We start from the raw sequence: 56230 nt of genomic DNA, 5'->3' as shown, positions 1-56230 counted from the left end.
CGATCACGGCACGCACGAGGCCCGCCGTGTTCTCGGGGCGCAGGGTCAGGTGGTCGTTGTCGCCGTACTTGTCGGAGCGGTCCTGGAAGGAGTACATCTCCTTCTCGACGATGTCCGTCACCTCGCCGATGCCGCGCACGAACAGTGCCGTGTGCTCCAGGATCGGCGTGCGGACATTGCGGTACGCATAGCGCCCCATCAGGTCGCGCACGGTGGCCTCGAGCCACTCCCAGCGCGCCGATTCGGGCGGCAATATGTCGTTCATGCCTTTGACGGCATTCAGTTTTTCAGCCATGAGTCTGCGGAGATGTCAGGCCGCGACAGCGTGGTGTTCGCCGCCGAAGCGCTTTTCGATGTAGGTTTCCACGAGCTGGTGAAACTCGTTGGCGATATTGTCGCCGCGCAGCGTGAGGGCCTTTTCGCCGTCGATGAAGACGGGCGCCGCGGGCGCCTCGCCGGTGCCGGGCAGGCTGATGCCGATGTCGGCATGCTTGCTCTCGCCGGGGCCGTTGACGATGCAGCCCATGACGGCCACCTTCAGCGTCTCGACGCCCGGATATTTCTTGCGCCAGACCGGCATCTGCATGCGCAGGTAGTCGTCGATCTGCTTGGCCAGTTCCTGGAAGGTGGTGCTGGTGGTGCGGCCGCAGCCCGGACAGGCCGTGACACTCGGCACGAACACGCGCAGGCCCAGCGCCTGCAGGATCTCGGAGGCGATCACCACCTCCTGCGTGCGCGATTCGCCCGGCTGCGGCGTGAGCGACACGCGAATGGTGTCGCCGATGCCCTCCTGCAGCAGGATCGACAGCGCCGTGGCCGACGCCACCGTGCCCTTGGTGCCCATGCCGGCCTCGGTGAGGCCCAGGTGCAGCGGATAGTCGCAGCGGCGGGCCAGCTCGCGGTAGACCGAAATCAGGTCCTGCACGCCGCTCACCTTGCACGACAGGATGATCTGGTTGCCGGCCATGCCCATCGACTCGGCCAGCTTCGCGGACTCGATGGCCGAGGTGATCAGCGCCTCGTACATCACCTGCTTGGCGTCCCAGGGCTCGGCGCGCTGGCTGTTGGTGTCCATCAGGCTGGCGAGCAGCTCCTGGTCGAGGCTGCCCCAGTTGACGCCGATGCGCACGGGCTTGTTCCAGCGCATGGCCGCGTCGATCATCTGGCCGAACTGCTTGTCCCTCTTGTCGCCCTTGCCCACGTTGCCGGGGTTGATGCGGTACTTGCTCAGCGCTTCGGCGCAGGCCGGATACTCGGTCAGCAGGCGATGGCCGTTGTAGTGGAAGTCGCCCACCAGCGGCACGTCGATGCCCATGCGGTCGAGCTGCTCGCGGATGTAGGGCACCTGTGCCGCAGCCTCTGGCGTGTTGACCGTGATGCGGACCATCTCGGAGCCGGCCTGTGCCAGCTCCTTCACCTGGATCGCCGTGCCGATGGCGTCTACGGTGTCGGTGTTGGTCATGGACTGCACGCGCACCGGGGCGTCACCGCCCACCGTGACCACGCGCGGACCCCAGACCACGCTGGTCTGGCGCGAACGGCGCGGCTTGGGAGCAGCGGCCTCGATGGGAACGGGAGTGCAGTTGCCGGAGGTCATGACTTCACCTCGAAACGCGCCACGCCACCGCCCTTGGTGAAGGGCTTCAGGTCGAAGGGCTGGCCCCGCACCTGCACGTCGACGCTCGAGGCGCGGCCGACCACGACGGACAACGGCAGCGTGCCCGAGAGCCCCACGGTTTCGCCAGCTTGCAGGCTGCGGCGCAGCAGTTGCTTGCCGCCGGCTTCGGTCACTGTGATCCAGCACTCCTCGCGTGCCACGAAGACGAGCTGCTGGCTGCTCGATGCTGCTGCCGCCACGGGCGTGGCGGCGGGCGCCGCGACAGCCGGTGCAGCAGCGGCAGCAGCAACGGGCGCATTGGGAGCAGGAGCAGCAGCCGGAGCTTCGCCGGCCACCGGGCCGGTGGGAGCCACGGCATGCGTGGGCACGGTCTCGGCCACGGAACCGGCGGCCACGCCCGGCCCGTTGGAGGGGGCAGATTCGCTACCGGCATCGCCACGCGCCGTCAGCCGCGCCACGGAAGCACTGAGCTGGTCGAACACCGATTGCGGCAGCCAGAACAGCGCGCCCGCACCGATCAGCAGCAGAAGCACGACGATCAGCAGCGGCCGCGAAGGCAACCCGCTGGAGCGGCTGTTACCGTTCCAGCGCGGCGTGCCCGAACTGATGTTCGTGCGGAGGGTGCGATCGGTTTCGGCCAGCGAAACCTTCTGGGTGCTCGGCAGCTTTGCAAGCACGGGGGCCGGATCGATGCGCAGCGCGCGACAGACGCTGCTCGCCAGTGCACGGGCGAAGACCGGGTCGGGCAGCGAACCGATGTCGTCCGCCTCGAGCGCCATGAGCTTCTGCGGCGGCACCTTCAGCGCGGCGGCCACCATTTCGATGTGCAGGCCGTGGGCCTCGCGCGCCTCGCGCAGCAGATCGCCGGCAGTCTTGTTCGCGATATCGCCAGCTTCCAGTGGCAATGATGCGGAAGTGCCGAACTCCGAAACCCGATCAGTCATTGAAATTCCCGCGCTCGTACGCTGTTGCCTCCCGCGACTGGGGGAAGCGTCGTTGCAGTTGGCCTCCCAACTGCGCGACTGCCTCGCGGTTGTTCAGCTTACGTTCGATCTTGATGCCGAGCCAGAGCGTCTCGGCGCTGGCCGCGGCGCTGTTGTTGACGCGGCGAATGTAGAACTGCGCGCGCGACCATTCCTCGCGCTGCGCCAGCACCGAAGCCAGGTTGAAGCCGACGACCGGATTGCCGGCGTCGATCTCGTAGGCCTGCATGAGGCTGCGCTCGGCCTTGTCGCGCTGGCCGGCCTTGAGTTCACACACGCCCTGCGTCATGAGCGTCTTGGCGCGGTCGGCGTAGGTCGGCACGGCCAGGGCCTCGTTGAACTGCGCGGCCGCGTCGCCATAGCGGTTCTGCTGGCACAGCAGCCAGCCGTAGTTGTGGCGCGTGTTCGGGTCGCGCGGATTGATCGCGATGGCGCGGCGGAAGCTGTCCTCGGCCAGGCCGGCGTCGTCGAGCCGCATGTAGACCAGGCCGCGCAGGTTGTAGGCGTCGGCGTTGTTGGGGTCGGCGGCCAGCGCCTGCTTGATCTCGTCGAGCGCGACGGTGGTCTGGCCGTGCTCGAAATAGCCCGCGGCCAGCTCCATGCGCAGGCGTGCGCGGCGCTGGCGGCTGGACTCGTCGGACTCGGTGACGATCTCGGTGCCCTTGGACGAGTTGCTGTTGTCGGCCAGGCTGGTGGTGGTGGTGCGCGTGCTCACGCAGCCCCCAAGCAGCAGCGACACGGCGACGCCCGCGAAACCCACAGTCAGCATCCGCTGCACGTTCGCGGTCGTCATCGAAATGGCCATGCTCATCGGTTCAATGCTCCTGGGAGACGGTCTTGCGGACCGGATGCAAAACAACGGGGCGCTCCTGCGCCGCACGGCGCTGCGCCATGCGCTCGGCCGCGCGGGTGCGATCCTTGACGTCGCCGGCGAGCTGGCCGCAGGCGGCATCGATGTCGTCGCCGCGCGTCTTGCGCACGGTGGTGACGAGCCCTGCCTCGCTCAGCGCCCTGGCGAACGCCAGCACGCGCGGCTGCGGCGAGCGCAGCAGGCCCGAGGCCGGGAACGGGTTGAACGGGATCAGGTTGAACTTGCACGAGATGTCGTGCTTGCGCACCAGCTCGACGAGCTGGCGTGCATGCTCGGGCTGATCGTTCACGCCGTCGAGCATGCAGTACTCGAAGGTGATGAAGTCGCGCGGCGCATGCGCCAGGTAGCGCTTGCAGGCCTCGATCAGCTCGGCGATCGGGTACTTGCGATTGAGCGGTACGAGGTCGTCGCGCAGCGCATCGTTGGGCGCATGCAGCGAAACGGCCATGGCCACAGCGCAATCGGCACCCAGGCGATCGATCATCGGCACCACGCCGGAGGTCGACACCGTCACGCGGCGGCGCGACAGCCCGTAGGCGTTGTCGTCGAGCATGGTGCGCAGCGCGGGCACCAGCGCCGAGTAGTTCTGCAGCGGCTCGCCCATGCCCATCATCACCACGTTGGAGATGATGCGTTCGTCGCGTTTGAGATGCTTGCGCAGGAAGTGTTCGGCAAACCAGAGCTGGGCGACGATCTCGCCCGTGCTCAGGTTGCGGCTGAAGCCCTGGTGCCCCGTGGAGCAGAAGCGGCAACCGACCGCACAGCCGGCCTGGGACGACACGCACAAGGTGCCGCGGTCGTCCTCGGGAATGAATACGGCTTCGACGGCATTGCCGTCACCGACGTCGAACAGCCACTTGATCGTGCCGTCCCTGGATTCGTGCTGCGTGATGACCGGCAGGGCCTCGACGCGAGCGGTAGTCGCGAGTTTCTCGCGCAGCGACTTCGCCAGATCTGTCATCTGGGTGAAGTCGCTGGCGCCACGCTGGTGGATCCAGCGGAACAGCTGCGTGGCGCGGAATTTCTTCTCGCCGAGTTTTTCGCAGAACGCAGCCAACCCCTCGAGATCGAAATCGAGCAGATTGGCCGTGGTCATGGAATCGGGCGAGAGGCGGGCTTCAGCGCGCGTAGACGTTGAGGCCGGCGAAGAAGAAGGCGACTTCGTTCGCTGCGGTTTCGGGAGCGTCCGAGCCGTGGACGGCGTTGGCGTCGATGCTGTCGGCGAAGTCGGCGCGGATGGTGCCGGCGGCTGCCTTCTTCGGGTCGGTGGCGCCCATCAGGTCACGGTTCTTGGCGATGGCGTTTTCGCCTTCGAGCACTTGCACGAACACGGGGCCCGAGATCATGAATTCGACGAGGTCCTTGAAGAAGGGACGCTCCTTGTGCACGGCGTAGAACTGTTCGGCTTCGTTGCGCGACAGGTGCACCAGCTTGGCGGCGACGATCTTGAGGCCGGCAGCTTCAAAACGGGAAACGATCTTGCCGATGACGTTCTTGGCAACTGCGTCGGGCTTGATGATGGAAAGGGTACGTTCGATAGCCATTGAAATGCTTCCTGGAGCTTTGATTTTGAAGTGTTTTGTCACAACTGCAACGAATTTGTTTCGTCACATGTCGACAAAGCCTCTGATTTTAACCGGCGCGGCCTTGCGGATCGGTGAAAACCCCGCGAAAGGCCGCGCTGCGACGGCAGACTTTCAGCGCCCGCGGCGACGACCGCCGCCCTGACCACCGAAGCCACCGCCGCCACCACCACCGCCGCCTCGGCGCTGGCCTCCGCGTTGCTCCTTGCGCTGGCGCGAGAAGCTGTCGGCGCCGATGTAGCCCAGCGAGGTCTTCATCGGATCGGGCTGGTTGGCGCCTCCCGGCTGGCGGTCATCGCCCTGGCGATTGCCGCCGCCTTGACGGTTGCCGTTGCCACGACGCCCCTGGCCCTGAGGCTGGCCGCCATTGCCGCCACCTCGGTTGGAACGCCCTCCCCGATCGCCGCGCGGCGGACGTCCGTCGCCCAGCGGATTCGGGATCGGTGCCTCGCGGCCGCCGTCTTCACGCGCCTCGCGCATGTCGCGCGGTTGCTGCTGGCCGCCACCGCCATTGCGATTGCCACGGCGCTTCTTGTTACGGCCGCCACGACCGTTGCCGCCGCCGCCCTCCTGCCCCGGGCCACGCTGCTGCTGGCCCGGCCGGGCGACCGCACCACCCGAAGCCTGGAACAGGGCCCGGATATCGCGATCGTCGAGTTCCATCCATGCACCGCGCTTCAGGCCGCGCGGAAGCACCATGGCGCCATAACGGATGCGGATCAGCCGGCTGACCGCATGGCCCACCGACTCGAACAGGCGGCGCACTTCGCGATTGCGGCCTTCGGAAATGGTCACCCGGTACCAGCAATTCGAGCCCTCGCCACCACCGTCCTCGATGGCACCGAACTGGGCCATGCCGTCGTCGAGGCGCACGCCATCGAGCAGCTTCTGCTTTTCCTCGCTGGTGAGCGCGCCCAGCACGCGCACTGCGTACTCGCGCTCCAGGCCGAAGCGCGGGTGCATGAGCTGGTTGGCCAAGTCGCCGGAGCTGCTGAACAGCAGCAGGCCTTCGGTGTTCAGGTCGAGACGGCCGACCGACTGCCACTTGCCCTGCTGCAGGCGCGGCAGCTTGCGGAACACGGTCGGACGGTTCTGCGGGTCGTCGTGCGTGACCACCTCGCCCACCGGCTTGTGATACGCGATCACGCGCGGCGGCGGAGGGGCGATGCGGTAGCGGATCGGCTTGCCGTTGATCTTGACCTGGTCGCCGTACTGGATGCGCTGGCCGATGTGGGCCGGCTCGTTGTTGACGGAAATGCGCCCCTGGAGAATCAGCTGCTCCATTTCGAGCCGCGAACCGAGACCGGCCTGCGCCAGCACCTTGTGCAGCTTGGGCGAATCGGCCTCGGGCAGAAGCACGCGCTTGAGCGGCGGGACTTCGGGGCTTTCCTCGTCGGCATCGAACTGGCCCGAGATGACGTCCGCGAAGCGGATCGGCTCGGGCGGCGGCGCGTTGCGCTGCTCGCGCTCGGCGGCGCGGCGAGCGCGGTCGAGGTCGTCTTCTTCCTCGTCGGGCTCTTCTTCGTCGTCGTCCTGGTCTTCGTCGTCGCGGTCTTCGAGGCGTTCCGCCTGCGCAGGCCGGGGCGTATCGGCGGCAGCCTCGACAGGCGCCGGGTCAATAGCCGCCTCTGCAGCAGCAACAGGAGCTTCCTGCTCGACGGCGGCCGCAACGGCCTGCGGCTCAGTCACTTCCGGAGTTGCCTCCGCAGTTGGCGCGGCCAACGCTTCGCCTTCCACGGCAGCCTGCTCCACCACCTTCTTCTTGCGGGGTGCACGCGGCTTCTTGGGCGCCTCGGGTTCGGGCGGCGCTACCGTTTCAATAGCATCAACCGCAGCCTTCTTGGCCGTGGTCGCCCTTTTCTTCTTCTTGACTTCGGGCTCGACCGGCAGCATCGCTGCGTCTTCGGTGTCGGTTGTGCTCATGAGGTTTTTCCGGGAGAGGGAGCGTGAGGGTCGGCCTCGTCCTCGGACGGGGCATCGGGTTCTGACGCGGGTTCTTGTTCTGGCTCGATGGGGGTGGATTCGGCGCCTGCTTCGTTCTCGATGAACTGCGCCTGGGCGGCTTCGATCGCTTCCGCCGGTTCGGCGACTTCGGGGGCGATCTCGGCGCTATCGACGATGTCGGGCTCCTGCGCCGGCGCTTCCGACACTGCGAGAGCTTCTGCCTCGACGCCCTCGCCTTGCTGCGCGGCAGCAATCTCGGCATCCGGCCCTGGAGGCACATCAGCGGCCGAAGAAAGCTCCAGCTCCGCCATTCCGGATACGTCGGCATCGCCTTCGGCGAGTGCCCCGGTCTCCGGAGCAGCGTCGATCGGCAGCCCCTGCTGCTCGCCCGAGGCCTGCTCGAGCGCGTCGACGAGCGCAGCCTGCTGTGCAGGCGTCTCGATCAGCGGCAACTGGTCGAGCGAAGCCAGGCCCAGATCGTCGAGGAATTGGCGCGTGGTCGCATAGAGCGCCGGCCGGCCGACCGTTTCGCGGTGGCCGATGACCTCGACCCAGCCGCGGTCCTCCAGCTGCTTGAGGATCAGCGAGTTGATCGTCACGCCGCGGATGTCTTCCATGTCGCCGCGCGTGGCGGGCTGGCGGTAGGCAATGATGGCCAGCGTCTCGAGCGCGGCGCGCGTGTAGCGCGGCGGCTTTTCGGGGTGCAGGCGATCGAGGTGGTCGCGCATCTCCGGGCGGCTCTGGAAGCGCCAGCCGCTGCCGACGCTCACCAGCTCCAGGCCACGTTGCGCCCAGTCTTCCTGCAGTTCGAGCAGCAGCGCCTTGATGGTGTCCGCACCCAGCTCGTCGTCGAACAGCACGCGCATATCGCGCACCGGCAACGGCTGGCTCGAACAGATCAAGGCGGTTTCGAGAATGCGCTTGGCATCCGCCGTATTCATGGTTCGCGTTATCCGGGAAAAGGCGCCTGGGGGCGCTTTGTTCAGATGGATGGAAGGAGTAGGCGCTGCAGGCACGCGGCAAATGCAACGCAAGGCCGGTCTCGGGCGACCGGCGCGGCCCTCGGGCCGTCAGGCGCGATTGTAATCCAGCCCCCAGGACTGCAAAGCCTGGATGAGGTCCGCCGGCAACGGCGAACGGAACTCCAGCACCTCCTGCGTGACGGGATGCACGAAGGCCAGCCTGAATGCATGCAATGCCTGCCGCGACAGCCCCGCAGCCGGCGCGCCGCCGTAGAGCGAATCTCCCACCAGGGGATGGCCGATGGACGCCATGTGCACGCGGATCTGGTGGGTGCGCCCGGTTTCGAGGGTGCAGCGCACCGCGCAGCCCTCGGCGTTGCTGTCGAGCCGCTCGATCAGCGTACGCGCCGTCTTGCCCGCATTCCTCTCGAGATCGACCACGGCCATGCGCAGCCGGTTGCGCGGATCGCGGCCGATGGGGGCATCGACATGGCGCGCGGCGGCGCCCTCCCACTGCCGGTGGCCGATGGCGAGGTATTGCCGCTTCACCTCGCGCGCGGCGATCAGCGCCACCATCGCGTCCATGGCCGCGCGCGTGCGCGCCACCACCATCAATCCGCTGGTATCGCGGTCGAGCCGATGCACGATGCCGGCGCGCGGCAGCAGCACGGCCTTCGGATCGAGCGCCAGCAGGCCGTTCAGCAGCGTGCCGCTCCAGTGCCCCGGCGCCGGGTGCACCACGAGGCCGGCCGGCTTGTCGACGATGCGCAGGTGCTCGTCCTCATACACGGTGACGATGTCCATCGCCTCGGGCCGGAAGGCCTGGCTCTGGGGCGTGGGGCGCAGCTCGATGTGGCCGGACTGCCCCGCCTTCACCGCAGCCGACGCCTTGGTGAGCGTGCGCCCCTGCAACTCGACCGCGCCGGCCTCGATCAGCTGCTGCAGGTAGCTCCGGGAAAACTCGGGGACCAGCGCGGCAAGCGCGCGATCGAGCCGCTGGCCGTGGTGGGCCTGATCGATGACGAAAGGCCGCCGCTCGCTGGGCTCGATGGGATCCGCGCCTTCTTCGTGCTCGGCCACCTCCACGCTCTCGGGGATATTGCCCAAAGGGTCGGTCGATATAATTGAGGGCAACTGTTTCACGAAAGCCGTATGTGATGTTTCGCGCCAAATTATCGGTCCCCGCCTGGATCGCGCTCAGCGCGGCGGCTCTGCTGGCAGCAGGCTGCTCGTCGACCTCCACCGTCGACAAGACCGCTACCTGGAGCCCCAACCGCATCTATTCGGAAGCCAAGGACGAGGCCGGATCCGGCGCCTACGACAAGGCCATTCCGCTCTACGAGAAGCTCGAAGGCCGCGCCGCCGGCACGCCGCTGGCACAGCAGGCGCAGCTGGAAAAGGCCTACGCCCAGCACAAGTCCGGCGAAAAGGCTGCAGCCATCGCCACCATCGACCGCTTCATGAAGCTGCATCCGGCGAGCCCGGCCCTCGATTACGCGCTCTACCTGCGGGGCGTGATCAACTTCAACGACGACCTCGGCATGTTCGCGTTCATGACGCGCCAGGACCTGTCGGAACGCGACCAGAAGGCGGCCAAGGAATCGTTCGAGTCGTTCAAGGACCTCGTCACGCGCTTCCCCGATTCGCGCTATGCCCCCGACGCCCGCCAGCGCATGAACTACATCGTGAACTCGCTCGCGCAGTATGAAGTTCACGTGGCCCGCTACTACTACTCGCGCGGCGCCTACCTGGCGGCCATCAACCGGGCCCAGGTCGCATTGGCCGACTACCGCGAAGTGCCGGCGCTCGAGGAAGCCCTGTACATCATGGTCAAGTCGTACGACGCGCTCGGCATGAAGGACCTGCGGGACGACGCCCAGCGCGTGCTGACCACCAACTACCCGCAGAGCACTTACCTCGCGAACGGCTTCAAGGGCAAGGACGACCCTTGGTGGAAGCTCTGGTAAGAGCAGCCCCGGCGGAACAGCAACTGCTCCGCCGGTTTAAATCGGCAGCTAGGTCCTGAGCGCATCCAGCGCCGCGTCGAAATCCGACTCGCTCTCCAGCCGCCGCATCGGCGGCAGGGCCGCCAGCAACCGGCGGCCATAGCCCATTGCCACCAGCCGCGTATCGCAGATCGCCAGCACGCCGCTGTCGGTCTCCCGGCGAATCAACCGCCCTGCCCCCTGCTTGAGAGCCACCGCCGCTTCCGGCAGCGAATAGTCGGCGAAAGAACTCCGGCCCTGCGCCTCCAGGCGCTGCGAGCGCGCCTCCACCAGCGGATCGTTGGGCGGCGGAAACGGCAGCTTGTCGATCACCACCAGCTGCAGCACGTCGCCCGGCGCGTCGAAGCCCTCCCAGAACGAGGCCGACGCCACCAGCACGCAGCCGGCCCGGCCGGCGCTCGCCCCTTCGCGGAAGCGATCCATCAGCACCCGCTTGGGCAGTTCGCCCTGCACGAGCACGTCGGGCCGCACCTGGGCATCGAGCAGCTCGAACTGCTGCCTCATCTCGTCGCCGATGGTTCGCAGCGCGCGCAGCGTGGTGGTCAGCACCAGCGTGCGGCCGCCGAGCTCGGTCGCACCGCGTGCGGCCAGCTGGGCAACGCGCTGGCTGTGCGACGGGTCGTTGGGCTTGGGAAACGCGCGCGGCACGTAGAGGGCGGCCTGCGAGGCGTAGTCGAACGGGCTCTGCACCCGCAGTACCTCCGCGTCCTGCAAGCCGCAGGGCTCGGTGAACCAGCGCAGCGTTGGCTCGTCGCCCAGGGTGGCTGAGGTGAAGACCCAGGCACGGCCGCTGTCCAGTCGCTCGCCGCTCTCGCGTGCCGGGCGCTCCCCGTAGGCATCCAGCTCTTCATCGTCGGTATCGGCCGAATCTGCGTCATCGGCCTCGTCCGCGATCTTGAGCACCCGCTTGCGCATTGCGTCGGCGATGTCCAGCGGGGACTCGATGAGCCGCAATTGCGATCCCACATCCACCCAGCGTACGGAGTCGACCTCGCACGGCAAGGCGAAGCGCGCAGTGCGCCTGGCGAGCTGGCGCGCCCGCTCGTGCAGTCGCACGAAATCGGGCGATATCTCGCTGACGGTGGCGAGCCCCTCCGCGGCCATCTCGAAGGCCTGCAGCAGATCGTCCAGCGCGCGCTGCCATGCGGCGGGGTCGACACCCTCGGGCGCAGCACCCAGCCAGCGCAGCTTGGCGCCCGGCCACTGCTTGCCGACCACCAGCCGCAGCTCACGCGCGGCCCGCTCGGCCGTGGAGACCAGCTGCTGCCAGTCGACCAGGCCACGCGCATGCTGCAGGCCCGCGGCCAGCATGTCCCGCGCGAAATCGAGCGCCTGCCCGCTGCCGAGCTGCGCACCCAGGAACTGTACGCCGGTCTCGTTGAGCTGGTGGGCCTCGTCGAACACCACCACGCTCACCGTCGGCAGCAGCTCGGCCATGCCGGTCTCGCGCACCGCGAGATCGGCGAAGAAAAGATGGTGGTTGATGACGACGATGTCCGCCGCCAGCGCCTCGCGCCGCGCCAGGTTGACGTGGCAGGGCTTGAACTGCGGGCATTGGGCGCCCAGGCAGTTCTCGCGCGTGGATGTGATCAGCGGGATCAGCGGCGAGCGCTCGTCGAGCCCGGGCAGCTCGGCCAGGTCGCCCGTGCGCGTCGCCTTCGACCACTGCTCGATCTTGGCGAGGGTGCGCAGGCTGCCGCGCTCCGGCAAGGAGGCGTCGTGGCGCGCCATGTCGAGCCGGTGCAGGCAGAGATAGCTCGCGCGCCCCTTGAGCAGCGCGGTGCGCACCGGCAGGCCGAACGCCTCCACGAGGCGCGGCAGGTCGCGGCCGAACAGCTGGTCCTGCAGCGTCTTGGTGGCGGTCGACAACAGCACGCGCTCGCCGCTGAGCAGCGCCGGCACGAGATACGAGAAGGTCTTGCCCACGCCCGTGCCCGCCTCGACCACCAGCACCCCGCCCTGGTCGATGGTGCGGGCCACGGCCATCGCCATCTCGGTCTGGCCGGTGCGTTCGCGGAACTGCTCCGCGGCGCGCGACAGTGCGCCGTCCTGCGCGAAGGCGTCGCGCACCTTGTCTTCGAGCGCCCCCGTCACGCCGGCTCTTTCGGATCGAGGATGTTCTCGAGGCGGGCGATCTGGTCGCGCAGCGCGAGACGGCGCTTTTTCAGGCGGCGCAGCAGGAGCTCGTCCTGGGGCGAGCCTTCGGCCAGCCGGTCGATGGTGGCGTCGAGATCGGCATGCTCGATGCGCAGTTCGATCAGCTGGCGGGAAAGGGAGTGAAGATTGGAGTCCAACGGTGGGGGGGCGCACGCGTGGTTTCCGCGGCGCATGTTCATTCGATAATACGTCCTGACACGAATCTCCGAGAAGACAGGAACACGCGCCTCAGGCGCACATTGCTTCATGACCCAAGGCTTTCGACTCGCTGCGGCCACCGGCCTCCACAAGGGGGACCGCCCGTACCAGCAGGACCAGGTGCTGCTGATGAGCCATCCCCGCGTGCCCGGCTGCGTGCTGGGCGTCGTGGCCGACGGCATGGGTGGGCGCAGCGGCGGGCGCAAGGCCTCCGATCAGGTGCTCATGACGGCCCGTCAGCTCTTCGGCCGCTACCAGCCCGGCAAGGACGACCCCGAAGTCGTGCTGCGGCAGATCCTCGAAGACTCGCACACTGTCATCAAGCTCACCGCCGTCTCCAGCGAACAGGAGCCGCACAGCACGATCGCCGCCTTCCTGATGAATCCCAAGGGCGACTGCGCCTGGATCCATGCCGGCGACTCGCGCATCTATCACTTCCACGATGGGGAGCTCGTCAAGCGCACGCGCGACCACTCGTACGTGCAGGTGCTCATCGACCGCGGCCAGATCACCGAGGCCGAGGCCAACATCCACCCGCAGGGCAACATCCTGCTCGGCTGCCTGGGCATGAAGACCACGCCGCCGCCCATCGACCCTTACTACATCCCGAAACTGGCCCACGGCGACCTGCTGATGGCCTGCAGCGACGGACTCTGGCACTACTTCAGCCCCGAAGAGCTGGCGAGCGTGCTTTATGCGCAACCGCCGCGCGATGCGGTCGAGATCCTGGTGGGCGAAGCGCGCCGCCGTGCGCGGGGCACCGGCGACAACATCTCGATCGCCGTGCTGAAGCTCGATCCGCTGCCGGCGACACCCGGCTGAACGCAAGGCGCAGGTTCAGGGCTTCGCAGGCTCGGCCGGCGGCGGTGGCAGCGGGGCTCCGCGCGGCTTGTCTCGGTTGGCGTTCTGCCGCTCCCGGGCGGCGCGGTGTTCCGCCGCGCGCTTCTGCTTTTCCTCGAAACGCTTGACCGCCTCGGGCGCCTCCGCCCGGCGCTGGGCGGCCTTGGCCTGCTCGTCGGCATGCGCCTGCTGCTTGGACTGGAACTGGCGCTCGCGTTCGGCAGCCTCGGCCGCCGTGGCGGCGCGGCTGGCAGCGTGGTCTGCTGCACGCTGCTCGCGATCCTTCTGGTTCTGTGTCGACTGCTGCTGCTTCTCGGGCGTATCCACCGAGCGCTGCGTGCCCGCCTTCTGGTCGAGCTTCTGCAGTTCGGCCGCGCCGCTGCGCTGGCGCTGGATATCGTTGATGGCCGTTTCCTGCCGCTTGATGTTGTCGGTGTCCTTGCGATGCCGGCCGCGGCTCTCGCGCAGGCAATCTTCCACCGCGAACTTCTTGTAGCAGGCTGCCCGCTCCTCGGCGTAGCGCTTCTCGATGACTTCGCGTTCGCCGGAAAGCCGGCGCTTCTCGGCCTCGAGATCGGCGTTGCCCGCCGCGGCGTTGGACTGAGCCCACAGCGGCAGGCTGGCCAACGCCATGAGCAGGGCAAGAGCGGTTTTCTTCATGTGAGTCGGGTGTCGACGATGCGGCGTTCCAGGGCAAGGAACTCGCTCGATTGCATTTCGGTGAGCCGGGAAACCGTGCGCGGGAACTCGTGCGACAGCGGTCCTTCGGTGTACAACGCCTCGGGCGGAACCTCAGCCGACATGATGAGCTTGCATCGCCGGTCGTACAAGACGTCGACCAGCCATGTGAAACGGCGTGCTTCCGAGGCCATGCGCACCGGCATGTGCGGCACGTCGGACAGCAGCACGGTGTGGAACTGGCTCGCGATCTCGAGGTAGTCGTTCTGCGAGCGCGGACCGCCGCACAGCGTCTTGAAGTCGAACCAGACCACGCCGCCGGCCTTGCGCAGCGCGCGAATCTCACGCTGCTCGATGTGCAGGATCGGGCTTTCGTCGGCCGTCTCGGCCAGCTTGTCGAAGGCCTTGCGCATCTCCTTCTCGGCCGCCGCGTCGTTGGGCGTGAGGTACATGCGCAGCTGCTCCAGCGTGCGGCGCCGGTAGTCGGTGCCGTTGTCCACGCTCAGCACCTCGAGCTTCTCGTTCAGCAGCTCGATGGCGGGCAGGATGCGGTCACGGTGCAGTCCGCCGGGATACAGGTCGTCGGGCTTGAAGTTCGAGGTGGTCACGAAGCCCACGCCGTTGTCGAACAGCGACACCAGCAGCCGATGAAGAATCATCGCGTCGGTGATGTCCGCGACGTGGAACTCGTCGAAGCAGATCAGCTTGTAGCGCTTCGAGATACGCAACCCGAGCTCGTCGAGCGGGTTGACCGTGCCCTGCAGCTCGCGCAGCTCACGGTGCACCTCGCGCATGAACTCGTGGAAGTGCAGGCGCGTCTTGCGCCGCAGCGGCACGGCGTTGAAGAACAGGTCCATCAGGAAGCTCTTGCCCCGCCCGACGCCGCCATACATGTAGACGCCGCGCGGAAGCTCCGGCCTGTTGATGAACTTCTTCAGCGCATTCGAGCGCTGGGCCTTGTACGCGGCCCATTCGGTGGCGCAGCGATCCAGCGCCTCCACGGCGCGCAGCTGCGCGGGATCGCTCTTGAACCCGCGCGCAGCGAGTTCCGCCTCGTAGGCCTGTTTGACGCTGGTCAAAAGATCGGTGAGATCAGAAGTTCAGCGTGCGCTTGTCCACGGCGAGTGCCGCTTCCTTCGTGGCTTCCGACAGCGACGGGTGCGCGTGGCAGATGCGCGCGATGTCCTCGGCGCTGGCCTTGAACTCCATCGCCACGACGGCTTCGGAGATCAGCTCGCTGGCCTGCGGGCCCACGATGTGCACGCCCAGGATCTCGTCGGTCGCGGCGTCGGCCAGGAACTTGACCATGCCGGTCGTGTCGCCCAGCGCGCGTGCGCGGCCGTTCGCGAGGAACGGGAAGGTGCCGGCCTTGTAGGCACGGCCCGAGGCCTTGAGCTGCTGCTCGGTCTGGCCCACCCACGCGATCTCGGGGCTGGTGTAGATCACCCACGGGATCGTGTTGAAGTTGACGTGGCCATGCTGGCCGGCAATGCGCTCGGCAACGGCAACGCCCTCTTCCTCGGCCTTGTGCGCCAGCATCGGGCCACGCACCACGTCGCCGATGGCCCACACGTTGGGCAGGTTGGTCTTGCACTCGTCGTCCACGGCGATGGCGCCGCGCTCGTCGAGCTTCAGGCCCACGGCTTCGGCGTTCAGGCCGATGGTGTTGGGCACGCGGCCGATCGACACGATCAGCTTGTCGACTTCCAGCGTCTGGGCTTCGCCCTTGGCGTTGGTCCAGGCAACGCTCACGCCCTTCTTCGACGACTTGATCTCGCCGACCTTCACGCCGAGCTCGATCTTGAGCTTCTGCTTGTCGAAGGCCTTCTTGGCTTCCTTGGCGATCTGCTCGTCCACCGCGCCGAGGAAGGTCGGCAGCGCTTCGAGCACCGTGACTTCCGCGCCGAGGCGACGCCACACCGAGCCCATTTCGAGGCCGATGACGCCCGAGCCGATCAGGCCCAGCTTCTTCGGCACCGCGCCGATGCGCAGCGCGCCGTCGTTCGAGAGGATGTTCTCCTCGTCGAAGGGCGCGCCCGGCAGCGCGCGAGCGTTGGAGCCCGTGGCCAGGATGATGTGCTTGCCGACGATCGACTCTTCGGCGGCGCCGGCCACCTTGATCTCGTAGCCGCCTGCGTCCGTCTTCACGAACGAGCCGCGGCCATGGAAGAAGGCGATCTTGTTCTTCTTGAACAGGTACAGGATGCCGTCGTTGTTCTGCTTCACGACCTGGTCCTTGCGGGCCAGCATCTTCTCGACGTCGAGGCCCAGGCCTTCGACCTTGATGCCGTGGTCGGCGAAGTGATGGCCGGCCTGCTCGAAGTGCTCCGACGATTGCAGCAGCGCCTTGGAAGGAATGCAGCCGACGTTGGTGCAGGTGCCGCCCGGTGCGGGGCCGCCCTTGCCGTTCTTCCACTCGTCGATACAGGCGACGTTGAAGCCGAGTTGCGCAGCGCGGATGGCCGCGATGTAGCCGCCGGGGCCACCGCCGATGACGATCACGTCAAATTGTTTGGACATAGGGTTCTTTCGTAATCCTGTGTACCGCCTCCGATCAGGGCCGCGCGAAGCGCAGGCCTGTTCGGGGCACCCGCGGAACCGGCTTTGCCGGGCCGCCGGGTGCGCCCCCTCGAGGGGGGAGGCGGCTACACGAAGTGAGCAAGCAACGGGGGTGGGTCAGATATCAAACAGCAGGCGCGACGGATCTTCCAGCGCTTCCTTCATGGCGACCAGACCCAGCACGGCTTCGCGGCCATCGATGATGCGGTGGTCGTAGCTCATCGCCAGGTAGTTCATCGGGCGGATCACGATCTGGCCGTTCTCGACCACTGCGCGGTCCTTCGTGGCGTGCACGCCGAGGATGGCCGACTGGGGCGGGTTGATGATCGGGGTCGAGAGCATCGAGCCGAAGGTGCCGCCGTTGGAGATGGAGAAGGTGCCGCCGGTCATCTCTTCGATGCCGAGCTTGCCTTCCTGGGCCTTCTTGCCGTACTCGGCGATCTTCTTCTCGATGTCGGCGAAGCTCATCTGGTCGGCATTGCGCAGAATCGGCACCACCAGGCCGCGCGGCGAACCGACGGCGATGCCGATGTCGAAGTAGCCGTGGTACAGGATGTCGTTGCCGTCGACCGAGGCGTTGAGCACCGGGTACTTCTTGAGTGCGTGCACTGCCGCCTTCACGAAGAAGGACATGAAGCCGAGCTTCACGCCGTGTTCCTTGGTGAAGTTGTCCTGGAAGCGCTTGCGCAGCTCCATGACGGGCGCCATGTTCACTTCGTTGAAGGTCGTCAGGATGGCGTTGGTCGACTGCGACTGCAGCAGGCGCTCGGCGATGCGGGCGCGCAGGCGGCTCATCGGCACGCGCTGCTCGGGGCGCTCGCCCAGGTCGGGCGCGCTCGTCGGAGCGGCGACCTGCGGCAGCGCGGGCTTGGCAGCCGGCGCGGCGATGGTGGCTGCGGGTGCGGCGGGCTTGGCGCCCGAGGCAACGGCGGCGAGCACGTCACCCTTGGTGACGCGGCCGTCCTTGCCGGTGCCGGCCACGTCGCCGGTCTTCAGGTTGTTGTCGGCCAGCAGCTTGGCGGCGGCGGGCATGGCCACGTCGGCCTTCGAGCCGCCGGTGGCGGCGGCAGCGGCTGCGGCCGGAGCTGCAGCAGGCGCCGGCGCCGCGGCGGCGGGCGCCGCTGCCGGAGCGGCCGCGCCGGCCTTGCCTTCGGTGTCGATCTTGGCGATCAGCTGGTCGGCAACCACGGTGGCGCCGTCGGGCTGGACGATTTCGGCCAGCACGCCGGCCGAGGGAGCGGGCACTTCGAGCACGACCTTGTCGGTCTCGATCTCGATCAGGATTTCATCGACGGCGACGGCTTCGCCGGCCTTCTTCTTCCACGTGAGCATGGTGGCCTCGGCCACGGATTCGGAAAGCTGGGGGACTTTGACTTCAACGATAGACATTTGGAGTGGGCTCCGATTTGTTCTTCAGGGTGTTCGTGTGAAAGAGGACTGGATTACTTGGTCAGCACGAAGCCCTTGAGCTTGCCGAACGCGCCATCGACGAGCGCCTTCTGCTGTTCCTGGTGCAGGTGCGAGTAGCCCACCGCCGGCGATGCCGAGGCGGCACGGCCGGAGTAGCCGAGCTTCTGGCCTTCCTGCATGTTTTCGTGGATGTAGTGCTGCACGAAGAACCAGGCGCCCTGGTTCTGCGGCTCGTCCTGGCACCAGACCACGTCGACGAGATTCGGGTACTTCTTGATCTCGGCGGCGAATGCCTTGTGCGGGAACGGATAGAGCTGCTCGACGCGGATGATCGCGACGTCGTCGGCTTCCTTCTCCTCGCGCTTCTTGGCCAGGTCGTAATAGACCTTGCCCGAGCAGGCGATCAGGCGCTTGACCTTCTCGGCCTTCAGGTCGCGGCTGTCGGGGATCACGGTCTGGAAGCCGCCCTTGATGAACTCGGACAGCGGCGAGGTCGCGTCCTTGTTACGCAGCAGCGACTTCGGCGTCATGATGATCAGCGGCTTGCGCAGGTTGCGCACCATCTGGCGACGCAGCACGTGGAAGATCTGGCTGGCCGTGGTCGGCTGCACGATCTGCATGTTGGCGTCGGCGGCCAGCTGCATGAAGCGCTCCAGGCGTGCCGAGCTGTGCTCGGGGCCCTGGCCTTCGTAGCCGTGCGGCAGCATCATGGTGATGCCGTTGACGCGGCCCCACTTCACTTCGCCCGAGGCGATGAACTGGTCGATCACGACCTGGGCGCCGTTGACGAAGTCGCCGAACTGCGCTTCCCAGATCACCAGGGTGTTGGGGTCGTTCGAGGCGTAGCCGTATTCGAAGGCCAGCACCGCTTCTTCCGAGAGGATGGAGTCGATGACGACGAACGGAGCCTGGTTGTCGGCCACGTTCTGCAGCGGCACGTAGGTGCCTTCGTCGAACTTCTCGCGGTTCTGGTCGTGCAGCACCGCGTGACGGTGCGTGAAGGTGCCGCGGCCCGAGTCCTCGCCCGACAGGCGCACCGGGTAGCCGCTGGCCACCAGCGAGGCGAAGGCCATGTGCTCGCCCATGCCCCAGTCGACGTTGACGTCGCCACGGCCCATGGCCGCGCGGTCGTCCAGCACCTTCTTCACCAGCGGGTGCACGGTGAAGCCTTGCGGCACGGTGGTGATCTTCTCGGCCAGGCGCTTCCACTCGGTCGTGGGGATGGCGGTGTCGCCGGCGTCGGTCCACTTCTTGTTGAGGAAGGGGCTCCAGTCGACAGCGTACTTGCTCTTGAAGTTGGTCAGCACCGGGTCGATGGTGTGCTTGCCCGCGTCCATGGCGGCGCGGTAGGCCTTGACCATGTCGTCGCCGAGCGTGTCGCCCATGCCTTGCGCAGCCAGCTTGTCGGCGTACAGACGGCGGGTGCCGGGGTGCTGGGCGATCTTCTTGTACATCAGCGGCTGGGTGAGCGAGGGGGTGTCCTGCTCGTTGTGGCCCAGCTTGCGGTAGCAGACGATGTCGATGACCACGTCCTTGTTGAATTCCTGGCGGAACTCCAGCGCGAGCTGCATGCACAGCACCACGGCTTCGGGATCGTCGCCGTTCACGTGCAGCACCGGCGCGTCGATCATCTTCACGATGTCCGTGCAGTACAGCGTCGAGCGGCTGTCGCGCGGGTCGCTGGTGGTGAAGCCGATCTGGTTGTTGATGACGATGTGGACCGTGCCGCCGGTGTAGTAGCCGCGGGTTTCGGCCAGCGCCAGCGTTTCCATGACCACGCCCTGGCCGGCGAAGGCCGCGTCGCCGTGCACGAGCACCGGCAGCACCGAGTCGCCTTCCTTGTCGCCGCGACGGTCCATGCGCGCGCGCACCGAACCTTCGACGACCGGGTTCACGATTTCGAGGTGGGAGGGGTTGAAGGCCAGCGACAGGTGCACCGGGCCGCCAGGGGTGCTGACGTCGGAGCTGAAGCCCTGGTGGTACTTCACGTCGCCGCTGGGCAGCTCTTCGGGAGCCGTGTGGTCGAACTCGGCGAACAGGTCGGCGGGCATCTTGCCCAGCGAGTTCACCAGCACGTTCAGGCGGCCGCGGTGGGCCATGCCGATCACGATTTCCTGCACGCCCTTCTCGCCGGCGCGGTTGATGAGCTCGTCCATCGCGACGATGAAGCTCTCGCCGCCTTCGAGCGAGAAGCGCTTCTGGCCGACGTACTTGGTGTGGAGGAAGCGCTCCAGGCCTTCGGCCGCGGTCAGGCGGTCGAGAACGCGCTTCTTCTGGTCGGCGTTCAGCTTGGGATTGGTGCGGGCGCTCTCGAGCTTCTGCTGCCACCAGCGCTTGTGGTTCTGGTCGGTGGTGTACATGTACTCGGCGCCGATGGTGCCGCAGTACGTTTCGCGCAGCGCGTTCAGCAGATCGCGCAAGGACATGGTGTCCTTGCCGAAGAACGTGTTGCTGGTGTTGAACACCGTCTCGAGGTCCGCGTCGGCGAAGCCGTAGAACGAGGGCTCGAGTTCAGGAATGGAGGGGCGCTCCGCGCGCTTGAGCGGGTCGAGGTCGGCCCAGCGGGCGCCGACGTTGCGGTAGGCGGCGATCAGCTGCTGGACTGCCGTGCGCTTGCGGCCGAGTTCGGAGTCGGCGCCGCTGGCCTGCACGACCTTGGTCGTGCCCTGCTTCGCCAGTTCGGCGAAGGCGTTGATGACCGGCAGGTGGGGGACGTCGCGGGTGTTGGTGCCGTCGGCGGCGGGGACGTTCTGCAGCGCGTCGAAGTACGAACGCCAGTTGTCGGGCACGCTGCCGGGGTTGGAGAGGTAGTTCTCGTACATCTCCTCGACATAGGGGGCGTTGCCGCCGAAGAGGTACGTGTTGCCTTGATAGGCGGTATACGCCGAGGGCGTAGAGGAATCGCTCATGATCCGCTGACCTTCGCTTCCCTGAGGGAAGCACTAGCTGGTTTAAGAAACCTTCCGCGACACGGCTGAACCGATTGGCGGATGCGACTGTGGCTGGGGAAGGGCCTGAGTACCTTGGCATTGTGCCACGTCAACCATATGACGGTCCAACCGGGCTTCGCAACCCCTCCTGTTGCTCATTCGCCGCTCATTCAGGCGGAAGCGAGTAACTGTTTGATCTGCTGCAGGGTGGTGGGGTCGTCGATGGTGGTCAGGTCGCCCGGGTCGCGCTGCTCGCAGACGGCCTGGATGGCCCGGCGCAACAGCTTGCCGCTGCGGGTCTTCGGCAGGCCGGAGACGAAGCGCACGCGGGCCGGCCGCGCCAGGGCGCCGAGCTGGTCGGCCACCACTTTCATGATCTCGCCCTCGAGCCTGAGGGCCGCGTCGGCATCGGTCACGGCCTTGCCGTCCTTCGGCACCACGAAGGCCATCGCGACCTGCCCTTTCAGCGCGTCGGCCACGCCGACCACCGCCACCTCGGCCACGTTGGGATGGCCCGAGATGCTTTCCTCGATCTCGCGGGTGCCGAGGCGGTGGCCCGCCACGTTGATCACGTCGTCGGTGCGCCCGAGGATGTAGAAATAGCCGTCCTCGTCGCGGATGCCCCAGTCGAAGGTCGAATAGACCATCTTGCCGGGCACGCTCTTCCAGTAGGTGTTGACGAAGCGCGCGTCATCCTTCCACACCGTCTGCATGAAGCCCGGCGGGGTCGGCCCCTCGACCACGACCACTCCCTTCTCGTTCGCGCCGGTGAGCTCCTCGCCGGTCGACTCGTGCAATATCTTGATGCGATAGCCGTACATCGGCACGCCGGGGCTGCCGAACTTGCTGGCCCTGGCCTCAACGCCGTTGGCGATGGTGATCATCGGCCAGCCCGACTCGGTCTGCCAGTAGTTGTCGATGATCGGCACGCCCAGGCCCTCGCTGATCCAGCGGGCGGTGGGTTCGTCCAGCGGCTCGCCGGCCAGGAACAGTGCGCGCAGGGTCGACAGGTCGTACTTCTTCAGCAGCGCCGGGTCCTGCTTCTTCAGCACGCGCACCGCCGTGGGCGCGCTGAACATCACCGTCACCTTGTATTTCTCGACGAGGCGCCACCAGATGCCGCCGTCGGGCTCCCGGTCGATGCCCTGCGTGGGCAGGCCCTCGTACATGATGGTCGCCATGCCGGCGATCAGCGGGCCGTAGACGATGTAGCTGTGGCCCACCACCCAGCCGATGTCGCTGGTGGAGAAATAGGTTTCCCCAGGGCGGCCGTCGAAGATGTGCTTCATGCTCGCAGCCAGCGCGACCGCGTAGCCGCCCACGTCGCGCTGCACGCCCTTGGGCTTGCCGGTGGTGCCGCTCGTGTAGATGGTGTAGCTGATGTCGGTTGAGGCGAGCCAGGCGCAGGGCACCTTGGCGTCGAGGTGCTTGCGGCGCAGCTCGGCGGCCAGATGGTCGCGGCCGGGCGTCAGGTCCATCGGCGCGAGGCCGCGGTCGGTAAGCAGCACGGCCGAGGGCTTGTGCTTCGACAGCCGGATCGCCTCGTCGAGCAGCGGCTTGTATGCGATGACCTTGTTGCCGCGCGAGCCGGCATCGGCGCTCACGATCACCTTGGGCTCGGCATCCTCGATGCGCGTGGCCAGCGAGCCGCTGGCGAAGCCGCCGAACACCACGCAGTGGATGGCGCCGATGCGCGCACAGGCCAGCATCGCGAAGGCGGCTTCCGGAATCATCGGCATGTAGATGAGCACGCGGTCGCCCTTGCCCACCCCAAGCTCGACGAGGCTGGCGGCCGTGCGCTGCACTTCGGCGTGCAGCTCGGCGAAGCTGTAGCTCTTCTCGACGCCCGTTTCGGTGGAAACGAAGACCAGCGCCGGCTGGTCGCCCCGCGCCGCCAGGTGCCGGTCGACGGCGTTGTGGCACAGATTTGTCGTGCCGCCCACGAACCAGCGCGCGAACGGCGGCTGACTGGCGTCGAGGATCTGCTGGGCGGGCGTCTGCCAGTCGATCAGCTTCGCCTGCTCGGCCCAGAAGGCCTCGGGCGCGTCGACGGATTGACGGTAGAACTCTTCATAGCGGCTCATCTCGGTTTGTCTCCTGTTATTCGTTCCGTTCCGGCTGCGGCGCCAAAACTGAATTCATAATTATGGAGACCGATCTTGCAGCAAGCTGACAGCCGGGGCAACCCGGCTTTCCTCCGCTGCCCCGGTTACCGGATGAGCGAGAGCACTTCAGGAAACGCGGGATGCTCCGCCGTGCGCAGCCACTCGAAGCCGACCATCTCGGTCGTCACGAGTTCGGCGCCGGCACCGGCCAGCCGGTCGAAGGCAGCATCGCGGTTGCGCTCGGTGCGCGAGCTGCAGGCGTCGGTGACGACCCAGACCTCGAACTCGTCTTCCAGCAGGTCGAGCGCCGTCTGCAGCAGGCAGACATGGGCTTCGCAGCCGGCGATGACGATGCTGTTGCGCTCCTCTGCGGCCGCCTGTGGCTTCTGCAGATGCTTGGGCAGGCTCCGCGCATTGCCCTGCGGCGCCTTGGCCGGCACGCGCAACCACTCGCCCAGGCCCTCCTCCACGCCGCTGAAATGCATCTTCGACAGGGTGCGCTGGCACTGCGCGCGGATGTCGGGCAGGTTCTGACCCAGCTTCGAGGGGTTGTGCTCGGTGCCCCACGCCGGCACCTGCAGCAGCTTCGCCATCTTGCCGAGCCGCACGGCGTTCTGCGCGACCGCTTCTCCCTCGAAGATCGCCGGCATCAGGCGCTCCTGGTAGTCGACCAGGACGAGTTGGGATTGCGAGACGTCGAGCAGCATGAACAGTTTCTTTCAGGAATCGGTTGAATCGGGCTGAACCGTACCACCGAAAAGACCGGGTTGACGCGTGCCGCCATCGACGCGCTGCACCAGTTGCGCCACATAGGCCTTGAACAACGCATCGGCCGACTGCCTGAACATGCGGATGCGCCCCGTGTGCTGCATCAGCAGCAGCCCGACGCCATGGGCGAACAGCGCGGTGTTCTCGCGCAGGGCAGCGTCCGCGTCGAGCCCCAGCTCCTGCAGTGCGTCCTCGCAGGGACGCAGGGCCTGGTAGAGATGATCGTTCAGCTCGTGGTCGAGCTCGCTGGTCAGGCCGCGCGGTCGCATGCCCTGCACCAGATAGAAGCCCAGGTCCAGTTCGCGCGGATTCGCGGCGTAGAAGTCGAACCACGCCTGGGCTCTCGCGGCGAGCGCCTGGCCGGGGCCGTCCTGCGACACCGGGGCCTCGGCCACCGCAGCCTGCAGCCGCTGGATCGACTCGTCGAGCAGGGCCGCGTAGATCGCCTCCTTGCTCTCGAAGTACGAATAGATCGCGCCCGGGGTGTAGCCCGCCCTCCTGGCGATTTCGCGGACGCTCGCCCCCTCGATGCCGGCCTCCAGGAAGACCGCGCGGGCGGCATCGAGCACGAGCGAACGGCGGGCATCGGTGAGCGCCTGTCGGCGTTGGAGCTTGGCATGCATGGGCGGGACTATAGCCCTCGGATTGATCGTCGATCCAGTTTTTTGATCGTTGATCGAAAAATTGAACGATGTTTAAAATGTGGCAAAACAGCCAGGAGACAAACACGATGAACGCCCCGCTCCCCGGCTCCCCCCTCATGTCCGGCGCCGACTACCGCGAATCGCTGCGCCGCTACGAGCCCACCGTTTTCGTCGATGGCCGCCGCGTCGACAGCGTGGCCGACGAACCCGCCTTCCAGCCCGGCATCAATGCCATCGCCCTCACCTACGACTACGCCCTGAAGAAGGAATACGAGCCGCTGATGACCGCCGTGCAGCACACCAGCGGCAAGCGGGTCAACCGGCTCTCCCACATCAACACCAGCGCGGGCGACCTGCTCAACAAGCTCGAGGCCGTACGTCTGGTCTGCCAGGAAACCGGCTGCGCCCAGCGCTACCTGACGCACGACGCGCTCAACGCCATCGCCCAGGCGTCGGCCCGCATCGACGACGCCCGCGGCGGCACCGAGCACACGGCGCGCTTCCACGAATACCTGCACCGCGTGCAAGACCAGGACCTGACGCTCGGCGTCGCCATGACCGACGCCAAGGGCGACCGCAGCCGCCGCCCGCACGAGCAGGCCAACGTCGACAGCTACCTGCACGTGGTCGAGCGCAATGCGCGCGGCATCTTCATCTCAGGCACCAAGGCCATCGTGACCGGGGCGCCCTACGTGCACGAGCTGCTGGTCATGCCCTGCCGCAACATGGGCCGGGAAGACGCCGACTTCGCCGTCTGCTGCGCCGTGCCGCTCGATGCGCCAGGCCTCACCATCGTCGCGCGACCGGCGGGCCGGCCCGGCGAGAAGCTGGAGCACGGCGAAGCCCTGTTCAGCCGCAAGTACGGCCAGAGCACCGGCGTGTGCATGTTCGACAGGGTGTTCGTGCCCTGGGAGCGCGTGTTCTACGCCGGCGAGTGGGAACACTCCGGCCACCTGACCTACAGCTATGCCACGCACCACCGCCACAGTTGCATCGGTGCGCGCGCCGGCTTCGGCGACCTGCTGATCGGCGCGGGCGCGCTGATGTGCGAGGCCAACGGCTTCGACCCTGGCAAGGAAACCCACCTGCGCGAGCAGATGGTCGAGCTCATCACCATCACCGAGAGCTTCTTCGCCTGCGGCGTGGCGGCCAGCGTGTACGGCAAGGCCGAAGAGCACTGCGAGGTCTTCATGCCCGATCCGGTGTTCAGCAACATCGGCAAGCTGCTGCTCGCCACGAAGATCTACGACATGCACCGCATCGCGCACTACGTGAGCGGAGGCCTGATCGTCACCCTGCCCGGCCCCGACGAAGACCACAACCCCGAGACCGCCGCCCGCCTCTCGGACGTGCTGCGCGCCAACCCCGCCATTCCCTACGAGCAGCGCATCGAGACGGCCCGCTTCATCGAGGACCTGACGGCCGGCTACCAGGGCGGCTGGTACAGCGTGATCAGCCTGCACGGCGGCGGCTCGCCCGCGGCGATGAAGCAGGAAATCTGGCGCAACTACCCGGTGGGCTCCAAGGTCGAGCTGGTCGAGCGCATCCTCGAACGAGGCATCGCGGCCGACGGCTCGCCCTCGGCCGCGCCTCACGACCCGGAGCGCGCCATCACCCGCAACCGCCAGCCCGGCAAGTGCTGCGACACCGGCTGCACCGCGCCCGGGCAGTCCGTGATGGTCAACCTGCCGGCCTCGCGGCGCGCCTAGACTTCGGCGGATGAAGCTCTTCTCGAAACGGTTGCGGCTCGCAGCAGTGGGCCTGGGCGCCGCGCTGCTCGTCATGGCATGCGGCGGCGTGCGCAAGGCCACGGTGCCGATGGCGACCTCGCTCGAGAAAAGCAGCTGCCCGCGCGGCAACGTCGACACGCTGCTGGTGATGCTCCCCGGCGCGTACTCGACGCCCGACGAATTCGAGCGCGAAGGCTTCGTCCGCGCGGTCCACGAGAACCGCATCGCGGCCGACGTGATGCTGGTCGACTCGCACCTCGGCTACTTCAACGACAAGTCCGTCCTCGACCGCCTGAGCGCCGACGTGATGGTGCCGGCACGCAGCCAGGGTTATCGCCACATCTGGTTCGTCGGTATCTCGCTCGGCGGCTTCGGCGGAATGCTCTATGCGCAGACCCACCCCGGCGAACTCGCGGGACTGGTGACGCTGGCGCCCTACCTCGGCGAGCGCGCGCTCAGCGCCGACATCGCCAATGCCGGCGGCCTCGCCAGGTGGCGTGGCCCGCTGGTCGACCCGGCCGCGAGCCCTCCCCGCACGCCCGATGAGACCCAGCTCTGGCAATGGCTGCGCGGCTATTCGGGCTTCACGAACACGGCGGGCGCCCGGCCGCCGCTCTACCTGGGTTACGGTCTGGACGACCGTTTCGCCTTCAGCAACCGGCTGCTGGCGAACGTGCTGCCGCCCGAACGCGTCTTCACGACCGAAGGCGGGCACGACTGGCCAGAGTGGAACCGCCTCTGGCGCCGCATGCTGCCGACCCTGCCGCTGCCGGGTTGCCCCGGTTGAACGGGCAACCGGGGCTCAATTCGGCCGCAGGCGCAGCAGCTTGCCGTCGGCTTCGTCGGTCAGCACGTAAAGCAATCCGTCAGGCCCCAGCTTCACGTCGCGGATTCGGGCGCGGCCCTCGGCCAGCAGCTTGTGCTCGGCGGCCACCTTGCCGCCCTTCAGCTCGATACGGTCGAGATAGCCGAATTTGAGCGAGCCGACGAACAGGTTGCCCTTCCAGGCGGCGCCGTAGCGGTCGCTGGTGAGAAATGCCATGCCGGAGGGTGCGATCGATGGCACCCAGTAGTGCAGCGGCTGCTCCATGCCCTCCTTGGCCGTGATGCCGTCGCCGATCTTGCCGCCGCCATAGTTCTCGCCGTAGGTAATGACGGGCCAGCCGTAGTTGCGGCCCGCCAATGGAATGTTGATCTCGTCGCCGCCCTGCGGGCCGTGCTCGGTCATCCAGAGGCGGCCGTCGGGCGCGAGCGTGGCGCCCTGCCCGTTGCGGTGGCCGTAGCTCCAGATTTCGGGCAGCGCGCCCGCCTTGCCGACGAAGGGGTTGTCCTTGGGCACCGAGCCGTCCTTGGCGATGCGCACGATCTTGCCCAGATGGTTGTCGAGCTTCTGCGCGTCTTCCTTGCGGCTGAAGCGGTCGCCGAGCGTGAGGAACAGCGTGCCGTCACGCGCCTCGACGATGCGGCAGCCGAAGTGGTTGCGACTCGCCACCTTGGGCTGCTGGCTGAAGATGATCTTCAACTCCTCCAGCCTCGTGCCGTCGGCAGACAGGTTGGCGCGGGCCAGCGCCGTGCTGTTGGCGGAGCCGGCGGCATCGGGCTCGGAGAAGCAGAAATACAGCGTGCGGTTCTTCTCGAAGCCGGAGTCGGCCAGCACGTCGAGCAGGCCGCCCTGGCCGCCTGCCGCAATGGGAGGCATGCCGGCGATGGGAGCACCGATCTTGCCGTCGGCGCCGACCAGCCGGAGGCGGCCGGGCCGCTCCGTCACCACGAAACGGCCGCCAGGCAGGAAGGCGACGCCCCACGGATTTTCGAGACCCGTGGCCACCGTCTCGGGCCTGGTCTGGGCCGCGGCGGCCGCGCAGAAACCGATTACCGTGACAAATGTCCAGCGGCGAAAAGAAGTCAAAGACGGGAAGCACTGCAAGTTCATGACTTTTCCGTGAAGTTGCAGTGATCTTGTCGATAAATAACGACCGAATCCAGCACAACCTTTGGTTCTCCCGACTCCCGAAGGCCTTTTCGCGGTCAACCGTTTATGGAGCATAAACGTTCGCCGTTACATTTTTTCTTTGACCGGATCGAAATTCTTCATGTAAATCAATGACTTACAGAAGGATTCGCTAATTCTATTTAAATTGACATAACCGCACGTCATCAATATCCTACGCGCCATGCGTTTTTTCGTCCTACCCGCGTCCCTCCTCTTTGCCGTTGCAGTCCATGCAGCCCCCCAACAGGAAAAGACCGATGACGAGCTGGCACGAATGCTTGCCGACAAAGGTCTGATCGGACAACTCAAGCAGGTTCGTCAAACCGTCACCGAACGCACCTCCGACCTGGTGGTGACCGCCATCGGATTCCTCGGCGTTCCCTACCGTCGCGGCGGCAACACCGCCGAATCCGGTTTCGACTGCAGCGGCTTCGTCCGCGCCATGTACAACCAGACGGTCGGCCACATGCTCCCCCGCCGCGCCGAAGAGCAGGCAGCCGCCACCGAGAAGATCGACCGCGACCAGCTCAAGCCCGGCGACCTCGTGTTCTTCAACACCATGCGCCGCGCCTTCAGCCATGTCGGCATCTACGTCGGCGAAGGCAAGTTCATCCACTCGCCCCGCTCCGGCGCCCAGGTTCGCGTGGAAGACATGAACGGCAGCTACTGGCAGCGCCGCTTCGACGGTGCCCGCCGCGTGGTCGGCGGACCGGCGGACGAGGTGAAGGCCGCGGCTGTCGCCAATACCGGCAACTGAGCCCCGCCCTCTTCCCGATCTCCTGATCCCCCGATCAAGGACGAAAAAAATCCCGCCTCGGCGGGATTTTTTTATGGGCGTCCGATCGGTCGACCGGCGCCTTCAGCTCTTTTCCGTCAGCTCTTCTTCTGCGGCGGCAGGTCCGTGCAGGTGCCGTGAGCCACTTCCGCCGCCATGCCGATGCTCTCGCCCAGCGTCGGGTGCGGATGGATGGTCTTGCCGATGTCGATCTCGTCCGCGCCCATCTCGATCGCCAGCGCGATCTCGCCCAGCATGTCGCCGGCATGCGTGCCGACGATGCCGCCGCCCAGGATGCGGTGCGTCTCCGCGTCGAACAGCAGCTTGGTGAAGCCTTCGTCGCGGCCGTTGGCGATGGCGCGGCCCGAAGCGGTCCACGGGAAGTGCCCCTTCTTGACCTTGATGCCCTCGGCCTTCGCCTGGTCCTCGGTCAGGCCGACCCACGCCACTTCGGGGTCGGTGTAGGCCACGCTCGGGATCACGCGGGCGTTGAAGGCCGCGCTCGACAGCTCCTTGTCGCCCTTCAGCTCACCGGCAATGACTTCGGCCGCCACGTGCGCCTCGTGCACCGCCTTGTGCGCCAGCATGGGCTGGCCCACGATGTCGCCGATGGCGAAGATGTGCGGCACGTTGGTGCGCATCTGGATGTCGACCGGAATGAAGCCGCGGTCGCTCACCGTCACGCCGGCCTTCTCGGCGCCGATCTTCTTGCCGTTGGGGCTGCGGCCCACGGCCTGCAGCACCAGGTCGTACACCTGCGGCTCCTTCGGCGCGTTCTCGCCCTCGAAAGTGACCTTGATGCCTTCCTTCGTGGCTTCGGCGCCGACCGTCTTGGTCTTGAGCATGATGTTGTCGAAGCGCGGCGCGTTCATCTTCTGCCAGACCTTCACGAGGTCGCGGTCCGCGCCCTGCATCAGGCCGTCGAGCATTTCGACCACGTCCAGGCGCGCGCCCAGCGTGGAGTACACAGTGCCCATCTCGAGGCCGATGATGCCGCCGCCCAGGATCAGCATGCGCTTGGGGTCGGTGCCCATCTCGAGCGCGCCGGTCGAGTCGACCACGCGCGGATCCTTCGGCATGAACGGCAGGCTCACGGCCTGCGAGCCGGCCGCGATGATGGCGCTGCGGAACTTCACGGTCTGCTTGCTGCCAGTGGTGTCCCAGCTGGTGCCGGAGGTTTCCTCGACCTCGATGTGATACGGGTCGATGAAGTTGCCGACGCCGCGCAGCACCGTCACCTTGCGCATCTTGGCCATGGCCGTGAGGCCGCTGGTGAGCTTGCCCACCACCTTGTTCTTGTGGCCGAGCAGCTTGGCGCGATCGACCGTCGGGGCGGCGAAGCTCACGCCGAGATCGGCGAAGTGCTTGACCTCGTCCATGACGGAGGCCACGTGCAGCAGCGCCTTCGAAGGGATGCAGCCCACGTTCAGGCACACGCCGCCGAGGGTGGCGTAGCGCTCGATCAGCACGACCTTCAGGCCGAGGTCTGCGGCGCGGAAGGCCGCCGAGTAGCCGCCGGGGCCGGCGCCGAGCACGATCACGTCGCACTCGACATCGACCTTGCCGCCGTAGCTGGACACGGCCACGGCCGGTGCAGCGGGGGCCGGCGCGGGAGCAGCTGCCTTCGGTGCAGGAGCCGCTGCCGCCGGGGCGGGCGCCGCCGCTGCGGGCGCGGGGGCCGCGGCACCGTCGACTTCCAGCGTCAGCACCACCGAGCCTTCCTTGACCTTGTCGCCCACCTTCACCGCGAGCGCCTTCACCACGCCGGCGGCGGACGACGGGATCTCCATCGAGGCCTTGTCCGATTCGACCGTGATCAGCGACTGCTCGGCCTTGACCGTGTCTCCGACATTGACCAGCACCTCGATGACCGCGACTTCGTCGAAGTCGCCGATGTCGGGCACCTTGATTTGTTGTTCGCTCATTTGGACACTTTCAGTTTGAGTGTGAGAACGTCGACCGGTGGGGCCGAATTGCGATCGAATTCGCAGGCGGCGGCGATGCCCGCCTCCGCCACGTCGCGCGAGGTGCGCGACTTGATGTCATAGGCCGCGTGCATGGCGCCGAGGGCAAAGCTGCGTCCCGAGCCGATGGCCCAGAACTCCTTGAACTCGAACACCTCGCGGTAGCTGTAGATGCCGTAGATGCCGCTCTGGTTGGCCATCAGCATCGTGAACTGGCTCGACTCGTAGGGCTCGTGCTCGTCTTCCTTGGTCTGCATGAAGAACGAGTCCTTCAGCACCGGATGCAGCATCGTGAAGGTGCGGAAGATCTCGTGCTTGCTGCCGAACATCAGCTGCTCGCGCGGTTGCGCGGCCAGCGCGTGCTGCAGCACCAGGAAGTGCGCGGCGGCGCCGGCCACGGCGAACAGGCTCTGTCCCGCCGCGTCCTCGACGGTGAAGATCTTCTGGTTCGCCTCGGCGCGGTGCGAGAGCCGCGTGTCGCCGAAGGTCACCAGAGAATCGGCTGCCATCGTGACCTGGCCGCCCTTGCGGACGGCCACTACGGTGGTCATAGCAGGATTCGACGGTAGTCCGCGAGCACCTGGCCCAGGTAGGCGTTGAAACGCGCAGCCAGGGCGCCGTCGATCACGCGGTGGTCGTACGACAGCGACAGCGGCAGCGTGAGACGCGGCACGAACTGCTTGCCGTCCCACACCGGCTTCATCTGACCCTTGGAGAGGCCGAGGATGGCCACTTCGGGCGCATTGATGATCGGCGTGAAATGCGTGCCGCCGATGCCGCCGAGCGAGCTGATCGAGAAGCAGCCGCCCTGCATGTCTGCCGAACCGAGCTTGCCGTCGCGCGCCTTCTTGGCGAGCTCGCCCATCTCCGCGCTGATCTGCAGGATGCCCTTCTTGTCGGCATCCTTCAGCACCGGCACCACGAGGCCGTTGGGCGTGTCGGCCGCGAAGCCGATGTGGTAGTACTGCTTGTAGACGAGCTGGTCTCCGTCCAGGCTGGTGTTGAACTCGGGGAATTTCTTCAGCGCCGCGACCACCGCCTTGATGACGAAGGCCAGCATCGTCACCTTGACGCCCGACTTCTCGTTCTCCTTGTTGGTGGAGACGCGGAAGGCCTCGAGCTCGGTGATGTCCGCCTCGTCGTTGTTGGTGACGTGCGGGATCATCACCCAGTTGCGGTGCAGGTTCGCGCCGCTGAGCTTCTTGATGCGCGACAGGTCCTTGCGCTCGACCGTGCCGAACTTGGTGAAGTCGACCTTGGGCCACGGGATGAGGCCCAGCGCCGCACCGTCGGCACCGCCGCCAGCCGGCGCCTTGGCCGCCGAGGCCTTGGTGCTGGCCTGGCCACTCATCACGGCCTTGGTGAAGCTCTGGATGTCTTCCTGCGTGATGCGACCCTTGGGACCGGAGCCCTTGACCTCCTCGAGCGGCACGCCGAGTTCGCGCGCGAACTTGCGCACCGAAGGCGAGGCGTGCGGCAGGCTGCCGGTGGGAGCGACCGTCGGGTTGTGGGCGGGAGCCGCTGCGGCGGGTGCAGGCGCCGCGGCAGCCGGAGCAGGAGCGCTTGCCGTGGCGGCTGCCGGAGCGGCAGCGGCTGCTGCAGCCTGGGCAGGTGCCGGAGCAGCCGCACCGGCGGCGCCTTCGAGCACGGCGATCAGGTCACCGATGTTGACCGTGTCGCCCACCTTGACCTTGAGTTCCTTGAGCACGCCGGCAGCCGACGACGGGATTTCCATCGAGGCCTTGTCCGACTCGACCGTGATGAGCGACTGCTCGGTCTTGATCGAGTCGCCCACCTTCACGAGCACTTCGATGACCGCGACGTCCTTGAAGTCGCCGATGTCGGGCACCTTGACCTCGACCGGGCCGGAAGCCGCGGGTGCGGCGGCAGGAGCCGGCGCGGGCGCTGCCGCGGCCGGTGCAGGCGCTGCGACAGCCGGGGCCGCGGCAGGCGCAGGAGCCGGTGCTGCGGCACCCGCTCCTTCGGCCTCGAGCACGAGCACCACCGAGCCCTCTTTCACCTTGCTGCCGACCTCGACCTTCAGTTCCTTGACCACGCCGGCGGTCGACGACGGAATTTCCATCGAGGCCTTGTCCGACTCCACCGTGATGAGCGACTGCTCGGCCTTGACCGTGTCGCCCACCTTCACGAGCACCTCGATCACCGCGACTTCATCGAAATCGCCGATGTCCGGCACCTTCACTTCCACTGCTGCCATATCGTTGTCTCCCGCCGTCAGGCGCCGTTCGTTCGTTGATTGGTTGTTGATTGGGGATCAGGCGTAGAGCGGGTTGACCTTGTCGACATTGATGCCGTACTTCTTGATCGCTTCCACCACCTTGGCAACCGGCACGATGCCGTCTTCGCTCAGGGCCTTGAGCGCAGCCACCACGATGTAGTGGCGGTTGACCTCGAAGTGCTCGCGCAGCTTGCTGCGGAAGTCGCTGCGGCCGAAGCCGTCGGTGCCCAGCACCTTGTAGTTGCGGCCCTTCGGCACGAAGGGGCGGATCTGCTCGGCGTAGGCCTTCATGTAGTCGGTCGAGGCGACCACCGGGCCGGTCGAGGCGGCGAGCTGCTCGGCCACGAAGGGCACGCGCGGCGTCTGGTCGGGGTGCAGCAGGTTCCAGCGGTCGGCGTCCTGGCCGTCGCGGGTGAGCTCGTTGAAGCTCGGGCAGCTCCACACGGAAGCCGACACGCCCCAGTCCTGTTCGAGCAGTTCCTGTGCGGCAAAGCTTTCGCGCAGGATGGTGCCGCTGCCCAGCAGTTGCACGGTCGGCGCTTCCTTGCCCTTGGCGGCCTTGATCGCAGGGCCCTGCTTCGACAGGTACATGCCCTTGATGATCTGCTCTTCGGTGCCGGGCTGGAGGCCGGGCATCGCGTAGTTCTCGTTGAGCAGCGTCAGGTAGTAGTAGACGTTGTCCTGCTTCTCGACCATGCGCTTCAGGCCGTGGTGCAGGATCACGCCGACTTCATGCGCGAAGGTCGGGTCGTAGCTCACGCAGTTCGGGATGGTGTTGGCCAGGATGTGGCTGTGGCCATCTTCGTGCTGCAGGCCTTCGCCGTTCAGCGTGGTGCGGCCCGAGGTGCCGCCCAGCAGGAAGCCGCGCGCCTGCATGTCGCCGGCAGCCCATGCCAGGTCGCCGATGCGCTGGAAGCCGAACATCGAGTAGTACACGTAGAACGGCACCATGATGCGGTTGTTCGTGCTGTACGACGTGGCGGCGGCGATCCAGCTCGACATGCCGCCGGCCTCGTTGATGCCTTCCTGCAGGATCTGGCCGGACTTGTCTTCCTTGTAGTACATGACCTGGTCCTTGTCGACCGGGGTGTACTGCTGACCGTGCGGGTTGTAGATACCGATCTGGCGGAACAGGCCTTCCATGCCGAAGGTGCGCGCCTCGTCCACGAGGATCGGCACCACGCGCGGGCCCAGCGCCTTGTCGCGCAGCAGCTGCGTGAGGAAGCGCACATAAGCCTGCGTGGTCGAGATCTCGCGGCCTTCGGCCGTGGGCTCCATCACCGCCTTGAAGGTGTCGAGCGACGGCACCGTGAAGCTCTCGTCGGCCTTGACGCGGCGGTGCGGCAGGTAGCCGCCCAGCGCCTTGCGGCGCTCGTGCAGGTAGCGCATTTCCGGCGTGTCGTCGGCCGGCTTGTAGAACGGCAGCTCGGCGATCTGGCTGTCGGGAATCGGAATGTTGAAGCGGTCGCGGAAGGCCTTGATGTCCTCGTCGCCGAGCTTCTTGGTCTGGTGGACCGTGTTCTTGCCCTCGCCGATCTTGCCCATGCCGAAGCCCTTGACGGTCTTCACGAGCAGGACGGTCGGCTGGCCCTTGTGGTTCTGGGCCGAGTGGAAGGCGGCGTACACCTTCTGCGAGTCATGGCCGCCGCGCTGGAGATTCCAGACCTCGTCGTCGGTCATGTGCTCGACCATCTTCAGCGTGCGCGGATCGCGGCCGAAGAAGTTCTTGCGGACGTAGGCGCCGTCGTTGGCCTTGAAGGACTGGTAGTCGCCGTCGTTGCACTCCATCATGATCTTGCGCAGCGCGCCGTCATGGTCCTTCTCGAGCAGGGCGTCCCAGCCCTTGCCCCAGATCAGCTTGACGACGTTCCAGTTGGCGCCGCGGAACTCGCCTTCGAGCTCCTGGATGATCTTGCCGTTGCCGCGCACCGGGCCGTCGAGGCGCTGCAGGTTGCAGTTGATGACGAAGATCAGGTTGTCGAGGTTCTCGCGCGCCGCCAGGCCGATGGCACCCAGCGATTCGACTTCGTCCATTTCGCCGTCGCCGCAGAACACCCAGACCTTGCGGTTCTCGGTGTTGGCGATGCCGCGTGCGTGCAGGTACTTGAGGAAGCGCGCCTGGTAGATCGCCATCAGCGGGCCAAGGCCCATCGACACCGTGGGGAACTGCCAGAACTCGGGCATCAGCTTGGGGTGCGGATAGCTGGAGAGGCCCTTGCCGTCGACTTCCTGGCGGAAATTGAGCAGTTGCTCTTCGGAGAGACGACCTTCGAGGTAGGCGCGGGCGTAGATGCCGGGAGAGACGTGGCCCTGGATGTAGAGCAGGTCACCGCCGTGGTTCTCGCTCTCGGCGTGCCAGAAGTGGTTGAAGCCGGCGCCGAACATGCTGGCCAGCGAGGCGAAGGAGCCGATGTGGCCGCCCAGGTCGCCGCCCTCGGGCGGATGGTGGCGGTTGGCCTTGACCACCATGGCCATCGCATTCCAGCGCATGTAGGCGCGCAGGCGCTGTTCGATCTCGAGGTTGCCGGGGCTGCGAGCCTCCTGCGAGGGTTCGATGGTGTTGACGTAGCCGGTGTTGGCCGAGAACGGCATGTCGACCGTGTTCTGCCGCGCATGTTCGAGCAACTGCTCGAGAAGGAAGTGGGCCCGCTCCGGCCCCTCGCTCTGGATGACGGAGGACAGTGCATCCATCCATTCACGGGTCTCCTGGGCGTCCGCATCGTTTGCGGCCGAGCCGAACAGGTTCTCGGGATTTGCCGACATGCTTGTCTCTCCTTTTAGGGCAGTGGCTGTAATTTAAGTGCGCCGTATGGCGAACGCGGCGGAGTTTCGCATAGAAACATCGCAATTTCAAATAGTGCTCATTGATTTCTTGATATGAAATTTTGAGAACAACATGAGCCTGCAAAGCCCGCCGCAAAACCTGTCTTGCCAAGCCGCATCCGTCATGCCGGATACCCGCGCCAGGCGTGGCAAGCCGAGGGGGCGAGCCTAGAATCCGCGCATGCCTCTCTCCTCTCCGCTGGCGGTTGCCCGCAGTGCCGTTAACGCCTCGCCGCTGTCCTGGTGGCGCAGGTGGTGGCGACGCCAGACTCCGGTGCTGCAGGACGCGGTCGCCATGCTCGCGCCGATGGCGGCCGTGCTGCTGTTCCTCGCCGCCATCGTTTCCGCCTTCTGGTATCTGCGCACCGAGGAGGTCGAGCGTGAGCAGGAGTCGGTTCGCCGCGACGTCGAGTACGCGCAGCAGCGCATGCGCCTGCGGCTGCTCGAGCGGCAGGAACAGCTGATGCGCATCGCGCGCGATGCCTCCAACCGGGAAATCGACCCCGTCGAGTTCACCAGCCGCGCCGAGTCGCTGGTAAGCCAGTTCCCCGAGTTGCAGACCATCACCTGGATCGACGACCGCCGCCGCTTCAAGGCCGGCTACGCGGCGCCAAGCGTGCACCCGGCGCAGCAGCACCTGATCGGCGACGTGCTGCGCCCCGGCGACATCGAGAGCAATTACGCGCTGGCCCGCGAGCTGCGCCAGCCGGTCTATTCGCAGCCCGTGGCCGGCGGCGACCCGGCGTCGATGCTGCAGCTGCACATTCCCCTCTTCGACCAGGGCCTGTTCGCAGGCGTGGTGCTGGGCGAATTCTCGGTCGACGGGCTGCTGCGCTACGGCATGCCTTCCGAGGTGCAGGCGCGCTACGCGGTGTCGCTGCTCGACGCCAAGGGCCATGTGATCGCCGGCAACACCACGAACCTGAAGGAAAGCGGCACGCGCCTGCTGCCCTGGAGCGAGCGCACGAACGAATACGAAGTGCCGGTGTCCCCGGTCGGCAATGCGCTGGTGCTGCGGGCGCAGGCCTACCGCACCTCGCAGGGCGTGGTCGGCAACGGGCTCTTCTGGCTGGTGTGCGCGCTCAGCGTGCTCACCAGCTGGATGCTGATCGGCACCTGGCGACACACGCGTCGCCGGCTGCAGGCGCAGCAGCGGCTGGTGGCCGAGACCAACTTCCGCCGGGCGATGGAGAACTCCATGCTCACCGGCATGCGCGTGCTCGACCTGCAGGGCCGCATCACCTACGTCAACGCCGCCTTCTGCGCGATGACGGGCTGGAGCGAGGAAGAACTGGTCGGCCAGTCGCCGCCCTTCCCCTACTGGCTCGAATCCGACCGCGAGGTGATGAACGAGCGGCTCGAGGAAGAACTGCACGGCCGCGCCCTGCCCGGCGGCTTCCAGGTGCGGGTGAAGCGCAAGAACGGCAGCGTGTTCAACGCCCGCCTCTACGTGTCGCCGCTGATCGACGCGCGCGGCCACCAGACCGGCTGGATGACGTCGATGACCGACATCACCGAGCCCACGCGCATCCGCGAGCAGCTCTCGGCCTCCTACGAGCGCTTCACCACGGTGCTGGAAGCGCTCGACGCGGCGGTGTCGGTGGCCCCCATCGGCAGCGAGGAACTGCTGTTCGCCAACAAGCTTTATCGCCTGTGGTTCGGCTCCGACACCGTGGGCCACCTGGGCATGGTCGCGCAGGCGGGCGTGCCGGCCTCGAATGCGCACGACGAGGGCCTTGACGACGTGGACCCGTACGCCGGCCTGCCGATCGACACCCTCACCGCCGCGCAGACCGCCAACAACGAGATCTTCGTGCCCCACCTCGGCAAGTGGCTCGAGGTGCGCTCGCGCTACCTGACCTGGGTGGACGGCCGGCTTGCGCAGCTTGTGATCGCCACCGACATCACGCAGCGCCGCGACGCCGAGGAACAGGCCGCCGCGCAGGCCGACAAGGCCCAGGCCGCCAGCCGCCTCATCACCATGGGCGAGATGGCCTCCAGCGTGGCGCACGAGCTCAACCAGCCGCTGACCGCCATCACCAACTACTGCAACGGGATGATGTCGCGCATCAAGGGCCAGTCGATCGACAACGACGCCCTGCTCGCCGCGCTCGAGAAGACCTCGAAGCAGGCGCAGCGCGCGGGCCAGATCATCCAGCGCATCCGCTCCTTCGTGAAGCGCAGCGAACCCAACCGCACGCCGGCCGACGTGGCCACCATGGTGAGCGAGGCGGTGGAGCTCGCCGGCATCGAGCTGCGCCGGCGCAACGTGCGCCTGAACCACTACGTGGCCGCGCGGCTGCCGGTGGTGCGGGTCGACCCTATCCTCATCGAGCAGGTGATGGTCAACCTGCTGAAGAACGCGGCCGAGTCCATCGACCTCGCCGACCGCCCGCTGGCGCGCCGCAGCGTCGAACTGCGCGTGCTGCCCAAGGTGATCGAGGGCCACAACGCCATCGAGTTCTCGGTGCAGGACACCGGCAAGGGCCTGGCGCCCGAGGTGATGGACCGGCTCTACGAGGCCTTCTTCTCCACCAAGCCCGAAGGCATGGGCATCGGGCTCAATTTGTGCCGCACCATCGTCGAGTCGCATCGCGGCCGGATGCAGGCGGAGAACATCTACAATGGCCCGGATGTGATCGGATGCCGTTTTTCCTTCTGGATTCCGGTGTTGGACGCTATCAGTTCCGTAGCTAGCGACGAGGCAAAGGTACCTGCATGAGTTTGATTCCGAAGAAGGGCACGGTCTATGTCGTCGACGACGACGAAGCCGTACGCGATTCGCTGCAATGGCTGCTCGAAGGCAAGGACTACAGAGTCCGCTGTTTCGATTCCGCCGAATCCTTTCTCTCCCGATACGACCCGCGTGAAGTCGCCTGTTTGATAGTCGACATCCGCATGGCCGGCATGACCGGCCTGGAGCTGCAGGATCGCCTGATCGAACGGCGCTCCCCGCTGCCCATCGTGGTCATCACCGGCCACGGCGACGTGCCGATGGCGGTCGACAGCATGAAGAAGGGCGCGATGGATTTCATCCAGAAGCCCTTCAACGACGAAGAACTCGTCACGCTGGTCGAGCGCATGCTCGAACATGCGCGCGGCGCCTTCACGCAGCACCAGCAGTCGGCCAGCCGCGACGCGCTGCTGTCCAAGCTCACGGGCCGCGAGGCGCAGGTGCTCGAGCGCATCGTCGCCGGCCGCCTGAACAAGCAGATCGCCGACGACCTGGGCATCAGCATCAAGACGGTCGAGGCGCACCGGGCCAACATCATGGAAAAGCTCAACGCCAACACCGTGGCCGATCTGCTCAAGATCGCGCTGGGGCAGGCGGCGCCTGCGGCCAAGGCCTAGAAGCAGCTATCCGCCCGATAGCGACGAATGACCCCCACGCCTGCGCAAGCGGGCGTTTTTACTTGGAAAATCGAAACCGATGACCGCCCAACTGATCGACGGCAACGCCCTCGCCAAAACCATCCGCGCCGAGGTGTCCGGCCGCACCGCCGCACTCAAGGCCCGTGGCGTGAACCCGGCCCTTTCCATCATCCTCGTGGGCGAAGACCCGGCCAGCCAGGTCTATACCAAGCACAAGGTCAACGACAGCGCCCAGACCGGCCTCGACGCCACGCTCGAGACCTACCCCGCCGACATGAGCGAGGCCGACCTGCTGGCCCGCATCCGCACGCTCAACGACAACCCGAAGGTGCACGGCATCCTGGTGCAGCTGCCGCTGCCCAAGCACATGGACAGCCAGAAGGTCATCGAGACGATCTCGCCGGCCAAGGACGTCGACGGCTTCCACGTCGCCAGCGCGGGCGCGCTGATGACCGGTGCGCCCGGCTTCTGGCCCTGCACGCCGCACGGCTGCATGAAGATGCTCGAATCCATCGGCTACGACCTGCGCGGCAAGCACGCCGTGGTCATCGGCCGCAGCAACATCGTCGGCAAGCCGATGGCCATGATGCTGCTCGCCAAGAGCGCGACCGTGACCATCTGCCACAGCGCCACGAAAGACCTCGGCGCCATCACGCGCCAGGCCGACGTGATCGTCGCGGCGGTGGGCAAGCTCGACCTCCTGACGGCCGACATGGTGAAGCCCGGCGCGGTCGTCATCGACGTGGGTATGAACCGCAAGGCCGACGGCAAGCTCGCCGGCGACGTCGACTTCGACGGCGTCAAGGAAGTGGCTGGCTGGATCACGCCCGTGCCCGGCGGCGTGGGCCCCATGACGCGCGCCATGCTGCTGGTCAACACCCTTGAAGCCGCGGAGCGCGCCGCAAGATAAGAATCAGCCTGTCGCTTGCCCGCTGCCTGCAGCCGCCTTTACGGGCGGTTCCGCAGCGGCTCCCGAAATGGTCCCGTCAGTTCGAACAGGATTTCTCCAATGACCAACCCGCTCCTCGATTTCACCGATCTCCCTCTGTTCGACAAGATCAAGCCGGAGCACGTGTCGCCCGCCGTCGATGCGCTGCTGGCCGATGCCGAGGCCGCGCTGCAGACCGTGACCGCGTCCGGATTTCCCGCCGACTGGAACGCCATCTCCAAGGTGCTCGACGTGGCCTCCGAACGCTTCAGCCGCGCCTGGGGTGCAGTCGGCCATCTCAACGCCGTGGCCGACACGCCCGAACTGCGCGCCGCCTACAACGAGGCGATGCCGCGCGTCACCGCCTTCTGGACCCGGCTGGGCTCCGACGAGCGCCTGTATGCCAAGTACAAGGCCATCGACGTCGGCACACTCAACGCCGAGCAGCGCCAGGCGCACAGCAACGCGGTACGCAACTTCGTGCTGGGCGGCGCCGAGCTGCAGGGCGAGGCCAAGAAGCGCTTCGCCGACATCCAGGAACGCCAGGCCGAGCTGAGCCAGAAATTCAGCGAGAACGCGCTCGACGCCACCGACGCCTTCGCGTACTACGCCAATCTCGGCGAGCTCGAAGGCGTGCCTGAAGATGTGGTGAGTGCCGCGCGCGCGGCCGCCGAGGCCGACGGCAAGGAAGGCTACAAGCTCACGCTGAAGATGCCGTGCTACCTGCCGGTGATGCAGTTCGCCAAGAGCAGCGCACTGCGCGAGAAGCTCTACCGCGCCTACGTCACGCGCGCCAGCGAGTTCGGCGACGCGGCCTTCGACAACACCGCGCTCATCACCGAAATCCTCGCGCTGCGCGAGGAAGAAGCCAAGCTGCTTGGCTACAGGAACTACGGCGAGCTGTCGGTCGTGCCGAAGATGGCCGAGTCGCCCGAGCAGGTCGTGAAGTTCCTGCGCGATCTCGCGACCAAGGCCAGGCCCTACGGCGAGCGCGACCTTGCCGATCTGCGGGTCTTCGCGGCCCAGCAGCTGGGCATCACCGACCCGCAGCCCTGGGACTGGAGCTATATCGGCGAGAAGCTCAAGGAAGCGCGCTACGCCTTCAGCGAGCAGGAGGTGAAGCAGTACTTCCCGGCGCCGAAGGTCATGGCGGGGCTGTTCAAGATCGTCGAGACGCTGTTCGAGGTGTCGATCCGCCGCGACTCGGCGCCTACCTGGCATCCGAGCGTCGAGTTCTATCGCATCGAACGTGCAGGCCAGAAGGTCGGCCAGTTCTACCTCGACCCCTCCGCCCGCGCCGCCAAACGCGGTGGCGCCTGGATGGACGACGTGCGCGCCCGCTGGCTGCGCCCCGACAACGGCGTGCTGCAGACGCCTGTCGCGCAGTTGGTGTGCAACTTCGCCAGCGGTGTCGACGGCAAGCCGCCGCTGCTCACGCATGACGACGTGACCACCCTCTTCCACGAGTTCGGCCACGGCCTGCACCACATGCTCACGCAGGTGAATGAGCGCGACGTCTCGGGCATCAGCGGCGTCGAGTGGGACGCGGTCGAGCTGCCGAGCCAGTTCATGGAGAACTTCTGCTGGGAGTGGGACGTGCTCAAGCACATGACGGCCCACGTCGACACCGGCGAACCGCTGCCGCGCGCCCTCTTCGACAAGATGACGGCGGCCAAGAACTTCCAGAGCGGCCTGCAGACGCTGCGCCAGATCGAGTTCTCGCTGTTCGACATGCTGCTGCACACCGAGTACCACGCCGCCACCGCCAAGCCCGGCGACGTGATGGCGCTGCTGGGCCGCGTGCGCGACGAGGTGGCGGTGATGCCCTCGCCTGCGTTCAGCCGCACGCCGAATACTTTCAGCCACATCTTCTCGGGCGGCTACGCTGCCGGCTACTACAGCTACAAGTGGGCCGAGGTGCTGAGCGCCGACGCCTACGCGGCCTTCGAGGAAACCGTGGGCGCCGACGGCGAGCCGAACATCGAGACCGGCCGCAAGTACCGCCAGGCCATCCTGGAGGCCGGCGGCAGCCGCAGCGCCATGGATTCGTTCAAGGCCTTCCGCGGCCGCGAGCCCCAGCTTGATGCGCTGCTGCGACATCAGGGCATGGCCGAGCCCCAGCCCGCTTGATGCGACGCTGAAGCTTGCGATACTCGGGCGATGCATCCGATTTACAAAATCTCACCATTGCATCGCCTGACCGGCCTTGCCCTTGTGCTCGTTGCCGCGGGCGCCATGGCGCAACCCATCTACCGCCAGGTGGACAAGAACGGCAAGGTCACGTTCTCCGACCGGGCGCCCACCGCCAGCAGCGAAGCGGCATCGGGCTCGCAAGGCTCCGCCACCTCATCCAGCGTCGGCGCGGGCCTGCCGTACGAACTGCGCCAGGTGGCCCAGCGCTACCCCGTCACTCTCTACAGCGGCGACGAGTGCTCCCCCTGCGGCGCGGCCCGCACCCTGCTGGTGACGCGCGGCATTCCCTTCGAGGAACGCACGGTCAAGAGCAACGAGGAAATCGAGGCGCTGCAGCGCCTGAGCAGCCAGAGTTCGCTGCCGCTGCTCACCATCGGATCGCAGCAGCTCAAGGGCTACTCCGATGCCGAGTGGTCGCAGTACCTCGACGCGGCCGGCTACCCCAAGAGCAACAGCCTGCCAGCGGGCTACCGCAACGGGCAGGTCCGCCCCCTGGTCGCGCAGCAGGCGGCACCTGCGGCCCGAGCCGCCGCGCCGGCGCCGGCCGCACAGCCCGCGCCACCGCCGCCCGCATCGAGCGATCCGAGCCCGAGCAATCCGGCGGGCATCAAGTTCTGACCGGGGCCGCCGGCCTCAGGCGGCGAATTCCATCGTCTTCACGCCTTCCGAGGTGCCCAGCAGGCACACGTCGGCCTTCTGATGGGCGAAGACGCCGACCGTCACCACGCCCGGCCACTGGCTCACGGTGGATTCGAAAGCCAGCGGGTCGGTGATCTTCAGGCCGGTGACATCGACGATGTGCTGGCCGTTGTCCGTGACCAGCGGCAGGCCGTCCTTCTCTCGCACCTGGGCGATGCCGCCCATGGCCGCGAACTGGCGCATCACGCGGCGGGCCGCCATCGGAATGACTTCCACCGGCAGCGGAAAGGCGCCCAGCACCTCCACCAGCTTGGATGCGTCGGCGATGCAGACGAATTTGCGCGACTGGGCCGCGACGATCTTCTCGCGCGTGAGCGCCGCGCCGCCGCCCTTCACCATAAAACCGCGGTGATCGATCTCGTCGGCGCCGTCGATGTAGACCGACAGTTCCTCCACCTCGTTGCTGTCGAACACCGGGATGCCGAGGGCCCGCAGGCGTTCGGTCGAGGCGACCGAGCTGGAGACCGCGCCCTTGATCTCGTCCTTGATCGTGGCCAGTGCGTCGATGAACTTGTTCACCGTCGAGCCGGTGCCGACACCGACGATTTCGCCCCTGGCCACGTAGGCCAGCGCGGCGCGGCCGACCTGGGCCTTGAGTTCGTCCTGGGAAAGCGGTTTGGAGGGGGTTGGGGAGGCGGGTGCGGTCATCACGGACAATCCTTGGCTCATTGAAGCCCCGAATTATCCGATGCCCCTGCTGATGCCCTCCTCGCTCTATGGCCTGGCCCGCCCCTTCCTGTTCGGCTTCGACCCCGAGCATGCCCACGAAATCACGCTGGACGGGCTGGCGCGCACCCAGAACACGCCGCTGGCCTGCGCCTATTCGGCGCCGCGCGTCGACGATCCGATCGAACTCGCCGGCTTGAGCTTTCCGAACCGCGTGGGCCTGGCCGCCGGGCTGGACAAGAACGCCCGCTGCATCGACGCCTTTGCCGCCATGGGGTTCGGCTTCGTCGAGGTCGGGACGGTCACGCCCAAGGGCCAGCCGGGCAACCCCAAGCCGCGCATGTTCCGCCTGCCGCAGCGCGACGCGCTGATCAACCGGCTCGGCTTCAACAACGAAGGGCTCGACGCCTTCCTGGCCAACGTGCAGAAGGCGCGCTTCCGCAAGAGCGGGAGCGCGAAATCGCCGATGCTGCTGGGCCTGAACATCGGCAAGAACGCCGCCACGCCCATCGAGTGCGCAGTGGACGACTACCTGGCCTGCCTCGACGGCGTCTATCCGCACGCCGACTACGTGACGATCAACATCTCCAGCCCGAACACCGCCAACCTGCGCTCGTTGCAGAGCGACGAGGCCCTCGACGCGCTGCTCGGCGCCGTGGCCGAGCGGCGCGAGGCGCTGGCGGCGCGCCACAACAAGCGCTCGCCGCTGTTCGTGAAGATCGCACCCGATCTCGACGAAGCCCAGGTCGCAGTCATCGCCGCCACGCTGAAGCGCCACGGCATGGATGGCGTGATCGCCACCAACACCACGCTCGCGCGCGACGCGGTCAAGGGCCTGCCGCATGCGGAGGAAACGGGAGGATTGTCGGGAGCGCCGGTGCACGAGGCGAGCAACCGCGTGATCGCCCAGTTGCGCGCGGCATTGGGTGCGAGCTTTCCGATCATCGGGGTCGGCGGCATTCTCAGCGGCGCCGATGCCAAGGCGAAGATCGCCGCGGGTGCGGACGTGGTGCAGATCTACACCGGGCTGATCTATCGCGGCCCCGCGCTGGTCCGCGAAGCTGCCCAGGCGCTGCTGCGCGATCGCGGCAGCAAGGCCTGAGCGTCCTCTTTCTTTCAGCGCATGCGCCAGAGCACTGGCGCAATGACTGCGGCCCAGCGCAGCAGCCGCTTCGGCCGGATCACGACCACGGCGGCAGCCGCGACGACGCCCGTTGCGACGGGATGCGCACGCGCGATGCGCAATGCAGCGGCGGCCGCCGATTCGTTGGGCGGGGGCGCATCGTCGTCAGCGGGCCGGGTCTCGCGCCCGCCCTGCATCGTCGCGATGCGCAGGCGCTGGAGCTCCATGCGCGCCAGCAGTTCTTCGCGAGTGACCGGCCTGCGAACGCGGCGCGGCGCCTCTTCCTCGTCGTCCGCCGGGTCCTTGCCCAGTCCGAAGCGCTCCTGGGCCCAGGCCCAGTCGCGCTCGAATTCCTGGCGCGCAGGCAGGAAGCCGTTGGACGCGTTGCGCAGGGTCAGCAGCAAACCGATGGCCGCAGCCAGCCAGAGCGCGATCCAGACGCCCGCCACCGACCATGCGGCAGTGATGCGGTACGGCGTGTCCCAGTAGTTCACCACCACCGCCACCGACAGCAGGGCCACCGTGACCGTGGTCAGCCCCAGCACGGCCAGCGCGAGGAAAAGCATCAGCTTGAGGCGCTGCTTCTCGTCCTCCCAGGCCATGCGCAGCAGTTGCACCCGGTCTTCGGCGGCCAGTGCGCCTTCGGCCGCGGCGATGCGCAGCCGGCGGATCCGGGCATTCAGTCCGAACAGGGACAACAGCCTCATGGGCCGGCTCCCGTCATGTCCGGGCGAAAGATGCTGCTGCTGCGATGCGTGTTCAGGTCAGCGGCGGCCAAGCAGCAGGCCCACCAGCACGCCGACGGCCAGTGCGGCACCGGCGATCTGCCATGGTTCGTCGTGGGCGTAGGCGTTGGCGGAGGTGGCCGCCTCGCGGGCTTTCTTGGCGGCGAGCTTGCTCTTCTCGGCCGCGAGTTCGCGTGCGATGGCCAGCTTGGTGTCGATGCGCTGGCGCAGCGCCTTGATGTGGGGAACCGAATCCAGGTCCTTGCTTGCCAGCACGCCGCGCACGTCGCTTGCAATGTCTTCGGCTGCTGCTTCAAGATTTTTGGATGCACTCATTGGAAACTTTCCTCCGTGATGACACCGGCACCGCGCCGGCGGCTTCGCGCCGCAAATGGCGTCCTGTCATGTTACAGGCACAAAAGACCCTCGGGCGCGACAGATGTGCAGCTTTTGGCACGCAATACGCTCCATCGCCCGCATGAAGCTCATCAGCCGCCGGCCAGCAGGGCTGCCACATGGCGCCCTATGGCCAGGCTGCTAGTGAGCCCCGGCGACTCGATGCCGAAGAGATTGACCAGCCCCGGCACGCCGTGCGACGCGGGTCCGTCGATCATGAAGTCGGCCGCGGGCTCGCCCGGGCCGGAAATCTTGGGCCGCATGCCCGCATAGCCCGGAATGAGCGCATCGTCGGGCAGCGCGGGCCAGTACTTGCGCACCTCGGCATAGAAGCCGTCGCCGCGCGCGGGGTCGACCACCAGGTCGTCGGGCGAGGACACCCACTGCACATCGGGCCCGAACTTGGCCTGCCCGCCAAGGTCGATCGTGAGATGCACGCCCAGTCCGCCCGGCTCGGGCACGGGATAGACGAGGCGCCCGAAGGGTGCACGTCCCGACAGGGTGAAGTAATTTCCCTTGGCGAAATATTCCTTCGGCACCGCAGATGGTGGCAGCCCCTCGAAGCGCCGGGCCAGCGCCGGAGCCCCGAGGCCGGCCGCGTTGACCACGGTGCGGCAGCGCAACGCAGTGCCGTCTTCAGCCATCAACACGATGGCTTCGCCACCGCATTCGGCGTGCGAGATGGGCGATTTCAGCGCCAGCATGCCGCCCGTGTTCTCGAGGTCGCCGAGCAGGCTCAGCATGAGCGCATGACTGTCGACGATGCCGGTGCTCGGCGAATGCAGGGCCGCGACGCAATGCAGCTGCGGCTCCATCGCGACTGCCTGCTGCCCTGTGAGCAGCACCAGGTCGTCGACGCCGTTCGCGGCAGCCTTCGTCCGGATGACCTCGAGCTGCCCTGCCTGCTCGGGCGATGTCGCCACGATCAGCTTGCCGCAGCGCTGGTGCGGCACGCCGCGCTCGGCCGCATAGGCGTACAGCAGTTCCTTGCCTTCGACGCAGAGCTTCGCCTTGAGCGAGCCCTGCGGATAGTAGATGCCGGCATGAATGACCTCGCTGTTGCGCGAACTCGTTCCCGTGCCGATGGCACCTTCGGACTCGAGCACCAGCACCTCCCGGCCCGCGAGCGCCAAGGCGCGCGCCACTGCCAGCCCCACCACACCACCGCCGATGACGGCGCAATCGATTTCATCCATCGCGCGAGCTTAGCGCGGCTCGCGCGCGGATCGTGGGTTTCACCCCGTCACTGCACGGACGGCGGCGGCTCGGGATCGGTGGGCTCGTCGGGCGCCGTCTCGGCCCCTTCGTCGGGCTCGACAGGCAGGTCCGGTGCGACGGGCGGGGGAACATCGGGATGAGTGGCCATGGCAGCACTCCTTTCCCTTTGGTTCTAGATCACCGCGGCAGGAAAGTCGACAGCCCGCGGCTGCACCTGTCGTCAGTGCGTGCCGACACGGACAGCTTACTCATTCGATGCGGACGAGCCGCCTTACTACTTACTGCGACTTGGGGAGCGAGAACGGATGTGTTGTACTGCCCTGCGCTGCCGACGCCCGGCAGGTGCCACATTCTTCAGGGAGAGAAATGTCCACCATCGATGCAAACGGGATGCTGATCGATCCCAAGGTGATCCTCAGGCGCTCATCGGGAATCGAACACGGCGCCCTTCCCAGCGTGCTCGCCATCGTCGTCCACCAGACCGACTCGTCCACCGCCGAATCCAGCCTCAACGGCTATCAGGTAGGAGGCAACGGCGCCCACTTCCTGATCGACAAGAACGGCCAGATCTACCAGACCGCGAGCGTCTTCGCGCGCTGCTATCACGTCGGCAAGCTGATCAAGTCGAAGTGCCTGACCATCAACAAGAGCAGCTGCGACACGGGGGCAATGGCCAAGATGCTGGCGATGTCGTGGGTCAACCAGATCAATGCCATCGACGCCCACGAACGCGCGAAGCCCTACCCCGACCGGTATCCGGTGAACAGCGACTCGATCGGCATCGAGCTGGTCGGCATGCACATCGACGACAAGACCTACGAAGCGGTGACTGCCGCGCAGAACAGCTCGCTCCAGTGGCTGATCGAGGAGCTGTACGTACAGTTCAACCTCAAGGCGGAAGACGTCTACAAGCACCCGACGGTTTCGTACAAGAACCCCGGCGAAGCGAGCTCGGCGATATGGAAGTGAGACTTCGCGCGATATGCCTCGCGGTCGGGGTCATGCTGGTCGCAGCCTGCGCGACGACGCGCGATACCGCATTCACCGACGTCTACGTCGCCGACTTCCATTCCGACTCGCCGGCCACCTGCCGCAGTTCCGACGTGCCGCGCAATCATGGACAGGCGCGCGAGTTCTTCTCGAAGGCGCGCGAGGTCGACTACAAGACGCTGCACGACAACTACGAGCTGGCGCCCTGCTATGCCGAGGGCACGCTGATCCGCCAGGGCAAGTCGTGCGACTGGCAGATCCGCGCGGGTGCGACGGGGTCGGTGCAATGCGGCGGGCAGAAGCTGTACTTCGCATGCGACAACTGCGGCGACCTGCTCGGCACGACAAAGTAAGCGACGAAGTAAGCGACGAAGTAAGCGACGAAGACAATCCCGGCGCAGAAAACAAAAAAGCGACCTGGAAATCCAGGTCGCTTTTTGATTTGGTGGGCGGTGGAGGCTTCGAACCTCCGACCCCAGCAGTGTGAATGCTGTGCTCTACCCCTGAGCTAACCGCCCTAAGCAGCGCGTTTGACTGCGTTGCTTTGAATTGCGTATCGCGTTCTGCGAAGCCTCAGATTATGCCATAGCTTTTCAGCCGTTTTCACGAAAGAGTGTGCGACCGCCACTAGATTTGTCGAGTTGGACCAACACGGCCTCGTGCGCGGTCAGCTCATGCTCGGCCGCCATGATCACCGGCAGCTCGAACTGGCTCAGGTCGACAGACACCACGGCAGTGCCCTGCACGGGCTCGGCAGCGGCCACGTCGATGAGCAGCGCGTCCTGCCCGCGGGTGAGGTTGATGTAGACGTCGGCCAGCAGTTGCGCGTCGAGCTTGGCGCCGTGGAAGGTGCGGTTCGAGCGATCGACGCCGAAACGGTCGCACAGCGCGTCGAGCGAATTGCGCTTGCCCGGGTACACCTGCTTGGCCATGGCCAGCGTGTCGGTCACTTCGCTGACGAAGGTGCGCAGCGGCGGCAGGCCGGCACGCTCGAACTCCTTGTTGAGAAAGCCGACGTCGAAGGCCGCGTTGTGAATGATCAACTCTGCATCGCGCAGGTACTCGACGATGTCGTTGGCCAGCGTGCCGAACTTCGGCTTGTCGCGCAGGAAGTCGGTCGTCAGGCCGTGAACCTTGAGCGCGTCCTCATGGCTCTCGCGCTCGGGGTTGAAGTAGATGTGCAGGTCGTTGCCGGTGAGCTTGCGGTTGAACAGCTCCACGCAGCCGAGCTCGATGACGCGGTCGCCGTTCTCGGCAGAGAGGCCGGTGGTTTCGGTGTCGAGGACGATCTGACGGCTCATGTACGCCCCCAGTCTCGGCACTTCGTGTCCTCGCCGCCCCCCGAGGGGGTGCGAGCTTGCTTGGGACGGCCCGGCGCTGCGCTCATCAGTGGTTTTCCTTGGCGTGGTTGATCGAGTACTTCGGAATCTCGACGGTCACATTCTCCTGCGCCAGGATCGCCTGGCAACTCAGGCGCGACTGCGGCTCCAGCCCCCAGGCGCGGTCGAGCAGGTCTTCCTCGCCCTCCTCCGCCTCGTTCAGCGAATTGAAGCCCTCGCGCACGATCACGTGGCAGGTGGTGCAGGCGCAGCTCATCTCGCAGGCGTGCTCGATGTCGATGTGGTTGTCGAGAAGCGCCTCGCAGATCGAGGTGCCGGCGGGCGCGGTGATTTCTGCGCCCTCGGGGCAGTACTCGGGATGCGGGTAGATCTTGATCGTGGGCATGTCGTCGTTCTAGAGAGATTCGACCTTGCGCCCAGCAAGCGCGCGCGCGATGCCCGCGTTCATGCGCTGTGCAGCGAAGGCTTCTGTGTCGTCGGCCAGCTTCTTGGTGGCGGCCTCGATGGCCGCGGCCTCGGTGCCGCCCTTTGCGGCTTCGCGCAGCTGCGCCATCGATGCATCGATGACGGCGCGCTCTTCGTCGTTCAGCAGGTCGCCGTCTGCATCGAGCGCGCTCTGCGTGGCGAGCAGCATGCGGTCGGCATCGACGCGTGCCTCGACCAGCGCGCGGGCCTGCATGTCTTGCTGCGCCGTGGAGAAGCTCTCCTGCAGCATGGTCGCGATCTGGTCGTCCGACAGGCCGTACGAAGGCTTGACCGCCACGCTGGCCTCGACGCCGCTGCCCTGCTCCTTCGCGCTCACGCTCAGCAGGCCGTCGGCGTCGACCGTGAAGGTCACGCGAATGCGCGCCGCGCCGGCCGCCATCGGCGGAATGCCGCGCAGCGTGAAGCGCGCGAGGCTGCGGCAGTCGGACACGAGGTCGCGCTCGCCCTGCACCACGTGCAGCGCCAGCGCGGTCTGGCCGTCCTGGTAGGTCGTGAAGTCCTGCGCCATCGCGGTCGGGATGGTCTGGTTGCGCGGCACGATGCGCTCGACCAGGCCGCCCATCGTCTCGATGCCGAGCGACAGCGGAATCACGTCGAGCAGCAGCAGCTCGCCAGCACCGTTGTTGCCGGCAAGCTGGTTCGCCTGGATGGCAGCGCCCAGCGCCACGACTTCGTCGGGATTCAGGTTGACCAGCGGATCGCGGCCGAAGAACTCGGCCACCGCGCGGCGAACCTGCGGCATGCGGGTGGAGCCGCCCACCAGCACGATGCCCTGCAGCTCTTCCGCCTTGAGCTTCGCGTCGCGCAGCGCCTTGCGCACGGCGGCGATGGTGCGGTCGGTGAGCGGCTTGGTCGCAGCGTCGAACTGCTCGCGGGTCAGGTCGAGCGAGACAGTCTTGCCTGCGACCTCGGCCTTGAAGACGACCGAACCGGAATCGGTCAAGGCTTCCTTGGCTGCGCGCGCGGCCACCAGCAGCGCGGCCTTGTCGGCATCGCTGCCGGCTTGCGCGCCCGTTTGCGCGAGCACGAAATCGGCCAGCGCGTGGTCGTAGTCGTCGCCGCCGAGGGCCGAGTCGCCGCCGGTGGCGATCACCTCGAACACGCCCTGCGTCAGCCGCAGGATGGAGATGTCGAAGGTGCCACCACCCAGGTCGTAGACCGCGTAGACACCTTCGCTCGCGTTGTCCAGGCCGTACGCGATGGCGGCGGCCGTGGGCTCGCTGATCAGGCGCAGCACGTTGAGGCCGGCGAGTTGCGCGGCGTCCTTGGTCGCCTGGCGCTGGCCTTCGTCGAAATACGCGGGCACGGTGATGACGGCGCCGTAAAGCTCGTCGTCGAAGGTGTCCTCGGCACGGAAGCGCAGCGTGGCCAGGATCTCGGCGCTGATCTCGACCGGCGATTTCTCGCCCGCTAGCGTCTGCACCTTGACCATGCCGCCGTCGCTGCTGCCGATGCGGTACGACATGGATTCGCGATTGGCGATGTCGGCCAGGCCACGGCCCATGAGCCGCTTCACCGAGGTGATGGTGTTGGCCGGGTCCTGCGCGCGCGCGGCCAGGGCGTCGAATCCGATCTGGCGGCGGTCGCCTTCGAGGTAGCGCACGGCCGAAGGCAGCAGCAGGCGGCCGTTTTCGTCGGGCAGGCATTCGGCCACGCCATTGCGCACCGAGGCCACCAGCGAATGCGTGGTGCCGAGGTCGATGCCAACGGCAATGCGGCGCTGATGCGGATCGGGCGCCTGGCCGGGTTCGGAAATCTGGAGAAGAGCCATGCCGTTATTGTCCCAACTGATCGAATTTGGCTTCGACGTCCTGCGCGAAGCGCTCAATGAACATGAGGGCTCTCACCTGCGTGGCCGCGGCGGGGTAATCGCCCTTCTCGTCGATCAGCCAGTCGAGCGACGACAGCGCGCGGGCACGGCCGGCCTCGACCTCAGCGTGGAGCTTTTCCAGCGAAGCGATGTCCGCCACGTCGTCGAGCGACTCGCGCCACTCCATCTGCTGCATCAGGAAGTCCGGAGGCATCGCCGTGTTGTTCTCGGCGTCCAGCGGTGCACCGTTCAGCTCGCAGATGTAGCTGGCGCGACGGATCGGGTCCTTGAGCCGCTGGTAGGCCTCGTTGATGCGCACCGACCACTGCATGGCCACGCGCTGCGCCGCAGCACCCTGGGCGGCAAAACGGTCCGGGTGGGCTTCGCGCTGCAGCTCCTTCCAGCGCGCGTCGAGCGCGGCACGGTCCTGCGCGAAGGTCGCCGGGACGGCGAACAGTTGAAAGTCGGTGTCGTTCAGGTTCATGGCAAGAAAAAACCGCCAGCACATGACGTGTTGGCGGCCGTGGTCGCAGTCAGCGACGGCGCATCAGCTCAGATGCGGAAGCTTTCCCCGCAGCCGCAACGGTCGCGCTCGTTGGGGTTGTTGAACTTGAAGCCCTCGTTCAGGCCTTCGCGCACGAAGTCGAGCTGCGTGCCGTCGATGTAGGCGAGGCTCTTCGGATCGACCAGCACCTTCACGCCGTGGTCTTCGAACACCACGTCTTCCGGCGTCAGTTCGTCCACGTATTCGAGCTTGTAGGCCAGGCCCGAGCAACCCGTGGTCTTCACGCCCAGCCGCACGCCCACCCCCTTGCCCCTCTTGCCGAGGTAGCGGGTGACATGTCGGGCAGCGGCTTCGGTCAGCGTGACGGCCATGTCAGTGGACAGCTTCGGCGGCAGCGGATTCGGTCTTGACGCCGTGCTTGGCCCTGTAGTCGTTCACGGCTGCCTTGATGGCGTCTTCGGCCAGGATGGAGCAGTGGATCTTCACCGGCGGCAGCGCCAGTTCTTCAGCGATCTGCGCGTTCTTGAGCGCCGCGGCTTCGTCGAGCGTCTTGCCCTTGACCCACTCGGTCACGAGCGACGACGAGGCGATGGCCGAGCCGCAGCCGTAGGTCTTGAAGCGTGCGTCTTCGATCACGCCGGTTTCGGGATTGACCTTGATCTGCAGCTTCATCACGTCGCCGCAGGCCGGTGCGCCAACCATGCCGGTGCCGACGGAGTCGTCGCCCTTTTCGAAGGAGCCGACGTTGCGCGGGTTTTCGTAGTGGTCGATGACCTTGGAAGAATATGCCATGGTGTACCTCTCAAACTTTGTTCAATCGTGGTGCCTGGTGCGGGCCTGAGCTGACCTGTCTTGCTCAGTGGGCCGACCACTGGATCGTGCTGATGTCGACGCCGTCCTGGAACATCTCCCACAGGGGACTCAGCTCGCGCAGCTTGGCAACGTTGTGCTTGATGGTCGAAATGGCGTAGTCGATTTCTTCTTCGGTCGTGAAGCGGCCGATGGTCATGCGCAGGCTGCTGTGGGCCAACTCGTCGCTGCGGCCCAGGGCTCGCAGCACGTAGCTGGGCTCGAGGCTGGCCGAGGTGCAGGCCGAACCCGACGACACCGCCAGGCCCTTGATGCCCATGATCAGCGACTCGCCTTCGACGTAGTTGAAGCTCATGTTCAGGTTGTGCGGCACGCGGTGCTCGAGGTCGCCGTTGATGAACACCTGATCGATGTCCTTCAGGCCGTCGAGCAGGCGCTGCTGCAGGCGGCGCGCGTGGGCGATGTCGTTGTGCATCTCGAGCTTGGCGATGCGGTAGGCCTCGCCCATGCCGACGATCTGGTGCGTGGGCAGCGTGCCCGAACGCATGCCGCGCTCATGGCCACCGCCGTGCATCTGCGCCTCGAGGCGCACGCGCGGCTTGCGGCGCACGAACAGCGCGCCGATGCCCTTGGGGCCGTAGGTCTTGTGCGAAGCCAGGCTCATCAGGTCGATGGGCAGCGTCGTGATGTCGATGTCGATCTTGCCGGTGGCCTGGGCCGAGTCGACGTGGAAGACGATGCCCTTCTCGCGGCAGATGTTGCCGATCGAGACCACGTCCTGGATCACGCCGATCTCGTTGTTCACGAAGAGCACGCTGACCAGGATGGTGTCGGGGCGGATCGCCGCCTTGAACTTTTCCAAGTCGACGAGGCCGTTTTCCTCGACGTCGAGGTAGGTGACCTCGAAGCCCTGGCGCTCCAGTTCGCGCATGGTGTCGAGCACAGCCTTGTGCTCGGTCTTCAGGGTGATGAGGTGCTTGCCCTTGCCCTTGTAGAAATTGGCCGCGCCCTTGAGCGCGAGGTTGATCGATTCCGTCGCGCCCGAAGTCCAGACGATTTCGCGCGGGTCGGCATTGATCAGCTCGGCCACCTGGCCGCGCGCTTTCTCGACCGCCTCTTCAGCCTCCCAGCCCCATGCGTGGCTGCGCGACGCCGGGTTGCCGAAGTGTTCGCGCAACCAGGGAATCATGGCGTCGACCACGCGCGGGTCGACCGGCGTCGTTGCGCCGTAATCGAGATAGATCGGGAAATGAGGAGTTACGTCCATGGCTGGCTCGTGCTGGCGTGGGGGTTGTTCTTTGATCTGGGCTGCTCAGGGAGGCGCCCGAAGGCGCCGCCGGGACTCTGTACTCAGGACTTGGCGAAAGCGTTCCCGAGCGCGAACACCGAGTTCGGCGCATTCACGCGAATCGGCTTGACCACCGGCTGCGCGGAGATCGCGCGCTTGACGACCGGCTTGTTCTCGATCTGCACGCCCTTGGCGATCTGGTCGTCGACCAGTTTCTGCAGCGTGACGGAGTCGAGGAACTCGACCATGCGCTGGTTCAGCGAGGCCCAGAGTTCGTGGGTCATGCAACGGCCGGCTTCGCCGAGGCAGTTTTCCTTGCCGCCGCACTGGGTGGCGTCGATGGGCTCATCGACGGAAACGATGATGTCGGCCACGGTGATGTCCGCTGCCTTGCGGCCGAGGCTGTAGCCGCCGCCGGGGCCGCGGGTCGACTCGACCAGCTCGTGACGGCGCAGCTTGCCGAACAGCTGTTCGAGATACGACAGCGAGATCTGCTGCCGCTGGCTGATCGCAGCCAGCGTGACCGGACCGGTGTTCTGACGCAACGCCAGATCGATCATTGCTGTGACCGCAAAACGGCCTTTGGTAGTGAGACGCATCGCAAGCTCCTTCAAGTGCTTACCGTTGAAATGACACCGTGGCCTGGGGCCGCGGTGACTTCGTCTCCGCCCTGCCCGACCCTTGACGCTGGTGAACCAGTCGGTAGGAGTCGGTCCTTCATCGCGAAGTTCTTCTCGTTGTTGTTGAGTATTTCGCTCAAGTATAACAGAAGGCCCTGAGGTCTGCTCGGGTAAACCCCAGCGCGGCGCAGCAAGGAGATGCGAACGTCCGACTTACTGCGCCAGGCCGGCGATGTTGTCGCCGCCGGACGCCCCGAAAGCCTGCTCCCGCAGCAGCGCCAGCTGGTCGCGAACCCGGGCCGCCTTCTCGAATTCGAGGTTGCGGGCGTGCTCCAGCATCTGCTTCTCGAGCCTCTTGATCTCCCGGGCGATGTCCTTCTCGCTCATGTCCTCGACCTTGGCGCGCTCCAGGTCGAGCTTGGCCGCTTCCTTGCCGCTCTTCTCGCTGTAGACACCGTCGATCAGGTCGCGCACCTGCTTGACGATGCTGCGCGGCGTGATGCCGTTGGCCTCGTTGTAGGCGATCTGCCGGGCGCGGCGGCGCTCGGTCTCGCCGATGGCCTTCTTCATGGACTCCGTCATCCTGTCGGCGTACAGGATGGCCTTGCCGTTCAGGTTCCGCGCGGCACGGCCGATGGTCTGGATCAGCGAGCGCTCCGCTCGCAGGAAGCCTTCCTTGTCGGCGTCGAGGATCGCCACCAGCGACACCTCGGGAATGTCCAGCCCTTCGCGCAGCAGGTTGATACCCACCAGCACGTCGAAGGTGCCCAGGCGCAGGTCGCGCAGGATCTCCACCCGCTCCACCGTATCGACGTCGCTGTGCAGGTAGCGCACCTTCACGCCGTTGTCGCCCAGGTAGTCGGTCAGCTGTTCGGCCATGCGCTTGGTCAGCGTGGTGATCAGCACGCGCTCGTTCTTCTCGACACGCGTGCGGATCTCGCCCAGCACGTCGTCCACCTGGTGCGTGGCGGGACGCACCTCGACTTCGGGGTCGATCAGCCCGGTGGGGCGCACCAGCTGCTCGACCACGTTGCCGGCATGGTCCTTCTCGTACTGCGCAGGCGTGGCCGACACGAAGATGCACTGGCGCACCCGCGCCTCGAACTCCTCCAGCTTGAGGGGCCGGTTGTCCAGCGCACTCGGCAGGCGAAAGCCGTACTCGACCAGCGTGACCTTGCGCGCCCGGTCGCCGTTGTACATGCCGCCGAGCTGGCCGACCATCTGGTGGCTCTCGTCGAGGAACATCAGTGCGTCCTTCGGCAGGTAGTCGGTCAGCGTGGG

The 56230-nt window shown here is 66.6% G+C and carries 51 protein-coding genes and 1 tRNA gene (2 of these 52 running past the window's edge); 13 read left to right on the top strand and 39 right to left on the bottom strand.

Going from position 1 to position 56230, the window contains the following annotated elements; genetic code table 11:
- From hisS to ABL840_RS15175, 9 genes are all read right to left on the bottom strand, one after another.
- Positions 1-295, bottom strand: partial view of a histidine--tRNA ligase gene (gene hisS, locus ABL840_RS15215; RefSeq protein WP_093304878.1) — the start only. 1016 nt of this gene lie to the left of the window's left edge; 295 of the gene's 1311 nt are visible here — the first part of the coding sequence; it begins with the start codon at positions 293-295; its stop codon lies beyond the left edge, outside the window.
- A gap of 15 nt (positions 296-310) precedes the next feature.
- Positions 311-1597, bottom strand: coding sequence for a flavodoxin-dependent (E)-4-hydroxy-3-methylbut-2-enyl-diphosphate synthase (gene ispG / locus ABL840_RS15210; protein WP_093304880.1), 1287 nt, complete (start codon positions 1595-1597; stop codon positions 311-313).
- Positions 1594-2562: a helix-turn-helix domain-containing protein gene (locus ABL840_RS15205; RefSeq protein WP_093304882.1), complete on the bottom strand. Its 969-nt coding sequence runs from the start codon at positions 2560-2562 to the stop codon at positions 1594-1596. The genes ispG and ABL840_RS15205 overlap by 4 nt, the downstream gene beginning before the upstream one ends.
- Complete coding sequence (gene pilW / locus ABL840_RS15200; RefSeq protein ID WP_093201572.1) at positions 2555-3412, bottom strand: type IV pilus biogenesis/stability protein PilW; 858 nt, start codon at positions 3410-3412, stop codon at positions 2555-2557. The genes ABL840_RS15205 and pilW overlap by 8 nt, the downstream gene beginning before the upstream one ends.
- A gap of 4 nt (positions 3413-3416) precedes the next feature.
- Positions 3417-4568 carry a 23S rRNA (adenine(2503)-C(2))-methyltransferase RlmN gene (gene rlmN / locus ABL840_RS15195; RefSeq protein WP_093304884.1) on the bottom strand — a complete coding sequence of 384 codons (1152 nt, stop codon included), beginning with the start codon at positions 4566-4568 and terminating at the stop codon, positions 3417-3419.
- Positions 4569-4590: 22 nt separating this feature from the next.
- Entirely contained in the window at positions 4591-5016 is a 426-nt protein-coding gene (gene ndk, locus ABL840_RS15190; RefSeq protein WP_019653122.1) for a nucleoside-diphosphate kinase, read from the bottom strand.
- Positions 5017-5169: 153 nt separating this feature from the next.
- The gene (locus ABL840_RS15185; protein WP_093304886.1) at positions 5170-6978 is read right to left on the bottom strand and encodes a pseudouridine synthase; all 1809 of its coding nucleotides are present in this window, start codon (positions 6976-6978) and stop codon (positions 5170-5172) included.
- On the bottom strand, positions 6975-7940 hold the full coding sequence (scpB, locus tag ABL840_RS15180; protein WP_093304888.1) for an SMC-Scp complex subunit ScpB: 966 nt from the start codon (positions 7938-7940) through the stop codon (positions 6975-6977). The genes ABL840_RS15185 and scpB overlap by 4 nt, the downstream gene beginning before the upstream one ends.
- Positions 7941-8069: 129 nt before the next feature.
- The gene (locus ABL840_RS15175) at positions 8070-9068 is read right to left on the bottom strand and encodes an RluA family pseudouridine synthase (RefSeq protein ID WP_418116283.1); all 999 of its coding nucleotides are present in this window, start codon (positions 9066-9068) and stop codon (positions 8070-8072) included.
- Positions 9069-9118: 50 nt separating this feature from the next.
- Between ABL840_RS15175 and ABL840_RS15170 the strand changes: the two genes are divergently transcribed.
- A complete protein-coding gene (locus tag ABL840_RS15170; protein WP_093201582.1) occupies positions 9119-9928 on the top strand; it encodes an outer membrane protein assembly factor BamD in 810 nt (269 codons plus the stop codon).
- A 48-nt stretch (positions 9929-9976) separates the two neighbouring features.
- Here ABL840_RS15170 and ABL840_RS15165 read toward each other — a convergent pair whose 3' ends face one another.
- Together ABL840_RS15165 and ABL840_RS15160 are read right to left on the bottom strand one after the other, a co-directional pair.
- On the bottom strand, positions 9977-12061 hold the full coding sequence (locus tag ABL840_RS15165; protein WP_093304890.1) for an ATP-dependent DNA helicase: 2085 nt from the start codon (positions 12059-12061) through the stop codon (positions 9977-9979).
- On the bottom strand, positions 12058-12261 hold the full coding sequence (locus tag ABL840_RS15160) for a YdcH family protein (RefSeq protein ID WP_093201587.1): 204 nt from the start codon (positions 12259-12261) through the stop codon (positions 12058-12060). The genes ABL840_RS15165 and ABL840_RS15160 overlap by 4 nt, the downstream gene beginning before the upstream one ends.
- 109 nt (positions 12262-12370) lie before the next feature.
- Between ABL840_RS15160 and ABL840_RS15155 the strand changes: the two genes are divergently transcribed.
- On the top strand, positions 12371-13144 hold the full coding sequence (locus ABL840_RS15155) for a PP2C family protein-serine/threonine phosphatase (RefSeq protein ID WP_093201590.1): 774 nt from the start codon (positions 12371-12373) through the stop codon (positions 13142-13144).
- Positions 13145-13159: 15 nt separating this feature from the next.
- Here ABL840_RS15155 and ABL840_RS15150 read toward each other — a convergent pair whose 3' ends face one another.
- The 8 genes from ABL840_RS15150 to ABL840_RS15115 all read right to left on the bottom strand — a co-directional run bounded on the left by ABL840_RS15150 (position 13160) and on the right by ABL840_RS15115 (position 24235).
- Positions 13160-13822 (bottom strand): hypothetical protein, encoded by a 663-nt coding sequence (locus ABL840_RS15150; protein ID WP_093201593.1) that lies wholly within the window; start codon positions 13820-13822, stop codon positions 13160-13162.
- Positions 13819-14919: a cell division protein ZapE gene (gene zapE / locus ABL840_RS15145; protein ID WP_093201595.1), complete on the bottom strand. Its 1101-nt coding sequence runs from the start codon at positions 14917-14919 to the stop codon at positions 13819-13821. Before zapE ends, ABL840_RS15150 begins: the two co-directional genes overlap by 4 nt.
- Positions 14920-14932: 13 nt before the next feature.
- Positions 14933-16360, bottom strand: a complete 1428-nt coding sequence (gene lpdA, locus ABL840_RS15140; protein ID WP_093201598.1) for a dihydrolipoyl dehydrogenase — start codon at positions 16358-16360, stop codon at positions 14933-14935.
- 156 nt (positions 16361-16516) lie between these two features.
- Positions 16517-17788 carry a 2-oxoglutarate dehydrogenase complex dihydrolipoyllysine-residue succinyltransferase gene (gene odhB, locus ABL840_RS15135; protein ID WP_093201601.1) on the bottom strand — a complete coding sequence of 424 codons (1272 nt, stop codon included), beginning with the start codon at positions 17786-17788 and terminating at the stop codon, positions 16517-16519.
- 53 nt (positions 17789-17841) lie between these two features.
- The gene (locus tag ABL840_RS15130) at positions 17842-20718 is read right to left on the bottom strand and encodes a 2-oxoglutarate dehydrogenase E1 component (protein WP_093201603.1); all 2877 of its coding nucleotides are present in this window, start codon (positions 20716-20718) and stop codon (positions 17842-17844) included.
- Between the two features lie 191 nt (positions 20719-20909).
- Positions 20910-22823 carry a propionate--CoA ligase gene (locus ABL840_RS15125; RefSeq protein WP_093304892.1) on the bottom strand — a complete coding sequence of 638 codons (1914 nt, stop codon included), beginning with the start codon at positions 22821-22823 and terminating at the stop codon, positions 20910-20912.
- 125 nt (positions 22824-22948) lie between these two features.
- Positions 22949-23551, bottom strand: a complete 603-nt coding sequence (locus tag ABL840_RS15120) for an isochorismatase family protein (RefSeq protein ID WP_093304894.1) — start codon at positions 23549-23551, stop codon at positions 22949-22951.
- A gap of 12 nt (positions 23552-23563) precedes the next feature.
- Positions 23564-24235: a TetR/AcrR family transcriptional regulator gene (locus ABL840_RS15115; protein WP_093304896.1), complete on the bottom strand. Its 672-nt coding sequence runs from the start codon at positions 24233-24235 to the stop codon at positions 23564-23566.
- A gap of 107 nt (positions 24236-24342) precedes the next feature.
- On the opposite strand from ABL840_RS15115, the gene ABL840_RS15110 reads away from it, so the two are divergent.
- A complete protein-coding gene (locus ABL840_RS15110; protein WP_093304898.1) occupies positions 24343-25965 on the top strand; it encodes a 4-hydroxyphenylacetate 3-hydroxylase family protein in 1623 nt (540 codons plus the stop codon).
- Positions 25966-25975: 10 nt separating this feature from the next.
- Positions 25976-26773: an alpha/beta fold hydrolase gene (locus ABL840_RS15105; protein WP_093304901.1), complete on the top strand. Its 798-nt coding sequence runs from the start codon at positions 25976-25978 to the stop codon at positions 26771-26773.
- 15 nt (positions 26774-26788) lie between these two features.
- On the opposite strand, the gene ABL840_RS15100 is transcribed toward ABL840_RS15105, so the two are convergent.
- A complete protein-coding gene (locus ABL840_RS15100; protein WP_093304903.1) occupies positions 26789-27919 on the bottom strand; it encodes a PQQ-dependent sugar dehydrogenase in 1131 nt (376 codons plus the stop codon).
- Positions 27920-28160: 241 nt separating this feature from the next.
- Between ABL840_RS15100 and ABL840_RS15095 the strand changes: the two genes are divergently transcribed.
- On the top strand, positions 28161-28736 hold the full coding sequence (locus ABL840_RS15095; protein ID WP_093201621.1) for a C40 family peptidase: 576 nt from the start codon (positions 28161-28163) through the stop codon (positions 28734-28736).
- A gap of 116 nt (positions 28737-28852) precedes the next feature.
- Here the strand turns inward: ABL840_RS15095 and lpdA (ABL840_RS15090) are convergent, their stop codons facing one another.
- The 4 genes from lpdA (ABL840_RS15090) to aceE are packed head-to-tail and all read right to left on the bottom strand — an operon-like array spanning position 28853 to position 35720.
- The gene (gene lpdA / locus ABL840_RS15090; RefSeq protein ID WP_093201624.1) at positions 28853-30679 is read right to left on the bottom strand and encodes a dihydrolipoyl dehydrogenase; all 1827 of its coding nucleotides are present in this window, start codon (positions 30677-30679) and stop codon (positions 28853-28855) included.
- Positions 30676-31269 carry an MFS transporter gene (locus tag ABL840_RS15085; protein WP_093201627.1) on the bottom strand — a complete coding sequence of 198 codons (594 nt, stop codon included), beginning with the start codon at positions 31267-31269 and terminating at the stop codon, positions 30676-30678. Before ABL840_RS15085 ends, lpdA (ABL840_RS15090) begins: the two co-directional genes overlap by 4 nt.
- Positions 31266-32936, bottom strand: coding sequence for a dihydrolipoyllysine-residue acetyltransferase (gene aceF, locus ABL840_RS15080; RefSeq protein WP_093304905.1), 1671 nt, complete (start codon positions 32934-32936; stop codon positions 31266-31268). Before aceF ends, ABL840_RS15085 begins: the two co-directional genes overlap by 4 nt.
- A gap of 57 nt (positions 32937-32993) precedes the next feature.
- Positions 32994-35720 (bottom strand): pyruvate dehydrogenase (acetyl-transferring), homodimeric type, encoded by a 2727-nt coding sequence (aceE, locus tag ABL840_RS15075; protein WP_093201632.1) that lies wholly within the window; start codon positions 35718-35720, stop codon positions 32994-32996.
- Between the two features lie 241 nt (positions 35721-35961).
- Between aceE and ABL840_RS15070 the strand changes: the two genes are divergently transcribed.
- The 5 genes from ABL840_RS15070 (at position 35962) to ABL840_RS15050 (ending at position 42891) form a co-directional block, all read left to right on the top strand.
- On the top strand, positions 35962-38502 hold the full coding sequence (locus ABL840_RS15070) for a PAS domain S-box protein (protein WP_093201634.1): 2541 nt from the start codon (positions 35962-35964) through the stop codon (positions 38500-38502).
- A complete protein-coding gene (locus ABL840_RS15065) occupies positions 38499-39131 on the top strand; it encodes a response regulator transcription factor (RefSeq protein ID WP_012747279.1) in 633 nt (210 codons plus the stop codon). The genes ABL840_RS15070 and ABL840_RS15065 overlap by 4 nt, the downstream gene beginning before the upstream one ends.
- Positions 39132-39210: 79 nt before the next feature.
- Positions 39211-40062, top strand: coding sequence for a bifunctional methylenetetrahydrofolate dehydrogenase/methenyltetrahydrofolate cyclohydrolase FolD (gene folD / locus ABL840_RS15060; protein WP_093304907.1), 852 nt, complete (start codon positions 39211-39213; stop codon positions 40060-40062).
- Positions 40063-40161: 99 nt separating this feature from the next.
- Positions 40162-42210, top strand: coding sequence for a M3 family metallopeptidase (locus ABL840_RS15055; protein ID WP_093304908.1), 2049 nt, complete (start codon positions 40162-40164; stop codon positions 42208-42210).
- Positions 42211-42240: 30 nt separating this feature from the next.
- Entirely contained in the window at positions 42241-42891 is a 651-nt protein-coding gene (locus tag ABL840_RS15050; RefSeq protein ID WP_093304910.1) for a glutaredoxin family protein, read from the top strand.
- A gap of 15 nt (positions 42892-42906) precedes the next feature.
- Here the strand turns inward: ABL840_RS15050 and rpiA are convergent, their stop codons facing one another.
- Entirely contained in the window at positions 42907-43620 is a 714-nt protein-coding gene (rpiA, locus tag ABL840_RS15045) for a ribose-5-phosphate isomerase RpiA (RefSeq protein WP_093304912.1), read from the bottom strand.
- Positions 43621-43660: 40 nt separating this feature from the next.
- On the opposite strand from rpiA, the gene ABL840_RS15040 reads away from it, so the two are divergent.
- Positions 43661-44740 carry a quinone-dependent dihydroorotate dehydrogenase gene (locus tag ABL840_RS15040; protein WP_093304913.1) on the top strand — a complete coding sequence of 360 codons (1080 nt, stop codon included), beginning with the start codon at positions 43661-43663 and terminating at the stop codon, positions 44738-44740.
- A 14-nt stretch (positions 44741-44754) separates the two neighbouring features.
- Here the strand turns inward: ABL840_RS15040 and ABL840_RS15035 are convergent, their stop codons facing one another.
- The 4 genes from ABL840_RS15035 to ABL840_RS15020 all read right to left on the bottom strand — a co-directional run bounded on the left by ABL840_RS15035 (position 44755) and on the right by ABL840_RS15020 (position 47248).
- Positions 44755-45468 (bottom strand): phage holin family protein, encoded by a 714-nt coding sequence (locus tag ABL840_RS15035; protein ID WP_093201650.1) that lies wholly within the window; start codon positions 45466-45468, stop codon positions 44755-44757.
- 57 nt (positions 45469-45525) lie between these two features.
- A complete protein-coding gene (locus ABL840_RS15030; RefSeq protein WP_093201653.1) occupies positions 45526-45822 on the bottom strand; it encodes a glycine zipper domain-containing protein in 297 nt (98 codons plus the stop codon).
- A 152-nt stretch (positions 45823-45974) separates the two neighbouring features.
- Positions 45975-47078, bottom strand: coding sequence for an NAD(P)/FAD-dependent oxidoreductase (locus ABL840_RS15025; protein WP_093304915.1), 1104 nt, complete (start codon positions 47076-47078; stop codon positions 45975-45977).
- Positions 47079-47125: 47 nt separating this feature from the next.
- Entirely contained in the window at positions 47126-47248 is a 123-nt protein-coding gene (locus ABL840_RS15020) for a stereocilin (RefSeq protein WP_093201658.1), read from the bottom strand.
- 218 nt (positions 47249-47466) lie between these two features.
- Between ABL840_RS15020 and ABL840_RS15015 the strand changes: the two genes are divergently transcribed.
- Both ABL840_RS15015 and ABL840_RS15010 read left to right on the top strand, forming a co-directional pair.
- Positions 47467-48069 carry an N-acetylmuramoyl-L-alanine amidase gene (locus tag ABL840_RS15015; protein WP_093304916.1) on the top strand — a complete coding sequence of 201 codons (603 nt, stop codon included), beginning with the start codon at positions 47467-47469 and terminating at the stop codon, positions 48067-48069.
- Positions 48060-48443 (top strand): hypothetical protein, encoded by a 384-nt coding sequence (locus tag ABL840_RS15010; RefSeq protein ID WP_093304918.1) that lies wholly within the window; start codon positions 48060-48062, stop codon positions 48441-48443. The genes ABL840_RS15015 and ABL840_RS15010 overlap by 10 nt, the downstream gene beginning before the upstream one ends.
- 90 nt (positions 48444-48533) lie before the next feature.
- Here the strand turns inward: ABL840_RS15010 and ABL840_RS15005 are convergent.
- From ABL840_RS15005 to uvrB, 10 genes are all read right to left on the bottom strand, one after another.
- A tRNA-Val gene (locus ABL840_RS15005) sits at positions 48534-48608 on the bottom strand.
- 75 nt (positions 48609-48683) lie between these two features.
- Positions 48684-49391: a DNA polymerase III subunit epsilon gene (dnaQ, locus tag ABL840_RS15000; protein ID WP_093304920.1), complete on the bottom strand. Its 708-nt coding sequence runs from the start codon at positions 49389-49391 to the stop codon at positions 48684-48686.
- Positions 49392-49476: 85 nt separating this feature from the next.
- The gene (gene fdx / locus ABL840_RS14995) at positions 49477-49815 is read right to left on the bottom strand and encodes an ISC system 2Fe-2S type ferredoxin (RefSeq protein ID WP_093304921.1); all 339 of its coding nucleotides are present in this window, start codon (positions 49813-49815) and stop codon (positions 49477-49479) included.
- A 9-nt stretch (positions 49816-49824) separates the two neighbouring features.
- The gene (gene hscA / locus ABL840_RS14990; protein WP_093304923.1) at positions 49825-51687 is read right to left on the bottom strand and encodes a Fe-S protein assembly chaperone HscA; all 1863 of its coding nucleotides are present in this window, start codon (positions 51685-51687) and stop codon (positions 49825-49827) included.
- 4 nt (positions 51688-51691) lie between these two features.
- Positions 51692-52210 (bottom strand): Fe-S protein assembly co-chaperone HscB, encoded by a 519-nt coding sequence (gene hscB / locus ABL840_RS14985; protein WP_093304925.1) that lies wholly within the window; start codon positions 52208-52210, stop codon positions 51692-51694.
- A gap of 68 nt (positions 52211-52278) precedes the next feature.
- Positions 52279-52602: an iron-sulfur cluster assembly protein IscA gene (gene iscA / locus ABL840_RS14980; protein ID WP_093201676.1), complete on the bottom strand. Its 324-nt coding sequence runs from the start codon at positions 52600-52602 to the stop codon at positions 52279-52281.
- 1 nt (position 52603) lies between these two features.
- Positions 52604-53023, bottom strand: a complete 420-nt coding sequence (gene iscU, locus ABL840_RS14975; protein ID WP_093304926.1) for a Fe-S cluster assembly scaffold IscU — start codon at positions 53021-53023, stop codon at positions 52604-52606.
- A gap of 64 nt (positions 53024-53087) precedes the next feature.
- Positions 53088-54308: an IscS subfamily cysteine desulfurase gene (locus ABL840_RS14970; protein ID WP_093304928.1), complete on the bottom strand. Its 1221-nt coding sequence runs from the start codon at positions 54306-54308 to the stop codon at positions 53088-53090.
- An 83-nt stretch (positions 54309-54391) separates the two neighbouring features.
- Positions 54392-54928, bottom strand: a complete 537-nt coding sequence (iscR, locus tag ABL840_RS14965; protein WP_007828186.1) for a Fe-S cluster assembly transcriptional regulator IscR — start codon at positions 54926-54928, stop codon at positions 54392-54394.
- A 234-nt stretch (positions 54929-55162) separates the two neighbouring features.
- Positions 55163-56230, bottom strand: the 3' portion of a protein-coding gene (gene uvrB / locus ABL840_RS14960) for an excinuclease ABC subunit UvrB (RefSeq protein ID WP_093304930.1). Its footprint extends 1050 nt past the window's final position; 1068 of the gene's 2118 nt are visible here — the last part of the coding sequence; the start codon falls outside the window, past its right edge; the stop codon is at positions 55163-55165.

Origin of the sequence: Variovorax sp. NFACC27 (assembly GCF_048301545.1) — a bacterium.
GTDB lineage: Bacteria > Pseudomonadota > Gammaproteobacteria > Burkholderiales > Burkholderiaceae_C > Variovorax > Variovorax gossypii.
This window is presented reverse-complemented; position numbering and strand designations above follow the sequence as displayed.

Excerpts from the sequence above, each read along its gene's own strand:
- ispG (WP_093304880.1), bottom strand. The coding sequence starts at position 1,597 with ATGACCTCCGGCAACTGCACTCCCGTTCCCATCGAGGCCGCTGCTCCC.
- ABL840_RS15205 (WP_093304882.1), bottom strand. The coding sequence starts at position 2,562 with ATGACTGATCGGGTTTCGGAGTTCGGCACTTCCGCATCATTGCCACTG.
- pilW (WP_093201572.1), bottom strand. The coding sequence starts at position 3,412 with ATGAGCATGGCCATTTCGATGACGACCGCGAACGTGCAGCGGATGCTG.
- rlmN (WP_093304884.1), bottom strand. The coding sequence starts at position 4,568 with ATGACCACGGCCAATCTGCTCGATTTCGATCTCGAGGGGTTGGCTGCG.
- ndk (WP_019653122.1), bottom strand. The coding sequence starts at position 5,016 with ATGGCTATCGAACGTACCCTTTCCATCATCAAGCCCGACGCAGTTGCC.
- ABL840_RS15185 (WP_093304886.1), bottom strand. The coding sequence starts at position 6,978 with ATGAGCACAACCGACACCGAAGACGCAGCGATGCTGCCGGTCGAGCCC.
- scpB (WP_093304888.1), bottom strand. The coding sequence starts at position 7,940 with ATGAATACGGCGGATGCCAAGCGCATTCTCGAAACCGCCTTGATCTGT.
- ABL840_RS15170 (WP_093201582.1), top strand. The coding sequence starts at position 9,119 with ATGTTTCGCGCCAAATTATCGGTCCCCGCCTGGATCGCGCTCAGCGCG.
- ABL840_RS15155 (WP_093201590.1), top strand. The coding sequence starts at position 12,371 with ATGACCCAAGGCTTTCGACTCGCTGCGGCCACCGGCCTCCACAAGGGG.
- ABL840_RS15150 (WP_093201593.1), bottom strand. The coding sequence starts at position 13,822 with ATGAAGAAAACCGCTCTTGCCCTGCTCATGGCGTTGGCCAGCCTGCCG.
- lpdA (WP_093201598.1), bottom strand. The coding sequence starts at position 16,360 with ATGTCCAAACAATTTGACGTGATCGTCATCGGCGGTGGCCCCGGCGGC.
- odhB (WP_093201601.1), bottom strand. The coding sequence starts at position 17,788 with ATGTCTATCGTTGAAGTCAAAGTCCCCCAGCTTTCCGAATCCGTGGCC.
- ABL840_RS15130 (WP_093201603.1), bottom strand. The coding sequence starts at position 20,718 with ATGAGCGATTCCTCTACGCCCTCGGCGTATACCGCCTATCAAGGCAAC.
- ABL840_RS15125 (WP_093304892.1), bottom strand. The coding sequence starts at position 22,823 with ATGAGCCGCTATGAAGAGTTCTACCGTCAATCCGTCGACGCGCCCGAG.
- ABL840_RS15120 (WP_093304894.1), bottom strand. The coding sequence starts at position 23,551 with ATGCTGCTCGACGTCTCGCAATCCCAACTCGTCCTGGTCGACTACCAG.
- ABL840_RS15115 (WP_093304896.1), bottom strand. The coding sequence starts at position 24,235 with ATGCATGCCAAGCTCCAACGCCGACAGGCGCTCACCGATGCCCGCCGT.
- ABL840_RS15110 (WP_093304898.1), top strand. The coding sequence starts at position 24,343 with ATGAACGCCCCGCTCCCCGGCTCCCCCCTCATGTCCGGCGCCGACTAC.
- ABL840_RS15105 (WP_093304901.1), top strand. The coding sequence starts at position 25,976 with ATGAAGCTCTTCTCGAAACGGTTGCGGCTCGCAGCAGTGGGCCTGGGC.
- ABL840_RS15100 (WP_093304903.1), bottom strand. The coding sequence starts at position 27,919 with ATGAACTTGCAGTGCTTCCCGTCTTTGACTTCTTTTCGCCGCTGGACA.
- ABL840_RS15095 (WP_093201621.1), top strand. The coding sequence starts at position 28,161 with ATGCGTTTTTTCGTCCTACCCGCGTCCCTCCTCTTTGCCGTTGCAGTC.
- lpdA (WP_093201624.1), bottom strand. The coding sequence starts at position 30,679 with ATGAGCGAACAACAAATCAAGGTGCCCGACATCGGCGACTTCGACGAA.
- ABL840_RS15085 (WP_093201627.1), bottom strand. The coding sequence starts at position 31,269 with ATGACCACCGTAGTGGCCGTCCGCAAGGGCGGCCAGGTCACGATGGCA.
- aceF (WP_093304905.1), bottom strand. The coding sequence starts at position 32,936 with ATGGCAGCAGTGGAAGTGAAGGTGCCGGACATCGGCGATTTCGATGAA.
- aceE (WP_093201632.1), bottom strand. The coding sequence starts at position 35,720 with ATGTCGGCAAATCCCGAGAACCTGTTCGGCTCGGCCGCAAACGATGCG.
- ABL840_RS15070 (WP_093201634.1), top strand. The coding sequence starts at position 35,962 with ATGCCTCTCTCCTCTCCGCTGGCGGTTGCCCGCAGTGCCGTTAACGCC.
- ABL840_RS15065 (WP_012747279.1), top strand. The coding sequence starts at position 38,499 with ATGAGTTTGATTCCGAAGAAGGGCACGGTCTATGTCGTCGACGACGAC.
- folD (WP_093304907.1), top strand. The coding sequence starts at position 39,211 with ATGACCGCCCAACTGATCGACGGCAACGCCCTCGCCAAAACCATCCGC.
- ABL840_RS15055 (WP_093304908.1), top strand. The coding sequence starts at position 40,162 with ATGACCAACCCGCTCCTCGATTTCACCGATCTCCCTCTGTTCGACAAG.
- ABL840_RS15050 (WP_093304910.1), top strand. The coding sequence starts at position 42,241 with ATGCATCCGATTTACAAAATCTCACCATTGCATCGCCTGACCGGCCTT.
- rpiA (WP_093304912.1), bottom strand. The coding sequence starts at position 43,620 with ATGACCGCACCCGCCTCCCCAACCCCCTCCAAACCGCTTTCCCAGGAC.
- ABL840_RS15040 (WP_093304913.1), top strand. The coding sequence starts at position 43,661 with ATGCCCCTGCTGATGCCCTCCTCGCTCTATGGCCTGGCCCGCCCCTTC.
- ABL840_RS15035 (WP_093201650.1), bottom strand. The coding sequence starts at position 45,468 with ATGAGGCTGTTGTCCCTGTTCGGACTGAATGCCCGGATCCGCCGGCTG.
- ABL840_RS15030 (WP_093201653.1), bottom strand. The coding sequence starts at position 45,822 with ATGAGTGCATCCAAAAATCTTGAAGCAGCAGCCGAAGACATTGCAAGC.
- ABL840_RS15025 (WP_093304915.1), bottom strand. The coding sequence starts at position 47,078 with ATGGATGAAATCGATTGCGCCGTCATCGGCGGTGGTGTGGTGGGGCTG.
- ABL840_RS15020 (WP_093201658.1), bottom strand. The coding sequence starts at position 47,248 with ATGGCCACTCATCCCGATGTTCCCCCGCCCGTCGCACCGGACCTGCCT.
- ABL840_RS15015 (WP_093304916.1), top strand. The coding sequence starts at position 47,467 with ATGTCCACCATCGATGCAAACGGGATGCTGATCGATCCCAAGGTGATC.
- ABL840_RS15010 (WP_093304918.1), top strand. The coding sequence starts at position 48,060 with ATGGAAGTGAGACTTCGCGCGATATGCCTCGCGGTCGGGGTCATGCTG.
- dnaQ (WP_093304920.1), bottom strand. The coding sequence starts at position 49,391 with ATGAGCCGTCAGATCGTCCTCGACACCGAAACCACCGGCCTCTCTGCC.
- fdx (WP_093304921.1), bottom strand. The coding sequence starts at position 49,815 with ATGCCCACGATCAAGATCTACCCGCATCCCGAGTACTGCCCCGAGGGC.
- hscA (WP_093304923.1), bottom strand. The coding sequence starts at position 51,687 with ATGGCTCTTCTCCAGATTTCCGAACCCGGCCAGGCGCCCGATCCGCAT.
- hscB (WP_093304925.1), bottom strand. The coding sequence starts at position 52,210 with ATGAACCTGAACGACACCGACTTTCAACTGTTCGCCGTCCCGGCGACC.
- iscA (WP_093201676.1), bottom strand. The coding sequence starts at position 52,602 with ATGGCCGTCACGCTGACCGAAGCCGCTGCCCGACATGTCACCCGCTAC.
- iscU (WP_093304926.1), bottom strand. The coding sequence starts at position 53,023 with ATGGCATATTCTTCCAAGGTCATCGACCACTACGAAAACCCGCGCAAC.
- ABL840_RS14970 (WP_093304928.1), bottom strand. The coding sequence starts at position 54,308 with ATGGACGTAACTCCTCATTTCCCGATCTATCTCGATTACGGCGCAACG.
- iscR (WP_007828186.1), bottom strand. The coding sequence starts at position 54,928 with ATGCGTCTCACTACCAAAGGCCGTTTTGCGGTCACAGCAATGATCGAT.